Source organism: Mesorhizobium zhangyense, assembly GCF_011045115.1.
GTDB classification, from domain to species: Bacteria; Pseudomonadota; Alphaproteobacteria; order Rhizobiales; family Rhizobiaceae; genus Mesorhizobium_M; species Mesorhizobium_M zhangyense.
The window spans coordinates 57,672-109,435 of record NZ_JAAKZG010000017.1 but is presented as its reverse complement, the minus strand read 5'-3'; the positions used below and the strand labels follow the sequence as shown (position 1 = coordinate 109,435).

Annotated in this window: 51 protein-coding genes and 1 pseudogene (1 of these 52 only partly in view); 35 read left to right on the top strand and 17 right to left on the bottom strand. The window is 59.7% G+C overall.

What is annotated here, in order from left to right:
* Positions 1 to 179 precede the first annotated feature (179 nt).
* Complete coding sequence (locus G6N74_RS26675) at positions 180 to 878, bottom strand: IS6 family transposase (protein WP_165121024.1); 699 nt, start codon at positions 876 to 878, stop codon at positions 180 to 182.
* Between G6N74_RS26675 and G6N74_RS26670 the strand changes: the two genes are divergently transcribed.
* The 8 genes from G6N74_RS26670 (at position 871) to G6N74_RS26635 (ending at position 8,084) form a co-directional block, all read left to right on the top strand.
* Positions 871 to 1,263, top strand: coding sequence for a helix-turn-helix domain-containing protein (locus G6N74_RS26670; RefSeq protein ID WP_281354038.1), 393 nt, complete (start codon positions 871 to 873; stop codon positions 1,261 to 1,263). The genes G6N74_RS26675 and G6N74_RS26670 overlap by 8 nt on opposite strands.
* A 380-nt stretch (positions 1,264 to 1,643) precedes the next feature.
* Positions 1,644 to 2,234: a helix-turn-helix domain-containing protein gene (locus tag G6N74_RS26665; protein WP_165121023.1), complete on the top strand. Its 591-nt coding sequence runs from the start codon at positions 1,644 to 1,646 to the stop codon at positions 2,232 to 2,234.
* Positions 2,227 to 3,456 carry a type II toxin-antitoxin system HipA family toxin gene (locus G6N74_RS26660; RefSeq protein ID WP_165121022.1) on the top strand — a complete coding sequence of 410 codons (1,230 nt, stop codon included), beginning with the start codon at positions 2,227 to 2,229 and terminating at the stop codon, positions 3,454 to 3,456. The genes G6N74_RS26665 and G6N74_RS26660 overlap by 8 nt, the downstream gene beginning before the upstream one ends.
* A gap of 78 nt (positions 3,457 to 3,534) precedes the next feature.
* The gene (locus G6N74_RS26655; protein WP_165121021.1) at positions 3,535 to 5,412 is read left to right on the top strand and encodes a competence protein CoiA family protein; all 1,878 of its coding nucleotides are present in this window, start codon (positions 3,535 to 3,537) and stop codon (positions 5,410 to 5,412) included.
* Positions 5,413 to 5,505: 93 nt separating this feature from the next.
* On the top strand, positions 5,506 to 5,817 hold the full coding sequence (locus G6N74_RS26650) for a hypothetical protein (protein ID WP_165121020.1): 312 nt from the start codon (positions 5,506 to 5,508) through the stop codon (positions 5,815 to 5,817).
* Positions 5,818 to 5,948: 131 nt separating this feature from the next.
* The gene (locus tag G6N74_RS26645) at positions 5,949 to 6,398 is read left to right on the top strand and encodes a hypothetical protein (protein WP_165121019.1); all 450 of its coding nucleotides are present in this window, start codon (positions 5,949 to 5,951) and stop codon (positions 6,396 to 6,398) included.
* Between the two features lie 60 nt (positions 6,399 to 6,458).
* The gene (gene greA, locus G6N74_RS26640) at positions 6,459 to 6,941 is read left to right on the top strand and encodes a transcription elongation factor GreA (protein ID WP_165121018.1); all 483 of its coding nucleotides are present in this window, start codon (positions 6,459 to 6,461) and stop codon (positions 6,939 to 6,941) included.
* Positions 6,942 to 7,142: 201 nt separating this feature from the next.
* A complete protein-coding gene (locus tag G6N74_RS26635; RefSeq protein ID WP_165121017.1) occupies positions 7,143 to 8,084 on the top strand; it encodes an MYG1 family protein in 942 nt (313 codons plus the stop codon).
* A 61-nt stretch (positions 8,085 to 8,145) separates the two neighbouring features.
* On the opposite strand, the pseudogene G6N74_RS30950 reads toward G6N74_RS26635, so the two are convergent.
* Together G6N74_RS30950 and G6N74_RS26625 are read right to left on the bottom strand one after the other, a co-directional pair.
* A pseudogene (locus G6N74_RS30950) lies at positions 8,146 to 8,253 on the bottom strand (glutathione S-transferase N-terminal domain-containing protein); the annotation flags it as partial.
* 45 nt (positions 8,254 to 8,298) lie between these two features.
* Positions 8,299 to 9,057: an SDR family NAD(P)-dependent oxidoreductase gene (locus G6N74_RS26625; protein ID WP_165121016.1), complete on the bottom strand. Its 759-nt coding sequence runs from the start codon at positions 9,055 to 9,057 to the stop codon at positions 8,299 to 8,301.
* Positions 9,058 to 9,226: 169 nt separating this feature from the next.
* Here G6N74_RS26625 and G6N74_RS26620 point away from each other — a divergent pair, with 169 nt between their 5' ends.
* Complete coding sequence (locus tag G6N74_RS26620; RefSeq protein ID WP_165121033.1) at positions 9,227 to 10,126, top strand: AraC family transcriptional regulator; 900 nt, start codon at positions 9,227 to 9,229, stop codon at positions 10,124 to 10,126.
* A gap of 205 nt (positions 10,127 to 10,331) precedes the next feature.
* Here the strand turns inward: G6N74_RS26620 and G6N74_RS26615 are convergent, their stop codons facing one another.
* Together G6N74_RS26615 and G6N74_RS26610 are read right to left on the bottom strand one after the other, a co-directional pair.
* The gene (locus G6N74_RS26615; RefSeq protein ID WP_165121015.1) at positions 10,332 to 11,147 is read right to left on the bottom strand and encodes an oxidoreductase; all 816 of its coding nucleotides are present in this window, start codon (positions 11,145 to 11,147) and stop codon (positions 10,332 to 10,334) included.
* An 87-nt stretch (positions 11,148 to 11,234) separates the two neighbouring features.
* Positions 11,235 to 11,591: a hypothetical protein gene (locus tag G6N74_RS26610; RefSeq protein WP_165121014.1), complete on the bottom strand. Its 357-nt coding sequence runs from the start codon at positions 11,589 to 11,591 to the stop codon at positions 11,235 to 11,237.
* A 221-nt stretch (positions 11,592 to 11,812) separates the two neighbouring features.
* Here G6N74_RS26610 and G6N74_RS26605 point away from each other — a divergent pair, with 221 nt between their 5' ends.
* Positions 11,813 to 12,415 (top strand): TetR/AcrR family transcriptional regulator, encoded by a 603-nt coding sequence (locus G6N74_RS26605; protein ID WP_165121013.1) that lies wholly within the window; start codon positions 11,813 to 11,815, stop codon positions 12,413 to 12,415.
* A 151-nt stretch (positions 12,416 to 12,566) separates the two neighbouring features.
* On the opposite strand, the gene fabF is transcribed toward G6N74_RS26605, so the two are convergent.
* The 3 genes from fabF to G6N74_RS26590 form a co-directional block, all read right to left on the bottom strand.
* Positions 12,567 to 13,847 (bottom strand): beta-ketoacyl-ACP synthase II, encoded by a 1,281-nt coding sequence (gene fabF, locus G6N74_RS26600; RefSeq protein WP_165121032.1) that lies wholly within the window; start codon positions 13,845 to 13,847, stop codon positions 12,567 to 12,569.
* A gap of 126 nt (positions 13,848 to 13,973) precedes the next feature.
* Entirely contained in the window at positions 13,974 to 15,203 is a 1,230-nt protein-coding gene (locus G6N74_RS26595; protein ID WP_165121012.1) for a multidrug effflux MFS transporter, read from the bottom strand.
* Positions 15,203 to 15,811: a TetR/AcrR family transcriptional regulator gene (locus G6N74_RS26590; RefSeq protein ID WP_165121031.1), complete on the bottom strand. Its 609-nt coding sequence runs from the start codon at positions 15,809 to 15,811 to the stop codon at positions 15,203 to 15,205. Before G6N74_RS26590 ends, G6N74_RS26595 begins: the two co-directional genes overlap by 1 nt.
* A 314-nt stretch (positions 15,812 to 16,125) precedes the next feature.
* Here G6N74_RS26590 and G6N74_RS26585 point away from each other — a divergent pair, with 314 nt between their 5' ends.
* The 6 genes from G6N74_RS26585 to G6N74_RS26560 all read left to right on the top strand — a co-directional run bounded on the left by G6N74_RS26585 (position 16,126) and on the right by G6N74_RS26560 (position 23,791).
* Positions 16,126 to 16,581 carry a nuclear transport factor 2 family protein gene (locus G6N74_RS26585; protein ID WP_165121011.1) on the top strand — a complete coding sequence of 152 codons (456 nt, stop codon included), beginning with the start codon at positions 16,126 to 16,128 and terminating at the stop codon, positions 16,579 to 16,581.
* A gap of 244 nt (positions 16,582 to 16,825) precedes the next feature.
* Entirely contained in the window at positions 16,826 to 17,179 is a 354-nt protein-coding gene (locus G6N74_RS26580) for a hypothetical protein (protein WP_165121010.1), read from the top strand.
* A 97-nt stretch (positions 17,180 to 17,276) separates the two neighbouring features.
* Complete coding sequence (locus G6N74_RS26575) at positions 17,277 to 18,386, top strand: efflux RND transporter periplasmic adaptor subunit (protein WP_165121009.1); 1,110 nt, start codon at positions 17,277 to 17,279, stop codon at positions 18,384 to 18,386.
* Positions 18,386 to 21,496 carry an efflux RND transporter permease subunit gene (locus G6N74_RS26570; protein ID WP_165121008.1) on the top strand — a complete coding sequence of 1,037 codons (3,111 nt, stop codon included), beginning with the start codon at positions 18,386 to 18,388 and terminating at the stop codon, positions 21,494 to 21,496. Before G6N74_RS26575 ends, G6N74_RS26570 begins: the two co-directional genes overlap by 1 nt.
* Positions 21,444 to 22,202, top strand: a complete 759-nt coding sequence (locus tag G6N74_RS26565; RefSeq protein WP_376767761.1) for a TetR/AcrR family transcriptional regulator — start codon at positions 21,444 to 21,446, stop codon at positions 22,200 to 22,202. Before G6N74_RS26570 ends, G6N74_RS26565 begins: the two co-directional genes overlap by 53 nt.
* Positions 22,203 to 22,780: 578 nt before the next feature.
* Positions 22,781 to 23,791 (top strand): IS30 family transposase, encoded by a 1,011-nt coding sequence (locus G6N74_RS26560; RefSeq protein WP_165121007.1) that lies wholly within the window; start codon positions 22,781 to 22,783, stop codon positions 23,789 to 23,791.
* A 105-nt stretch (positions 23,792 to 23,896) separates the two neighbouring features.
* Here the strand turns inward: G6N74_RS26560 and G6N74_RS26555 are convergent, their stop codons facing one another.
* On the bottom strand, positions 23,897 to 25,108 hold the full coding sequence (locus G6N74_RS26555; protein ID WP_312857922.1) for an MFS transporter: 1,212 nt from the start codon (positions 25,106 to 25,108) through the stop codon (positions 23,897 to 23,899).
* A gap of 304 nt (positions 25,109 to 25,412) precedes the next feature.
* Between G6N74_RS26555 and G6N74_RS26550 the strand changes: the two genes are divergently transcribed.
* Positions 25,413 to 26,162, top strand: a complete 750-nt coding sequence (locus tag G6N74_RS26550; RefSeq protein ID WP_165121005.1) for an NIPSNAP family protein — start codon at positions 25,413 to 25,415, stop codon at positions 26,160 to 26,162.
* Between the two features lie 26 nt (positions 26,163 to 26,188).
* Entirely contained in the window at positions 26,189 to 26,902 is a 714-nt protein-coding gene (locus G6N74_RS26545) for a glutathione S-transferase family protein (RefSeq protein ID WP_165121004.1), read from the top strand.
* A gap of 48 nt (positions 26,903 to 26,950) precedes the next feature.
* On the opposite strand, the gene G6N74_RS26540 is transcribed toward G6N74_RS26545, so the two are convergent.
* The 4 genes from G6N74_RS26540 to G6N74_RS26525 all read right to left on the bottom strand — a co-directional run bounded on the left by G6N74_RS26540 (position 26,951) and on the right by G6N74_RS26525 (position 29,947).
* A complete protein-coding gene (locus G6N74_RS26540) occupies positions 26,951 to 27,460 on the bottom strand; it encodes a nuclear transport factor 2 family protein (RefSeq protein WP_165121003.1) in 510 nt (169 codons plus the stop codon).
* A 36-nt stretch (positions 27,461 to 27,496) separates the two neighbouring features.
* On the bottom strand, positions 27,497 to 28,309 hold the full coding sequence (locus G6N74_RS26535) for an SDR family NAD(P)-dependent oxidoreductase (protein ID WP_165121002.1): 813 nt from the start codon (positions 28,307 to 28,309) through the stop codon (positions 27,497 to 27,499).
* Positions 28,310 to 28,514: 205 nt separating this feature from the next.
* Positions 28,515 to 29,138 carry a VOC family protein gene (locus G6N74_RS26530; protein WP_205826878.1) on the bottom strand — a complete coding sequence of 208 codons (624 nt, stop codon included), beginning with the start codon at positions 29,136 to 29,138 and terminating at the stop codon, positions 28,515 to 28,517.
* A gap of 200 nt (positions 29,139 to 29,338) precedes the next feature.
* The gene (locus tag G6N74_RS26525) at positions 29,339 to 29,947 is read right to left on the bottom strand and encodes a MarR family winged helix-turn-helix transcriptional regulator (protein WP_165121001.1); all 609 of its coding nucleotides are present in this window, start codon (positions 29,945 to 29,947) and stop codon (positions 29,339 to 29,341) included.
* Positions 29,948 to 30,244: 297 nt separating this feature from the next.
* Here G6N74_RS26525 and G6N74_RS26520 point away from each other — a divergent pair, with 297 nt between their 5' ends.
* From G6N74_RS26520 to G6N74_RS26475, 10 genes are all read left to right on the top strand, one after another.
* Positions 30,245 to 31,435: an alpha/beta hydrolase gene (locus G6N74_RS26520; protein ID WP_165121000.1), complete on the top strand. Its 1,191-nt coding sequence runs from the start codon at positions 30,245 to 30,247 to the stop codon at positions 31,433 to 31,435.
* Positions 31,436 to 31,470: 35 nt separating this feature from the next.
* Positions 31,471 to 33,279 carry an FAD-dependent monooxygenase gene (locus G6N74_RS26515; RefSeq protein WP_165120999.1) on the top strand — a complete coding sequence of 603 codons (1,809 nt, stop codon included), beginning with the start codon at positions 31,471 to 31,473 and terminating at the stop codon, positions 33,277 to 33,279.
* A gap of 28 nt (positions 33,280 to 33,307) precedes the next feature.
* Positions 33,308 to 34,828, top strand: coding sequence for an AMP-binding protein (locus tag G6N74_RS26510; RefSeq protein WP_165120998.1), 1,521 nt, complete (start codon positions 33,308 to 33,310; stop codon positions 34,826 to 34,828).
* Positions 34,829 to 34,870: 42 nt separating this feature from the next.
* Positions 34,871 to 36,040, top strand: a complete 1,170-nt coding sequence (locus G6N74_RS26505; protein ID WP_165120997.1) for an acetyl-CoA acetyltransferase — start codon at positions 34,871 to 34,873, stop codon at positions 36,038 to 36,040.
* A gap of 36 nt (positions 36,041 to 36,076) precedes the next feature.
* Positions 36,077 to 36,823, top strand: coding sequence for an SDR family NAD(P)-dependent oxidoreductase (locus G6N74_RS26500; RefSeq protein ID WP_165120996.1), 747 nt, complete (start codon positions 36,077 to 36,079; stop codon positions 36,821 to 36,823).
* 148 nt (positions 36,824 to 36,971) lie between these two features.
* The gene (locus G6N74_RS26495) at positions 36,972 to 37,364 is read left to right on the top strand and encodes an EthD domain-containing protein (protein WP_165120995.1); all 393 of its coding nucleotides are present in this window, start codon (positions 36,972 to 36,974) and stop codon (positions 37,362 to 37,364) included.
* On the top strand, positions 37,351 to 38,139 hold the full coding sequence (locus tag G6N74_RS26490; RefSeq protein WP_165120994.1) for an SDR family NAD(P)-dependent oxidoreductase: 789 nt from the start codon (positions 37,351 to 37,353) through the stop codon (positions 38,137 to 38,139). Before G6N74_RS26495 ends, G6N74_RS26490 begins: the two co-directional genes overlap by 14 nt.
* 1 nt (position 38,140) lies before the next feature.
* On the top strand, positions 38,141 to 38,905 hold the full coding sequence (locus tag G6N74_RS26485) for an SDR family NAD(P)-dependent oxidoreductase (RefSeq protein WP_165120993.1): 765 nt from the start codon (positions 38,141 to 38,143) through the stop codon (positions 38,903 to 38,905).
* Between the two features lie 55 nt (positions 38,906 to 38,960).
* The gene (locus G6N74_RS26480; RefSeq protein WP_165121028.1) at positions 38,961 to 39,929 is read left to right on the top strand and encodes a zinc-binding dehydrogenase; all 969 of its coding nucleotides are present in this window, start codon (positions 38,961 to 38,963) and stop codon (positions 39,927 to 39,929) included.
* 28 nt (positions 39,930 to 39,957) lie between these two features.
* Positions 39,958 to 40,962, top strand: coding sequence for a zinc-dependent alcohol dehydrogenase family protein (locus G6N74_RS26475; RefSeq protein ID WP_165120992.1), 1,005 nt, complete (start codon positions 39,958 to 39,960; stop codon positions 40,960 to 40,962).
* A 7-nt stretch (positions 40,963 to 40,969) separates the two neighbouring features.
* Here the strand turns inward: G6N74_RS26475 and G6N74_RS26470 are convergent, their stop codons facing one another.
* The 4 genes from G6N74_RS26470 to wrbA form a co-directional block, all read right to left on the bottom strand.
* A complete protein-coding gene (locus tag G6N74_RS26470; RefSeq protein WP_165120991.1) occupies positions 40,970 to 41,896 on the bottom strand; it encodes a hydroxymethylglutaryl-CoA lyase in 927 nt (308 codons plus the stop codon).
* Positions 41,893 to 43,116 carry a CaiB/BaiF CoA transferase family protein gene (locus G6N74_RS26465; protein ID WP_165120990.1) on the bottom strand — a complete coding sequence of 408 codons (1,224 nt, stop codon included), beginning with the start codon at positions 43,114 to 43,116 and terminating at the stop codon, positions 41,893 to 41,895. The genes G6N74_RS26470 and G6N74_RS26465 overlap by 4 nt, the downstream gene beginning before the upstream one ends.
* A 144-nt stretch (positions 43,117 to 43,260) precedes the next feature.
* Positions 43,261 to 44,481 carry an MFS transporter gene (locus tag G6N74_RS26460; RefSeq protein ID WP_165120989.1) on the bottom strand — a complete coding sequence of 407 codons (1,221 nt, stop codon included), beginning with the start codon at positions 44,479 to 44,481 and terminating at the stop codon, positions 43,261 to 43,263.
* Between the two features lie 37 nt (positions 44,482 to 44,518).
* Complete coding sequence (wrbA, locus tag G6N74_RS26455) at positions 44,519 to 45,145, bottom strand: NAD(P)H:quinone oxidoreductase (RefSeq protein ID WP_165120988.1); 627 nt, start codon at positions 45,143 to 45,145, stop codon at positions 44,519 to 44,521.
* A 210-nt stretch (positions 45,146 to 45,355) separates the two neighbouring features.
* Between wrbA and G6N74_RS26450 the strand changes: the two genes are divergently transcribed.
* From G6N74_RS26450 to G6N74_RS26420, 7 genes are all read left to right on the top strand, one after another.
* Positions 45,356 to 45,898 carry a nuclear transport factor 2 family protein gene (locus G6N74_RS26450; protein ID WP_165120987.1) on the top strand — a complete coding sequence of 181 codons (543 nt, stop codon included), beginning with the start codon at positions 45,356 to 45,358 and terminating at the stop codon, positions 45,896 to 45,898.
* A 94-nt stretch (positions 45,899 to 45,992) separates the two neighbouring features.
* The gene (locus tag G6N74_RS26445) at positions 45,993 to 47,027 is read left to right on the top strand and encodes a TRAP transporter substrate-binding protein (protein ID WP_165120986.1); all 1,035 of its coding nucleotides are present in this window, start codon (positions 45,993 to 45,995) and stop codon (positions 47,025 to 47,027) included.
* A gap of 84 nt (positions 47,028 to 47,111) precedes the next feature.
* Positions 47,112 to 48,335 (top strand): cytochrome P450, encoded by a 1,224-nt coding sequence (locus G6N74_RS26440; RefSeq protein WP_165120985.1) that lies wholly within the window; start codon positions 47,112 to 47,114, stop codon positions 48,333 to 48,335.
* Entirely contained in the window at positions 48,332 to 49,423 is a 1,092-nt protein-coding gene (locus G6N74_RS26435; RefSeq protein WP_165120984.1) for a TRAP transporter substrate-binding protein, read from the top strand. The genes G6N74_RS26440 and G6N74_RS26435 overlap by 4 nt, the downstream gene beginning before the upstream one ends.
* Before the next feature lie 214 nt (positions 49,424 to 49,637).
* Positions 49,638 to 50,669, top strand: coding sequence for a TRAP transporter substrate-binding protein (locus tag G6N74_RS26430; protein WP_165120983.1), 1,032 nt, complete (start codon positions 49,638 to 49,640; stop codon positions 50,667 to 50,669).
* A gap of 27 nt (positions 50,670 to 50,696) precedes the next feature.
* Positions 50,697 to 51,197: a TRAP transporter small permease gene (locus G6N74_RS26425; RefSeq protein ID WP_165120982.1), complete on the top strand. Its 501-nt coding sequence runs from the start codon at positions 50,697 to 50,699 to the stop codon at positions 51,195 to 51,197.
* Between the two features lie 43 nt (positions 51,198 to 51,240).
* On the top strand, positions 51,241 to 51,764 hold the 5' portion of the coding sequence (locus tag G6N74_RS26420) for a TRAP transporter large permease (RefSeq protein ID WP_165120981.1). 772 nt of this gene lie beyond the right edge of the window; the window shows 524 of its 1,296 coding nt (coding positions 1-524); it begins with the start codon at positions 51,241 to 51,243; its stop codon lies off the right edge, out of view.

The following is a 51,764-nucleotide window of genomic DNA, read 5'->3' as shown; positions in this document are numbered from 1 at the left end:
CGCATGCTGCCGACCAAGAATCTCAATCCTGACATCAATCGAAAGCCGGCCGAACAGCCGCCGCCTACATTTTGCCGTGACCACCATCGCCGGTGCCCCGATATCAGGAAAAGCGCCAGCCTTCGACGGTTCTGTCGCAAATCCTGCTGGTGGTCACGAGAGGAGCTATGTCCTCAGGGTCAGGCGGTGAGGATGTCGAATTGCTCGGCGATTGACGGACGTGGATTGCGGGCAAACCTCGCCTGTCGTTTGCGCATCATGTGCACCATCTCGATGCCCGAGAGAATGATCTCGGCGCTTGCCATCGACTTGAAGCCGAGCATCGATCGGATTCGGCGCTTGATGCGCCTGTGATCCTGTTCGATCCGATTGTTGAGATACCTGCTCCGTCGAATGCGGATCGGCTTTAGTGAACGTCGCGATCGATCCCGCAGACGGTTTTCGGCATCGCAAGAAATGATCGCCTCATGATTGGTCTGGCTGCCGTCGATGACGATGCGCTCCGGTCGGCCGTGGCGCGCGAATGCCTTCCGGAAAAAGCGTTTGGCTGCCAGCAGGTCACGATTTTCGCTGAACAAGAACTCGACCGTGTCGCCGACACCGTCGATGGCACGGTAAAGATACGTCCACTGACCGCGTACCTCGATGTAGGTTTCGTCCATATGCCACTTGCTACCGACGCTCCGCTTGTGCCGGTTGAAGCGCTCCAGAAGCTGAGGCGAGAAGTGAACGACCCAGCGGTGCACGGTCGAATGATCGACGTTCAGGCCGCGTTCGGCCATCATCTCCTCCAGATCGCGTAGGCTCAGATTGTAAGTCAGGTACCAGCGTACGCACAGCAGGATCACTGATCGATCGAAATGACGCCCCTTGAACATCGAGAACTCCCGGATAATCGACGAGCTCTCATGCTGGAAACAAGTTGCGATTCAGTTTGCGACAGAACCGCGGCGTTCGCCTGTGCACACCACCAGACTCATCGCGTTTCTTGACGCACTGTCGAGCGCCGCCGACGCCGGGATGAAAGAGCTCGATCGGCTCGGCCAAGCGAAGGATCAGATGGAGCGTCGCCTGAGGTATCGTCGGTCATCGAGTAGCCTTCCTGATATTCTTGAGCTTGTCCTGTCTCGTCCAGTCGTTTCCGCGGCAATGATCGCGAAGGCAGCAAAGGTAACTCCGCGCGGGGCGCTCAATCTTGTGGTTGACCTTGGAGTGCGGGAGATGACGGGGAGGGGACGTTATCGAGGTTGGGGCGTCCTATGACTACGGGGAGGCGCTCGGTGGAGATCCAAGTCGAAGCCCAATTCCGGTCGCGTATCGAGATGTGGCAGGAGGCCTTCCTGGATGACACGACCGGCAGCCACAAAAAACCATAAACGATTTGCTCTGGAACTATGCCGCGTTTCAAACGGTAGCGGCGCTCTATCGAGGATCGCAACTGACTTGTCGGCTTGGCGGCGATGCGTCCACCCGTCCGAAGAGTGTCACTCATTGCGAACGAGGAAATGTTGAGTGATGCATGATCCTATATCGGAGGACGTTTGATGATCACTATCCTAAATCAACGTCGTTGACGGCGGTGGCATGTCAAGGTAGATACATTATCCTGATCGTTGGGACCATTTGATCTAGGACTATGTATCATGGCGTACCAGAGCGAAAGGCTGATCGCGCAAACACGCGAGGTCCGCGAGGCCTCAGGCGTTAGTCAGCGCGCCCTCAGTAAGCGAGCCGGGCTGACGCAGAGCCATATTTCCCAAATTGAGAGCGGTAAGATGGAGCCTGGGCTATCAAGTTTCATCGACATAACCCGCGCGCTCGATCTCGAGCTCATGCTCGTGCCGAAGAAACTGGTGCCCGCGGTCCTAGGCCTGGTCAAGGCGCAGGCAACGCCCAACATGCATATTCATGCGGGTCAGCCCAACGACAAACGCTTTGCCCGCGCTGAACGGCTGGTCAAGAAGATGAAGGAACTCTACGGAAGCTCGGCCGACCTCGACCGCGTCGAGGATACGCTGCGTTTCCTGCGGCGGGTGAATCTCAACGATCAGGAGATGCAGCTCGTGCGCGAACTGATCGCTCGGCTAGAGCGCTATCAGGCGAGCGACCAAGCGGCACCCATAGTCCGTGACATCGCGCAGAACCTGCAGCGTTTACGCAATTCGATCGCCCATGGCGGTTCAGCCGAACCACGGGCTGCCTACTCGCTCGACGAAGGTGACGACGATGCCTGACGTCTCGGTTCTCGATGTGCGACTCTACGGTGAGCCCATCGGCACGCTAACCCATTTGCAGGGCGACCGGACGATATTTGCCTTCAACGAAGACTATGTCGAAAACCCGGATCGGCCGACCCTCAGCCTTTCGTTCAAAGACGATCTGGGTGGCCTCATTACCAAAATTCGCCCGACACAGCGGGTTGTGCCGCCATTTTTCTCGAACCTGCTACCCGAGGGAGGGCTGCGGCGTTATCTCGCCGAGCGCGCCGGGGTCAACCAGCAACGCGAATTCTTCCTGCTATGGGTGCTTGGCCTAGATCTGCCGGGAGCGCTGTCTATTCATCCCGCGGCCGGTGACGCCCTTCCACGTCGCGCCGACGAGGATTTACCGGAGAATGCCAAACCTAATGCGCTGCGCTTTTCGCTCGCTGGTGTGCAACTCAAGTTCTCTGCGTTCCAGAACGCCGGCAAGGGCGGGGGCCTGACCATTCCCGCGGAAGGAGTTGGTGGTTCCTGGATCGTGAAGCTGCCGTCTCAGCAGTTCGCCGGCGTTCCAGAAAACGAGTTTTCAATGATGATGATCGCCGGGATGATCGGCATGGAGGTGCCGATCATCAACCTGATCGATCTGGATGCGATCACCGGCATTCCAGACGGCATCGGCGAGCTAAAGGGACAGGCGCTTGCTGTCAGCCGCTTCGACCGAACCGTCGACGGCCCTGTCCACACCGAGGACTTTGCGCAGGTTTTCGGCGTCTTTCCGGACAACAAATACAAGCGTGCGAGCTACGCAAACATCGCACGCGTCATCGGCACAGAGGCTGGAGATGCCGGCGCCGCCGAGTTTATCCGGCGCCTCGTGTTCAGTGCGCTGATCGGCAATGGCGATATGCACCTCAAGAACTGGTCGCTGATCTATCCGGACCGACAAACGGCTGCGCTCTCGCCAGCCTACGACCTAGTGTCGACCGTTCCTTATATGGAGGGCGAGGATACGGCCGCCCTCAATTTCTCGCGAACAAAGAAGATGACCGAGCTCGACGCTGATGAGCTTCGGCATATGGCGGCCAAGGCGTTGCTATCGGAAAAGCTCGTCATCGATACCGCCGCCGAAACCGTCCAACGATTTCGTCAAGCGTGGGACGCTGAGAAGAGAAATCTCCCCCTCGCCGCCACTGTCGTCAAGGTGATCGACGCACACGCCCCGACCGTGCCGCTCTATAGCGAACTTGCATAGGCCGAGGGATTGTTTTGACCCCAGCGGCGCCGCGAACAGCCAATGTACTGGATCCGGCACGGAGGGAGTTCCGGCTCAATGTCTATTCATCTCGGCCACGATGACCCAGAGGTCCGCCAAAAGTTCGGCAGCGATAGTGCGCGCCTCGTCTACGGCTTGGATCGGGAAAACGAGAGGCTGGTCCATATTTCGGTGGCTCGTCGCGGCCTTGCCTACGGGCTGATCTGTCCCCACTGCAAGGCAACTCTCATAGCAAACCTCAAAGATGATCTCAAAGCGGCGCATTTCGCTCACCAGGGCCCTGCCTGCGGCGGGGGGGCCGAGACGGCGCTTCATCTTCTCTGCAAGGAGATCATACGAAACGAATTGCGGCTAACGATTCCCCGCCAATTCGCTGCGCATGGTACATATGAACTCCTGATTGCTGAAGAACGCGCGATCGCAGTCGATCGTGCGACGCTCGAACACCGCGAGCACATCGAAGTGATACCGGATCTCCTCCTCCAGGTTGGTGCGCTGGAACTCTTCGTGGAGATCGCCGTGACCCACCCGTGTGGAGAGGAAAAGATTGCGCGCCTGCGCAGGCTGGGAACAGCGGCCGTCGAGATTGACATGTCCTCAATGCCGAGGAACGCGACACTCGACGCAGTACGCCAAGCTGTTCTGTCGGCGGCGCCGCGAAAGTGGCTGTTCAATGTCAGGATCGAACGCGCGATAGAAGACCTTCGTCTCCGTGAACAACGCGACGCAGAAGCTTGTGCCAGACGACTGGCGTCCGCCGCACGGCGCAAAATGGAAGCATATGATCGAACTCGCCGGAGCGCCGGCGAGCAGAAGCTGCGCATCAAGGATCTTCCCGCCCTACGCTACCTCGGCTTGCGCCAGCACCTTGGAGTCGAGATCGGCGGTACAGGCTGCTTCACGGTCCGCCCAGAGACTTGGCGATCAGTTGTCCTTGCCACAATTCTGCGGCCAAGGCTCCATCACCAACGCTTCCTTGCTACTGACCATATCGTCTCCCGCCTTGTTGAAGAGGGATATATCCAAAGCGACTTTGTTAAGCTCACCAAAGTGCTTGCTGATGCAGCGCGCAATCTCGACCCGGAGTTCCTCACGCCCTGGGAAGCAGTGCACCGGTTCCTCCAAGCTTTGACCAAGGCGGGCCTCACAGAACAGCAACATCTCTCCTTTGCGTTGACGTCCAGCCTGGCAGATCGATGGCGCGGCTGGGAAGCTGCCGAGCGGAGCAAACGCGAGAGGGCGGACAAGATTTCAAGCCTTGTCTCGCGAATACTGGATAACATTCCAGAAAAAGCTCGCGGGTCCATGACGGTCGAATCCTGGTGGCAGGTGATCGACACAAAGAGCGGAATGGCACGAAAAGAAACCTTCGTAGCCGATAATGCGATCGACAACGACCTCGAGAAACTCCTCGACGTCTTGCTCCTGCGAACCAGCGCATCACCCCGCGGCTTATACGGCCTCCCTGCAGAAGGCGCGATCGAGGAGGCATTGTCTCGGAGAGCTGAGAACGAGGCGAAGGCCAAAGAGAAACGGGAAGCGGATGAAGCAGACGATCGTCGGCAATCGATGATCAGGCTTTCGGAACAGACTTTGAATGAGCAGGATCTACCCGACTTCCTGCGAACTCCGGTTGCCGAACAGGGCGGCATTCTCCCGCTCGATCTTGCCGAGGCAAACATCACAGGTTACGGGTTGGCAGAAGAGGCCCTGAGAAACTTCGCACAGGCGCGCCGAACGGACCGCGTGGCCACCGAGTGGCGATCAAAGCTCGACGGGGAGGCCAGGAAGCTCTTCGGAGACAGCGCAGCGCGGGTGGTCAGACAACCGGTCGATGGCAAGCTCGACGGGCGTCCGCCACTGATTTATTGCCGCGACGAACGCACCTATCAAGCCGCGCTCGGTATATTGCGATGGATCGCACAAATGCGCTAGGGCCGGCGCGAACAGCTCGAAGTCATTCCTCCTGAGTATCCCAACCGCAAAGAGCTCAAACTATTGTCGCGTTCCGGAGCCGTCTGAATTCTCATGACCATTATCATTGCGCAGCGCCGCGACTCTGAAATCCTTCTGCTAAGCGACACAAAAATAGACAATCCAGGGGAACTAGGCCCTGATAACATGCCAGGGCAACTGAAGCTGGCAGCTCTAGGAAACCGTATTTCGGTTGCGTTTGCTGGTCTTGCCGGTCCTGCCGGGGTGAAAATTCGGAAAGCTCGGCGATTGGCAGCCGATAGCGATCTGGCCGGAATCGTCGAACTTTTGAAGCAATCCTCGGCCGGTGGGGGACCGACTATCTTGTGGCAAGCCATGCCTCAGAGGCCAGCCTCTTGCGTATAAGAAATGGCGTGGCCTTGGATGTGCCTGACATTTGCGCGATTGGGGATGACGAGCCATTTCGGGACTTGATCGATAAGGCTAGGACAGTTGCCGACGGACCTCTCTTCGCAAGCGATCTACGATCTTGCTTTATGGACCGGATGCTGACCAACAAGGATCTCGGGCCGCATATTGGTGGGTTCCCGATCGTCCTCGGAGCCACTGCCCAAAAACATCGCTATCTCGGTAGTACCGGTGTGTACACCTACAAATTCCCGAATTTGAAATGGGGTGAGGAAACTCATCAGTCGATCGAAGAGGTCTATAGCGGGGAAGGCCATTTCCAGATGAGCGTCCTGCCGCCTGACGTATCGGACATCCCTGTCGTAGGCATATGCCTGCTTCAGGCGCGTATGGGTTATGTGTATTCGCCTATCAAGAATGAGCGCGCTTTCCGCGTTCCTTTGGCCGATGCCGCAGAGCCTTGGGAAGGCAACGAGCAGGACATGTACGCCGTGTTACGGCGTACGGTTGCGGACCATGTCGCCAGCGTCAATGGGCGCTCCGTTGACGTGGATGCTAGTCGCCTGCCGGGGGGCTAAACTGCTGTATTGGCCCCATCCATGCGGGACAATTCTGACTGCGTCCAAGGGATTTTGAAATTGAGCGTCGCTTTCATCAAAGAAGACAGTGCCGAAACCGCTTCGGAAACCATGCTGCCGGCTCGTGCGATTTCCGCAGAACTAAACCTTGTCACGGAGGCGGGGCTGCAGGCTCTGGATTTGCAGCTCAACCAAGCCCGGCAGGCCTACGAGGCTGCCAGTAAAATCGAAGATGTCAATGAACGGCGCCGGCAAGCGGCGATCCCGTTGCGCGATCTGCGCTACTTCGCCGAGCGCGTTCGCACAGCCCAACTAGTACCTGCCCCGACCTCGACGGAGAAGGTTGCCTTCGGCAGCACTGTGAGCTTCCGTCGAGAGGACGGGCGGCTGCAGAAATATCGCATCGTGGGGGAGGACGAAGCAGATCCAAAGGCCGGATCAATCTCCTACGTGTCTCCCCTAGCGAGGCTTCTCATAGGCAAGGCTATTGGAGATGTCGTGAGCGTGGGCGACCGAGAGGTTGAGATCCTGGCCATCTCCTGAGGCGTGGTCTCGCCGCGATACGAACCGCTAGCTTCGCGGATAATTCGCCGGAAGTGAAGTTACCGACAACCTCCGTAGCCGTGCTGCCCGTGGATCCCGACGCACCCGATGTGCGGATGCGGGTTGAACTGATATCTGGCAATAGCTATCAGGGGGCCAACCGCAAGTGGATTTTTCCGCGAACATAAGGCACATCCCGGCATGATCCCAGATTTCCTCGTCACCCATTCCGGTGGCTTCCATGCTGATGAGCTCCTGTCCAGCGTCATCCTGACACGGCTTTTTCCGCAGGCGCGTCTGATCCGCAGCAGAGCGCCGGAATGGATCACGGCTGGCGCGGACCGCATCATCTACGATGTGGGTGGCCTTTATGACGCGGCAGCACAGATCTACGATCACCATCAGCGCGGCGCACCGTTGCGCGAGGATGGCCAACCCTACAGCTCGTTCGGATTGATCTGGAAGCATTACGGCCGTGATTATCTTGCCTCCTCGAAACTTCCCGAAGCCGATATTGAAGCGGTCCACGCCTCGTTCGATGCGAGTTTTGTGCTCCCAATCGATCTGGTGGACAATGGTGCGCTCAGCCCCTCGGGGCCGCTGGCGGGGCTCACGCTGCCAACTCTGCTGGAAACCTTGAAGCCGGATTTCGACGAGACTGATCCTGCGGCCGAAGACCGCGCGTTCCATGCTTCCCTGTCGATCGCCCGCAGTTTCGTCGAGGCCAGCATCGCCCGCAGTGCCGCAAAATTGCGGGCCGAAGCTGTTGTGTCTCGAGCCATTGCCGCTGCGGGGCAGGGGCGTGTTCTCGAGCTTCCCATGGGCATGCCGTTTCGGCCTGCCATCACGAAAGCAGGCGCCGATCATCTGCTGTTCGTGGTCCACCCGCGCGACAAGGATTGGTGCCTGACCACGATCCGCCGGGGGGACGACGGGTTTGAGGCGAGGGCCGATCTTCCTGCGGCCTGGGCTGGGCTGAGCAATAGCGATCTGGAGGCGGCATGTGGTGTGGAGGGCGCGAGCTTCTGCCACAATGGCCGTTTCGTCGCCGCCGCCAGGACCCGCGATGCGGCACTTGCTATGGCTGAATTGGCGGTAAAGGAGGCTGCCGACGTCGTGGTCGTGCCGGGTGGCAGGTCGTAGCAGGGCACCTACAGAGGGATTGCGTGTGTATCGGAGCAGATCCCCGAGTCGCGCGTTGCCGTACGTCGACCCTGTCGAACGGCACGCCCTTTTCCAGAAGGATGATCGCTGCCCGTTGAACGAACGGGCAAAGTGGATGGCTGATGAGCGTGAGGCTGGTTTCGGGCATGATGATCTCTTGAGGTGGGCAAGGAACAGGGATGTCGGGGCGGTGCTACAGCAGTTGCCCGCCCGATATGTCGAAGGTCGTGCCGTTCGCCCAACCCATGTCATCGGACAAGATGGCGGCCACAGCGCCGCCGACATCGTCCGGCAGCCCGACACGACCGAGGGCAATGCCCTGCGCCACATAGGCGTTAACACCATCATTGTCGCGCACAGCGCCGCCGCCGAAGTCGGTGGCGATGGCGCCGGGCGCGATTGCGTTCACCCGGATACGGCGCGCACCAAGCTCGACTGCCATGTACCGGGTCAGTACCTCGACTGCAGCCTTCATCGCCGCATAGAGGCTGTAGCCGGGCAGCGTGAAGCGCACGAAGCCGGACGACACGTTCAGAATACGCCCGCCGTCCGTGATGAGGGGCAACAGCTTTTGGGTTAGGAAGACCGGTCCGCGCAGGTGCGTGGTGACCAACGATTCGAATTGCTCTTCGGTCGCCTCAGCGAAGTTGGCAAAAAGTCCGTTGCCGGCATTATTGACGAGAAAATCGAACCGCTCGCGGTCGAAAGTGTTCTTCAGTGTTTCGGCGACCTTCGCGGCAAATGTCGGGAAGCTCGCCGTATCGGTAACGTCGAGCGCCAGCATGGCGGCCTTGCCGCCCAGCGCCTCGATCTCTTGGCGCAGGGCCTCGGCTTCCGTCGCGCCGCTGCGGTAGGTGCCGATGATGTGGACTCCGCGTTTAGCAAGATGCAGCGCCATGTTACGGCCGAGGCCGCGGCTGGCGCCGGTGATGAGTACGATTTGATTGGTCATGGTCTGCTCCGGTAAGGTGGTCGCGATGTGAAGCGGCGCCGTGAAGGCAACCTCTTGTTGTCCCCAATATAGGCGACGCGGTCTCGACTAACCCGCCCGATACGCTCACCTTCTTGCCCGATTGTCTCAATGACTTTACGTGGCGGACCGAAGGTGAGATACTCCCATGATGACCCAGCACCTCATTCCGCATCTCGATATTGCACTGCGCCACGCGCCATCACGGTTGATTACCACGCCGATTCCGCGGCTGGAGATCAGCGTAGGGCAGGCCAGCACAGACAAGGCACCATGCCTCTACCGCTCGATGATCTGCTTCATCCTGCAGGGGTCCAAGCACGTGGCGATCAACGACGATCTTTTAAGCTATGATCCTGCGCATTACCTCATCAGCGCCCTCGATCTGCCGCTGATCGGCCAGATCCTGGATGCAGAGGACGGCCTGCCCTATGTCGCGGTGTCGTTGGTCCTGGACCCTGCCATTCTGGCCGATGTTGCCTCGACCATGCCGCAGGTGCGCGACACTGATCCCCAGGGTATCGGCATAGCGATCAATCCGATGACGGCGCAGTTGCGCGACACCTTGCTGCGCCTGCTGTCGCTCCTCGACACCCCCGGCGACATTCCAACGCTTGCCCCGCTGGTGGAGCGTGAATTGCTTTATCGTCTCCTGCAGGGTCCGCAGGGCCGCCTATTGCGCCAGATCGCCCAACCCGAGGGTGCGCTGAGCCGTATCCGGCGCGCGGTGACGTGGATCAGAGACAATCACAACACGCACTTACGCATCGAGGCGCTCTGCGATGTGAGCGGCATGAGCCGAGCCAGCCTGCATCGCCATTTTCTGGCGATAACCGGTCTCAGCCCGATGCAGTATCACAAACAGCTCCGCCTCCAGGAAGCGCGTCAATTGCTGCTCGCTGGGGACCATCGGGCATCCGAAGTGGCCTTTGCGGTCGGCTATGAGAGCGCCTCCCAATTTAGCCGCGAATATCTCAGGCAGTTTGGCGCCCCACCAGCGCGCGACGTTCGCCAGATCAGGCAGGCGATCGGCAGTCCGGTAATGGGCTGAACGGGCCCGGCGTACACGTATCTGCTCACAAGGCGCAGAAACAACCAACTGGCTTTAATCCCGGACCATGAGCCGCGTGTCTTCCAGACACGGCCAAGCGGGCCGACATGATCGCGACCGCGATTACCGAGTTTCGCATGGGTGGGCATCAGCGTTGTAAGAGATCGCTACGGTCCTCTGCGTCCGTCGAACGGAACCGTGTTGGTCACACCGGCAGCCCGTTCTGCTTTCGCAGGCTTTTGTCGAATGCGGACTCGGGCACGAAACGGCGCAGGAAACTGACCTGGCGCGCCATTTTGCCCGCCGCATACCGCCTCTTCGGCGCAGGATCGGTTGCTGCTTTCAAAACCGTCTCGGCTACCACTTCGGGCGCATCGCCTTTTTCCATCGCTTTCCGCACGGTTACGGTCATGCCAGCGCGTGCAGCGTCATAGATACCAAGCAACTGATCCGGCCTGGCAAGATTATCTTCGAATGACGTGCGGGTGTAGGCGGGCTCGACCAAGACAACGCGAATTCCGAAGGGGCGCAGCTCGTGATCGAGCGATTCAGAATAGCCTTCAACGGCATGTTTGGTCGACGCATAGAGCGCGAAATAGGGAGCCGGGATGAACCCCTGCACCGAGCTCAAATTGACGATTCGGCCCGTTCCCTGTCGGCGCATCGTCGGGAGGACCGCGTTGGTCATTCGGAAAACGCCGAAGACGTTCACGTCGAACAACGACTTGGCCTGGGCCGTCGAGGACTCCTCTGCGCCGCCGAACAGGCCGATGCCGGCATTGTTGACAAGCAGGTCAATGCGCCCGGCCTCGGCCAGCACGTCATCGACGATTTTCGCCACCGACGCATCATCGGTGACGTCGCAGGCCAGCATGGTAATGCCGTCAGAGCTTTCTGCGGCTGCACGACGGCTGGTTCCGAACACGCGAAAGCCAGCCTTCTGTAGGGCCTTGGCCGTTGCGCGCCCTATGCCGGAGGATGCTCCCGTCACCAGAGCGACACCTGAATTGGTCTTGTTCATGGAAATCACTTCTTTCTTTATGTTGGATTGCCGCCTTCGGGCGCGCAAAGGGAGATGTAGCGCACGCCCTGCGACCCGATGAGGCCATTACTCGCCAATGGCCCCACTTGACTGGTTGGACACCGATCCCGCCCTGGTGACGACAAGCTTGTCGCCCGAGCGCGACATCTCAAAGCTCTGGCCAGGCCCACCGAATTTTCCCGGCACGGATATCGTAGCCGACTGCCCTTCGGCGAGAGTGGCCGCGAAGCGTACCGGCACCCCGGCCTCTCCTTCCGCAATCGTTGCGATCACACGATAGCCGTCATTTTCGTCGGTGTAGTAGAAGACGCCATGCAAACCGCCGATGTGAATACTCTCCCCTGCCATGGCTGACAGTTCGCCTGCATGCGCCGAAGACGCGGCCAGGCCGAATGTGACCACTCCACCGATGAGGTGGATCATCGCCAGGCTCCGTTTGGACGCTGTCGATCTCGGCTGGTCCGCGATGGCATGATGCGCCGATTGCACGCGCTGATGGTTAAGGACTGGATGGGCTCCGACTTCATTTGCAACGGTGTTCATAACAGGCTCCAATGTTGACAGTGATAACTTATGGGCATTGACATAAGTCCAGAAGTAGGCAATGTCAACATATGTTTTCAATGACAACTTCGTGAGGAAAGATGCCGAACCCGACCAGCCGCCCCTATCACCATGGCGACCTGAGGCGCACGATCATCGAAACCGCCATGGCAATGCTGCACGAGGATAAGGGCTGGCAGTTCACCTTAAGGGAGGTTGCCCGCCGCGCCGGCGTCAGCCATGCCGCTCCCTACAAGCACTTTCCTGATAAGGCCGCCTTGCTTGCCGAAATGGCGCTGCTGGGATTTGACAGCCTGCATAAGGCGCTGACGACGGTGAAGCCAAAAAAGTCGAATTCCTTGCGGGACGAATTTTTCGCCGTCGGGCGGGCCTATGTCCGATTTGGAACGGCAAATCCGGGCCTCTACCGGCTCATGTTCAGCGCGGAGGCCGGTAAGGCAGTGGACGTGCATTTGAGCGAAAGAGCGCTCGCTGTGTTTGGCGTAATAACCGAATTACTGGTGCGGGGCCAGACTGCGGGAGTGCTGCGCAAGCGTGACGTGCGGGGCCAGGCGGCAACCTGTTGGGCACAAATGCATGGCGCCACCATGCTGACCATCGAGAGCTTGCTCCTGATTGAAAAGGTGGGGCCCGATCCGCTGGACGCCGCCCTCCTCACGCTTCTCGAAGGCCTGGAGAACTGACTATTTCTGGTTGGGAACTACTGGAAAAGCACGGCCTGCGGCTACACTGACATCGCGTCACGGCAGCACGAACGCGCAGACCGTAGGGCCGGTGGATTTGGAAAACAGGAGATATCAGAGGCAAGGCTTCGGCCGCCGGGCTCCCCAATGATCACGCCGCCAACTTGTCCGTCCAGCGTCTGAACAGCACGCTGGCGTTGACTCCTCCGAAGCCGAAGCCATTAGAGATCGCGTAGTCCATCGCCATCGGCCGGGCTTCTTTTGCGATGAAGTCGATCCCGTCGCCGGCCGGATCGGGGGCGTTCAGATTGAGCGTAGGCGGCGCCACCTGGTCCCGGAGCGCGAGGATCGCGAAGATGGCGCCAAGCCCGCCGGCAGCGCCGAGCAGGTGGCCGGTGGCCGATTTCGTTGCGCTGACAGCTATTGCAAAATCGCGCCCGAATACGCTCTTGATCGCTTCGATCTCCCCCAGGTCGCCGACCGGCGTGGAGGTCGCGTGCGCATTGAGGTGGCGAACCTCGCGCGGCGAAATTCCTGCCTGGGCAATCGCGATCTCCATGGCTCGCCGCGCGCCGTTGCCGTCCTCGGGACCGGCGGTGACGTGATAAGCATCCGCGGTCGTCCCGTAGCCGACGAGCTCGGCTAGCGGCGTTGCGCCGCGCGCCAGCGCATGGCTCAATTCCTCGATGATCAGCATGCCGGCTCCTTCGCCCATGACGAAACCGTCTCGCGCCGCATCGAAGGGACGCGAAGCTTGAGCCGGCGCCCAGTTGAAGCCGGTGGAAAGGGACCGGGCAGCGGCAAAGCCACCGAGACTGACGATATTCATGCATGCTTCGGTGCCGCCGCACACAGCGATATCGGCTTCATTGGCACGGATGAGACGAGCCGCATCGCCGATCGCCTGGATGCCAGCCGCGCACGCAGTCACCGGCGCGCCTAGCGGCCCCTTGAAGCCATGGCGGATCGAGATGTGGCCGGCCGCGAGATTCACCAGGAAGGATGGCACCGTGAACGGCGAAAGACGCCTGGCTCCGCGCTGATCGACCGTGCGCACCGCCTCGGTGATGGCGGGGAAGCCTCCGATGCCCGAGGCTATGATCGTGGCCGTCCGCAAACGATCCGCTTCCGAGGCCGGCTTCCAGTTCGCCTGCGTGAGCGCCTCTTCTGCCGCCGCCAGCGCAAAGAGAATGAACCGGTCCACCTTACGCTGGTCCTTCCGCGGCAGAACGGCATCCGGATCGAAGCCGGCTTCCGAGTCTTGCTCCAGCGAGGGAACTATGCCGCCGATCTTCGCCGGCAGATCTCCCACGACGTCGTCCGGAAGCCTGCGGATACCCGAACGGCCGGCCAGGAGACGCGTCCAGGACGCTTCAACATCAGCGGCGAGGGGCGTCACCGCTCCCATGCCCGTAACAACAATCCGTCGCATCATTATCCTATCAATTTGAGTACGTAACCAGCCCCGCCCGCAAGCGGCTTGATTCTGTGGACACTCGGTTGCGATCGCCGCCGCTTGCTCCACTTCTGCCGATACGGCGCGCCGCGCTGATATCTTTCACACTACTGCCTCCGCTTTGGGGTGGCGCATTGCGACAGGGAGAAAGACAAGAAGGGCAAGTGCCGAAGCCGTAGTCAGGACGACCGCAAGGGAAGCAGACGGCTGAAGAGGCAGAACGCTTGCTAACGACGCGCCGATGGCCGCACAGCCCATCTGAAGAAAACCGAGCAACGCGGATGCCAGCCCGGCTTGCTGTCCAAAAGGATGGAGCGCGATCGCAGTGCCGAGCGGATTGATCAATCCCATGCCGAGCAAATACAGCGCGATGGCAATGGTGAAGGTCACGAAGGTAGGTTCTGCGGCGAACGCGAACATGAAGAGGCTGCCAGCGAGAGCGATGAAGATGCCGGCCATGCCGATAATGCGCTGACCCCAGCGATGAGCCAGCCGCGGCGCGAGAAATCCCGCCGCGACGACGATCAGAACCGTCGTTGCGAAGGATAGTCCAAGTTCGAAGGCGGTAAGGCCCAGTTCGCTCATCAGCACGCCGGGGGCAGCCGCAAAGAAACTGTAAAGCCCGCCGATGACGAGGCTCACCGCAAGCGCGGGCAGCAAAAAGCGAGGATCGGCGGCCAAGCGGCCATAGGTGGATGCCACCGATGAAAGCGCCAGGGGGGTTCTGCGGTCCGCCGGATGCGTTTCGCCGACGCGCCTGGAATAATGCAGCGCGATTACAGCGCCAAATACCGCAACGATAAGGAAGGTGATCCGCCAGCCGAACAGGCCGTCAAGCGCACTTCCGAGCAGAGGCGAAAACCCCGGCGCAGCCGCCCCGGCAATCATTGTCAGCGCCAGAGCCCGTGCGAGCGCCTCGCCATCGAACAGGTCACGTGCGATGGCGCGCGACAGGACAGAGGCGGCGCAAGCCCCGAGCGCCTGGATGACACGGCCGAGGACCAGGAAGGACAAGCTGTCGGCGAAGGCACAAAGGACGCTGCCTGCGGCAAAGACTGCAAGGCCGCCCAGTACCAGCCATTTGCGGCCGAAGCGGTCGGAAAGTGGGCCGACGAGAAGCTGCCCGAACGCAAACGCTACGAAGAAGCTACTCAATGTCAGGCCAAGTTCCTGCGAAGAAACGCCGAGGTCGGTGCCAATCCGCGGAAAGGCAGGGAGGATGATGTTGGTGGCGAGCGCGCCGAGCGCTGCCAGACCCGCGAGCAGGAATAAGGTTTCGCCGGTCAGGCGGCGCTCGGGCGGCGCGGGGCTTGCAATTGAAAGCTCGGACATCAGGGTTGGCGTGGAGCTAGCGTTGCATCGCCAGCAGGAGCCCCCGTCAGCACGCTCTCGGCGGCCGCTTGCAGGAACCGCTTCGACAGCCGATCGTCTTTGACGACGCGCGAAAGAAGCACCGCACCGACCATCGTCGAGAGAATGGCCATGGCCTTGCCACCGGGTTCCTCGCCGTCGGCCTCGCCAATCCAGCTCCCGAGCAGCTCGAGGTATTCCCGGATCCCGGCTTCGAATGAAGCCTTCACGTCGGCGCCCTGTCTGGCAGCATCCGAGCCGAGCGCAACAACCGGGCAGCCGTCCATCCTTTCCCCACGATGGTCCATACTGAGGTAGAACGCGACCACTGCGCCAAGCGGGTCCTGCGGATTGGCTTCGGCAGTGGCGGACCATCGCAGGATGGCGCTCTCCAACGCCCGCCGGGAGGCCTGCACCGTCAAATCGTCCTTGGATGCGAACTGCTTGTAAAATGCGCCTTGGGTTAGCCCGGCACCCTCCATCAGGTCCTTCACGCCGATGCCGTCAAATCCATGCTCCCGAAAAAGGCGGCTTGCCACGTTGATAACGGTTTCGCGGTTTTCCGCTGCCTGGCTGCGACTTACGCGCATCATCAATCTCCTTAATTAGCTTGCGCTCGACATCTATCAGATATAGAGTTCGAACGCAATCTATCAAGAAGAGATACGAGATGATCCGCAGAACCCTCGCGCATCGCTTTCAGCAACGGTGCTTGTTGCCACCCAGCGTTCTGATCCGACGTGGTGAACTGGGCTCCGACTGCCAGACAGAAACCACGGGTTTCACCGGGTGAGGCATACGCCAGGGTTTCCCAACGGCGGCGAGCAACGCCAAAAAAACACTCGAACGGAGCGCCACACGGTGCTCTCGATCACGCCATCGAACAAGTTTGGAGGAGAGAGAAATGATATATAGCTATTTTGTCGAGAAATCGATCCGCCAGAGCTTCGACGACATCAACAATCATCGCGTGGATGCGGCGGTGAAAGCACTCGTTCCGCATGTCCGTCACCGCGTTTCCGGCGTCCACGCGCTTGGTGGTGAGCGCCACGACAAAGAAGCCGCGCGGCGCTGGTTTGAGCGCCTCGGCCGCGTGCTGCCCAATCTCCAGATCACGGTCAAACACATCTGGGTGAAGGGCTGGCCGTGGCATACCACCGTGTTTGCCGAGTGGGACGGCGCCGGAACGCTGCTGAACGGCACTTCGTACGTCAATCGTGGTCTCCACGTTTTCACCTTGCGGTGGGGCAGGGTCCATGCGCTCGAGGAATTTCAAGATTCTCAAGCAGCAGCCCGCGGTCTTGCCGCCCAAGCGGCAGCAGGCCTCGAAGAAGCCGTCGCCGAACAAATTGTCAGCTAGCAGAAACGCCGTCCGACCACCACGTTGACCGCGGGTGCGCTATCCGTAGCCATCGCTGGCTGGCGGGTCGCCCGTGCCTCGGCTCGGCAAATTCGTATTTCGGCACCAGCGATTCACGGTTTTGCGGTTTCAGCGGCCTGAACGCGAGTCACGCACGCATCGTCATATTTCAAAATTTTAGATTGCATTCGTAATCTATGTCCTATATAGAGTTCGAACATAATCTAAAAAAAGGAGATACGAGATGACCCGCAGAACCCTGAGCGCAACGCTCCTGACCACACTGTTTCTTGCGACCCCGGCGTTTGCCGAGGAAGCGACCATCGACCGCCCGATCGAGGCCGGCAGCTTGCATGAAGGAAACCTCGACATGGTCGTCTACTACGTCCCGGTAAACGGCGACCTGCTGGAGGTTACCGCCACCGCCGCACCGAAGAACGGGGGCTATCCGCAGCGCGTCGTCATGGGTCTCGCCGACGGCGACTCCGTGGCCTTTTCCATGCCGGGCTATCAGGACTCGCTATACGCGTTCTCAAGGTCCGGCGAGAAGGTGACGGTCTCGACCGAGCATCTGCGAGCCGACGCGCCAACGAACTGACCCGACGTGCAGACCGCACTTGGCCGCGACGCTCGTGTTCCGGGCTCAGGACTGTGCCGCGGCGGAACGAAATCTATTTTGAGATGAGGCGACGAGCGTGAAAAAGAGACCCGCTATTGTGCTGGGGAGTGTCCTGATCCTGGGATTGGGGGTGGCGGCATTCGCCATACTTGCCATTCCCACGCGGAAAGCGGCGGCCGTGAGTGACCCGAGACAGGAACCGCCGATCGTAAGATTGGCGACAGCCGCGCGGGTGACCGGATCCGACCGCGCATTCACCGGTATCATTGGCGCGAGGGTGCAGAGCAATCTCGGCTTTCGCGTACCGGGAAAGATCGTGGAACGGCTTGTAAATGTCGGTCAGCAGGTCAAAGCCGGTCAGCCGTTGATGCGGATCGACGATACCGACCTTCGCCTCTCGCTTACGGCGAAGCGCAACGCCGTTGCCGTAGCACGTGCAATGGTCGTTCAGACGGAACCGGATGAACGGCGGTACGCCAGTTTGCTCAAAGATGGATGGGTCCCCCGACAGCGTTACGAGCAGGCGAAGGCCGCGGTCGATACGGCCCAGGCGCAACTCGCCGCCGCCGAGGCCGAGGCACGGGTCGCCGAGAACGAGGCAGCCTACGCAGTCCTGTTGGCAGACGCGGATGGAACAGTGGTCGAAACGCTCGGTGAGCCGGGGCAGGTCGTCTCCGCAGGCCAGCCAGTGGTCCGGATCGCCAAGGCCGGGCCCCGCGAAGCGGTGGTCGCGCTCCCCGAAACGATCAGGCCGTCAATTGGCTCGGTGGCCGAGGCCAGTGTGTATGGTGGCGATGAGCATCGTTATACGGCACATCTGCGGCAGTTGTCGGACTCTGCCGATGCCCAGACCCGTACGTATGAGGCACGTTATGTTCTCGAGGGTGAGGCCGCGGGCGCACCCCTTGGCGCGACGGTCACCATTCGATTGGTCAATCAGGCGAGCCAGCCTGAGGTGGAAGTCCCCCTCGCAGCCGTGCTGGACGACGGCCAGAAGACTGGCGTCTGGATCTTGGATAGCGCCACTTCGACGGTGAAATTTAAGCCGATAAAGCTTGTGCGTGTAACCAGCGAAACCGCTGTTGTCTCCGGACTGAACTCCGGGGATCCCATTGTTTCGCTCGGCGCTCATCTCCTGCAGGAGGGCGCTAGAGTCAGGACTGCTTCTGAAAGCAGGAGCAACTGATGAGCTTCAATCTTTCCGCGATTGCCGTTCGTGAACGCGCCGTCACCTTGTTCTTCATCCTCCTGCTGGTGGCAGCCGGGGCCTACGCATTCGTCATGCTCGGGCGGGCGGAGGATCCCAACTTCACCATCAAGACCCTGACGGTCACGACGGCTTGGCCGGGTGCGACGGCACGCGAGATGCAGGACCTTGTCGCCGAACCGCTGGAAAAGCGCCTTCAGGAACTGACCTGGTACGATCGGGTCGAGACGACCACGCGGCCGGGTTATGCGTTTATGACGGTCACGCTGAAGGACAGCACGCCGCCAGGCCTCGTGCAGGAGGAATTCTATCAGGCCCGCAAGAAGCTCGGGGATGAAGCCCGCAACCTGCCGTCCGGCGTCTACGGCCCCTTCGTCAACGACGAATATTCGGATGTGAGCTTCGCCCTCTATGCACTCAAGGCCGGGGGCATGCCGATGCGTGAACTGGCGAGGCAGGCCGAGGTGATCCGTCAAGACCTCCTGCATGTGCCCGGCGTCAAGAAGATCAATATCCTCGGTGAGCGTCCCGAACAGATTTTCGTCGAGTTCTCTTATGCCAAACTGGCAACTCTCGGCGTGTCGGCACAAGACATCGTCGCCGCCTTGCAGCGGCAGAACACCGTCACGCCGGCGGGTTCGATCGACACCCAGGGCCCGCGGGTCTTCATTAGGGTCGATGGCGCTTATGACAGCGTTCAGGCGATCGCCGACACGCCGATTGTCGCTGCTGGGCGCACGCTGAAGCTCTCCGATATCGCCGAAGTCCGCCGCGGCTACGAAGACCCTCCGACATACCTCATCCGGCGTCAGGGCGAGCCGACCATCATGCTCGCGGCTGTTATGCAGGCGGGCTGGGATGGTCGCGCACTCGGCAAGGCACTGGAGGACAAGACTGCCGCGATCGCACAAACACTGCCGCTCGGCATGACGCTCGACAAGGTGTCTGATCAGGCTGTCAACATCACCTCGGCGGTTGACGAGTTCATGTTGAAGTTTGCGATGGCGCTCGGCGTCGTGCTGCTGATCAGCCTGATCAGCATGGGCTGGCGCGTCGGCATCGTCGTGGCGGCTGCCGTCCCCCTGACGCTTGCCGTCGTGTTCCTCATCATGCTGGAGACCGGCCGGTTCTTCGACCGGATCACGCTGGGCGCCCTCATCCTGGCGCTCGGTCTTCTGGTGGACGACGCCATCATTGCCATAGAGGTGATGGTGGTGAAGATGGAAGAGGGCATGGACCGCATCAAGGCAGCGGCCTATGCGTGGAGCCACACCGCAGCACCCATGCTGTCGGGCACGCTCATAACGATCGCCGGCTTCCTGCCGGTGGGTTTTGCGCGCTCGACGGCCGGTGAATACGCCGGCAACATCTTCTGGGTCGTGGGGTTCGCCCTGATCGTCTCCTGGATCGTCGCGGTGGTTTTCACACCCTATCTCGGTGTCAAGATGCTACCCGCGATCAAACCGATACCGGGTGGTCATCACGCGATCTACGGCACGCCGAACTATCAGCGTCTGCGGCGACTCATCGCCTTTGCTGTGCGTCACAAGTTCGTCACTTGTGCTGTCGTGGGCATCGCTTTCGTACTCTCAGGCGTCGGCATGGGCGCCGTGAAACAGCAGTTCTTCCCAACATCAGACCGGCCAGAAGTGCTGGTGGAAATTCGCCTGCCGGAAGGCACCAGCATTGAGACTACGACCGCTGCCGTTGAGAAGCTCGAACATTGGCTGGACAGCCAGCCCGAGGCCAAGCTTGTCACGAGCTATGTCGGTCAGGGAGCTCCGCGCTTCTTCTTCGCGATGGCGCCGGAGCTGCCCGACCCGGCCTTCGCCAAGATCGTCGTGCTGACCCCTGACGCCGAGGCGCGCGAGGTGCTGAAGCACCGGCTCCGGGAGGCGATCGCACAGGGGCTTGCACCCGAGGCCTATGTCCGCGTCACCCAGCTCGTATTCGGCCCTTACACGCCGTTCCCGGTTGAATTCCGGATCTTGGGACCTGATCCCGCGCAACTCTACAACATTTCTGAAAAAGCCCTCGAAATCATGCGGGGCGTCCCGGACGTGCGGCAGGCCAATCGCGATTGGGGTAGTCGCACCCCCGTGCTTCGTTTCGTCCCGGATCAGGATCGGCTGAGTCTCCTCGGACTGTCTTCGGCGGAGGTAGGCCAGCAACTCCAATTCCTCCTCACCGGCGTCCCCGTCACACAGGTTCGCGAGGACATCCGCAATGTTCCCATCGTGGCGCGCAGCGCCGGAGCTGAGCGGCTGGATCCGACGCGCCTGGCGGATTTCTCGCTGATGAGCCGTGACGGCCGCCAAATCCCGCTCGATCAGATCGGTCATTCCGAAATCCGTCTGGAGGAGCCGATCCTGAAGCGCCGCGACCGTACACCCGTCGTCACGATCCGCTCGGACATCAATGAGGCGACCCAACCTCCGGAGGTCTCCAAGCAGGTCATGACGGCCCTCCAGCCTCTGATCGCCTCGCTTCCGGCCGGCTATCGCATTGAGCTGGGTGGATCGATCGAGGAGGCCGGCAAGGCTAACGCGGCCTTGGGAAAGGTCTTCCCGCTCATGATCGCCATCACGCTGATCGTCGTCATGCTCCAGGTGCGATCATTCTCAATGATGGCCATGGTTCTGTTGACGGCGCCGCTTGGGCTTGTCGGCGCCGTGCCGACATTGCTCGCCTTCAACCAACCCTTCGGATTCAACGCTATCCTGGGCCTGATAGGACTGGCCGGCATCCTGATGCGCAACACGCTGATCCTGACCGAACAGATCAAGGAGAACCGTGCCGGCGGTCTCGACCCCTACCACGCCGTCATCGAGGCCACGGTGCAACGCACGCGACCAGTGATCCTGACCGCACTTGCCGCAGTGCTCGCCTTCATCCCCCTCACGCACTCCGTCTTCTGGGGATCGATGGCCTACACGCTGATCGGCGGCACGGCGGTCGGCACGGTGCTGATCCTGCTCTTCCTTCCCGCGCTCTATGCCGCGTGGTTCCGGATCAAGCCGACTGCGGATCAGACCCATGAAGTTTCGACCGAGGAGCCGGAACCGCGAGCAGCAATGGCAGCCGAATAAGGGGCTTTTTGTCGGAGAAGACGGTTCACCGCTTGCAGATGATCGTTCAAGGCAAGCCCGGCAGATCCAAATCATCAGTTCTGGAGACATCATGAATCGTCCGGTCCGAACGCCGACTGATCCCGACGAGACACGCGCACGCATCCTGGAGGTGGCGGAGGAGCACTTTCGCCGCATCGGCTATCATAAGACGTCGGTGGCCGACATAGCCTCCGAGCTCGGCATGAGCCCGGCGAACGTCTACCGCTTCTTCCCTTCCAGGGAGGCTATCAACGAGTCCATCTGCGAGCGGATCGTGAATGAGGTCGCTGACATTGCCTCTGCGATCGCTCGCACGAATGCATCGGCTTCGGCGAAGCTCGAATTGCTCCTCATCGCTATTCACCGGCACAACAAGACGAAACTGCTCAAGGAAAGGCACATGCACGACATGATCGCCGCCGCCTTGCAGAAGAACCGGACGATCATCAAGACGCATATCGAGTGGATGGTGACGATGTTCGAGGCGATCGTCAGCGAAGGCATCGAAGCGGGTGAATTCAGGGCGGAGGATCCGGCAGAAGCGGCACGTGCGGTCAAGACCGCGTTCATGCCGTTCTTCCATCCGATTCTGATCGAACACTGCGTGCAGCACGGAGAAGACAGCGAAGCGGGCCTGCGCGAACAAATCCGTTTTATCCTGAAAGCTCTCGGCAAATCGGACTAAGGCGTGCCGTATGAAGGCACCGTGGCTCCGGAAAAGGGCGCGCAAACAAGGTTTGCGTCGAAGGTCAACTCATCGTCAACATCATGGCGCAACGTTGCATGCGGCGCGGGCCGAACAGAGATAACCTATGTGCTGGGAAGAGCTGGCAAATCCTACCTCGCCCAAGGTCGAGCCCCAAAGGCTTGCTGCCCACGCCTGCCTCGTTCATATCTGAGACTAAGCGAATCCGGGCGGCCGACAGTCGGCTCAAGGTCGCCAGTATCCGTAGCGAACGTCAGGTTTGAAGGTGTGCTACGAATGACTGGAATTGTTTAGCGTATTTTCAACGCGCTGCCCTCCAGTGGAGCAAGCGACAGGTACGAAGCGATTGATCACACCACGCGGCCCGTGGGTTCTGTTCTCATAACTGACCTATCTCAGCAGAGTTCCGCCCTTAAGTCTGGCGCGTACCCGCTGCACCACTCATACTTAGTTCCATAATGTTTATTATCTGACTTCTGCGGGGTGGGTGGTGGGTTCAAGGATGAAGTGCGACTTGCGAATGATACCAATGAGTTATCATACGCAAGGAAGATGCAATGAGACGCACCTACTCCCATATCGGCCTGGATGAACGTCGCAAGATTGCTCGCTGGCGGATGGCCGGCCTGAGCATCGAGATCATCGCCGAAAAGCTTGGACGGCATCGCTCGACGATCTTTCGCGAGATCAAGCGCAACACGTTCGTTGACAGGCAAATGCCGGATCTCAGTGGCTACTATTGTGTAACAGCGAACGGCCTGGCCTGTGAGCGGCGTGCCAAGCTGCGGAAGCTGGCGCGTTTCTCACACGTCCGGCAGTCCGTTATCGACCGGATCTTACATGGCTGGTCGCCACAGCAGATCGCCGGTCGCATGCGCCTGGAGTGTCACCCGATTTCGGTCAGCCACGAGACGATCTACAAGTTTGCATATTCGGCCGATGGCCAGGCCATCAAGCTGTGGCGGCATCTGCCGGAGCATCGAGCCAGGCGCCGCCCCAGGCATGCAAGGCGCAGACATGGCCGGCGCTTCAGCCCGGAATTGAACATCCTGCGCCGTCCGGACGTCGTTGCCGACCGCAAGCAGTTCGGACACTGGGAATGCGACCTGATCCAGTTCCGCAAGAAGTTCGGCAAGGCCAACGTCACATCGCTGGTCGAACGGGTCAGTCGCTTTGCCATCTTCCTGCGCAACAACGATCGACAGTCCCGGCCCGTGATGGATGGCGTCATTCAGGCGCTGCAGGCCCTACCCCACCTCGCCCGCCGTTCGATCACATTCGACCGTGGCACGGAGTTCACCGACTGGCCCTACCTTCAGGCAAGCATCGGCACCCAAACGTGGTTCTGCGACCCGCAGTCTCCCTGGCAGAAAGGCACCGTCGAAAACACCAACGGCCGGGTGCGGAAATGGCTTTCGAGAGAGGTCGATCCATTATCTGTGACCGATGCCGACCTGATCGAGATCTGTAATCGGCTGAATGCGACGCCGCGCAAATGCCTCGGCTACCGAACGCCAGCGGAGGTCTTTCGAAAGAAACTGCTCGCCCAGATGAGGCATGCCGGCTAGCTTGAACCGACCCGCAAGTCGCATCTCAGCATGACTCCACACCGGTTGAGGTCGTTGGTCTGCACTATCAGATCGAGCCAAGAATGTGAGTCAGTATCGTCACAGTCAGCGCGGCTTACACCGATTATCCGTTTTCAATTCCGCAGGCATGAACCACAGGAGGATAAAGCCTAGGGCCATTAATATGACTGCGGCCAACAGGAATACCGGAGTGGTTCCGTAGAGATCAATGACCATACCGGCCAAATAGACGCCGACGGCTTGCGCCAGAAAATAGCACGTGGCGAAGAGTGCAACCGCCGAGCCTCGCGCATCCGGGGCCATCTGGGTAGCGAAGGTCTGGAGTGTGTTGTGCAGCATGTAGAAGCCCAGGCCCATAACCGATATGGCCGGTAAATAGACCCACGAAACCGGGGTCAAGGCAATCGTGACATAAGTCACGGCAACGAGCACCGTGCCCCAGAAGGCCAGTCGAGCTGGACCGAGAAATCCAATCAACCGGCGCGATTGCGAGACGTAGAATAGTCCACCGAGGCAATAGGTGGCTAGAAAGAGACCGATTGTCGCGAAGTCGAAACCGAACCGATAATGCAAACTTGCCCCGACGTAGGTGAACGCGCCGAACATCGCGAACGCATCGATAGCCACAGTGATGAGCACGAAACGGACCACTGGCCGCGACGTCAGCCGCAGGAACGTATCCCACGTCCGCCAGAAACTCGCATTCCGGTCGTCTCTCGGAGCTCTCGTTGCAGAGTTGCTGATCATTTCGAAAATCAGCCCGGCCACAGCGAAAAGATACACGGTGCCGATGAACAGGAAAGCCGAGCGCCAGCCGAAATATTCGCCGAGGACGCCGCCTCCGATCTGGCCGGCCAGCAGTCCGAGTATCTGGCCCGACAGGAACCGCGCGAGGACATGCTGCCGTTCGCCGGCCGCGACCACATCGCCGACCCAGGCGATGGCAAGCGGGACGATTGCGGCGGCCATCATGCCGGACGCGAGCCGCGCGCCCGCTATTCCCATGACGGAACCAGCAAAGGCACAGATATAGGTCGTGACGGCCGAACCGATGCAGGCAAGTAGGATAACGCGGTATTTGCCATAACGATCACCAAGTGGGCCGAAAACGAGTTGAAAGGCGCCATACGTGAAGGCATAGGCTGTCGCAACGAAGGCGACAGCTCCGATCGTGACGTCGAATTCCTGTGCGATCTGCGGAAGAATCGCGTCCATCACACGGGTCGTTCCGGCAGCTGCGAAGGCTGCGACGGAAAGGAAGAAAATAGCTCGTGCCTGGCTGGGCGTAGCGACCACAGCCGAATTTTCAGCCTCGGCCAGATGCAGTTTTTCAGAATCGGCACTCAAAAGGCTTCACCACATACTGGCGCGTTGATCATCCCGGGACACGAGCACATGACCGATTGGGAGGAGTTTGAGCGTTTTCCCATAGATGATCTGTCCCTCATCCGGTGACGAGCAATCCAACACGAGTCACGTCCGGGTAACAGGCGTACCAAAGCTAGGGGACAGACGTCCGGAGCGCGCGCATGTTTCCTCGGCTCCTATTTTTCGGATTGCGTTTTGATCGCATTCCACGATGTCATGTTTTGATACCGGCATGCCAACGACCGGTAACGTGAACCATTCACAAGGACGCGCCATGATTTTCGAGATGCGGCAATATCTGATCGAACGCGGTCGGATGAACGACAATCACGACCGCATGGAAAATCACACTCCGGCTTTGCTCTCCAAGCATGGAATTCGCGTAATCGGCCGCTGGTCAGCACTTGCCGGCCCCCGTATGCCGCTCTTTTGCTACATCATGGAATGGAAGGATTTTGCCGAGCGCGAAGCCAGTTGGGCTTCCTTCTATGCAGACCCCGAATGGGCGCGTATCCGCGCCCAGACGAATGCCGGCAGCGAACTCGTCGAGGGGCAGGAACTTGTGTTTCTGCGCCCCAGCCCCGCGTTCGAGCAGGTCGAAGCCGATCTCGACAGGCGTATCGGCGGCGTTCATCAGATTATTACGCAAAAAATCCTGGTCGGGCAGAACAATGCCGTGACGGATTTCCTGTCCACGACCTATCTGCCGCGTCTGCGTGCGGCGGGCGCGCACGTCATCGGCGTCTGCGACATGATCAGCGGCCCCACTATGCCCAACATCGTCATGCTCGTCGCATGGCCTGATGAGCAAGCGTGGTGGAAAGGCTGGAGAGGTTTCCAGAACGACGCCGAACTGCTGGAAGGTTTTCGCAAACAGCGCGCCGAACTCGGCACAACGCTTTTCGGGACAAGCGACACTTTCGTGCTTGAGCCGGCATCATACGCCCTGCCCTTCGCATCGCTGAGGACCCGCCCGAACTGACTTTCCCTTGAAGGATAGAGAGGCCAATGATCGAGCTCTTCTACTCACCCAGCCCGAATGTCTACAAGGTGATGATCGCGCTGGAGGAGATGGCCATCCCCTACGACATTGTCTTCGTCGACCTCAGCAAGGGCGAACAATTCGACTCGACTAAACTTGGCGGCTCGATCGCAGGCAAGGTGCCGGTCATTCGCGATCATCATCCCGGTTGGGGTGATGATCCGGTGACGGTGATGGAGTCGGGTGCCATCCTGCAGTATCTGGCGGAAAAGACCGGCATGCTCATGTCGAACGATCCGCGCACTCGCAATGCAACGATGCAATGGTTGTTCTGGCAGATGGGTCATCTGGGACCGATCGGCGGCCAATTCTGGCACTTCAAGGCTTTTGCGGAGCGCATCGAGCCGGATACGGATTTCACGTATCCCAGGCGTCGCTATAGACGAATGCTTGCAGCGCTATGGGATGTGATGGAGCGGCGGCTGGCCGCATCGCCCTTTCTGGCCGGCGATTATTCCATCGCCGACGTAGCCTGCTATCCGTGGATCAAATATCTCGGACCGGAGACTGGAGACCCTTATCCGCATCTTCTGCAGTGGCGCGATGTGATTGCAGCACGCTCCGCTGTTGAAAGCGCCTACGCCCGCAATGCCGGCGTCAAGACCGAATATGGCCGGACCGAGCGCCAGACCATCGCCTATCCTTGGCAGGGGCTCTCGCAGCACACCATCGTGTCATGAAAAACCGGGGGAACCTGACAAGGTTCACCCCGGCTTATCGCTTGGTTTCTATTCTGCAGCCTGCGCCAACGGCGATGGACCTTCCTTGACGCGCGCGAGCAATTCGCGAGCGCGGGTGTTCTCCTGAAGCACTTCGTTGGTGCGTTTGGTGACGATCCATCCCTTTTCGCGGCGTGTCAGCTCCCAACGCGAAGCGACGAGGCGGATGACCGGGAAATTGCCATCGATCTGCTTGTAGAGCGTCCCGTGATGTGTAGCGACGGCACGGTCGCCTTCAATAACCAGATGCGGCATCGATGATACATGACCCGAACCGGACTCCATCAGCCCCTGATGGAACTCGCCATAAAATGCCTGTTTCAAGCCCTCGTGGCCTTCGTAGACACCCAGGCCGCCGATCTCGTAGAGGCTGTCTTCGGCCCATATTTCCTTGATCAGCTCCCAGTGGGTCGCATCGGCGGCCGGCCCGTAAGCGCAGATCAACTGCATGATTTCGATGTAGTCCTCGATATGATCGAGGCGTTCTTCAATTGATTTTGTCGATCTGGGGCGCGGCATGTATCTCCTCCTCCGGCATGCTGAAAATTGACGAGATCAATCCTTCTTTGGCTGATCGAAGCCAGGGCGCGGCACCATGGCGAGGATCGCAGTGCTCCATCCGCCATCGACCAGAATCTCCTGTCCGCTCACATAGCTGGCACGGTCGCTCGCCAGGAAGCAGATCGCGTCGGCGATATCCTGCGGCTTGCCGATGCGGCGAACCGGCACGACGCCTTCGCGCTTCGCCTTCACGACCGGATCCTTGTAGATGACCTCCGACATCGGAGTCAGAACCATTGCGGGGCTCACCACATTGCTGCGCACGCCCTTCTCGCCCCACTCGAGCGCCAGGTTCTTCGAGAGCATGAGCACACCGGCCTTGCTAACGCTGTAGGCGCCGCTTGTCGGTTGCGGATAAGAACCCGACAGCGAAGCGACATGGATGATGCTGCCGCCGCCATTTTCCAGCATGGAGCGACCGAAAATCTGCGAGCAGACGAAAAAACCCGTCAGATTGACGTTGATCACAGCGTTCCAGTCGGCAAGCGACAGCTCTGAAAGCGGCCCATTGCGGATAAGCGCGGCATTGTTGACCAGGACGGTGCAGCGCCCGAAAGCTTCTTCTGTCGCCTTGCGCGCGCGGCCCACGCTCTCGCCATCGGTGATGTCGCACTCCAGCGCAACAGCCTCGCCGCCCTTGCTTCTGATCTGAGCGGCTGTCTCTTCGCCGGTGCGTAAATCCCTATCCAGAACGACGACCCTGCCGCCGGCCTCCGCCAGGCTTTCGGCGATCGAACGCCCGATCCCGCCTCCCGCGCCCGTAACGACGCAGACGCGTCCGCCGATATCAAGCCAATCTCCGCTCATTTTCAATCCTTATGACCTTGGTGCGCCGACGGTTGCGGTGCGCCTGAAAACCAGACATCTGATTCAAAGCGTCGCGCCATTCATAGCAATAGCAAAAGAAAGGGCGCCTCCCGCCATCAACTCAGGAAGCGCCTCAATCGCCGGTGTTTATCGCCACTGGAAGGACTCGGAGCCCCATTTCCGATTCACGCGAACCGGATATGTCCTAATGTGCGGAATTACGGGCTTCGCGCCGTTCCTTGGCCAGCTTGAAGAGCGCTGCGGTCACATCTTTGCCTTCAGCCTTGGCTTTTTCCTTCGCGCCGACCCACAGGTCGAAATCCTTCTGCGCGTCCTGGGTATGGTTGTTCCAGTCCTTGTCGAGCGGCGTGGTGATCTCGAGACGAACACCGTTCGGATCATGGAAATAGATACTGTAGATCAGACCATGATCGGTCGGGCCAACGATGTCGATGTCGTTTTCCTTGAGCCAATTGTACCACTTCATCACGTCGTCGCGGGACGACACCTCGAGCGCTATGTGATTGAAGATGTCATAGGCCGGATGTGTCGACTTCGCGGGCGCCGGCAGTCCGGGAGCCTCGAAGAATGCAAAGGTCGAGCCATCCTTCATCTTGAAGAAGATATGAAAATACGGAAACGCATCACCGGTCGACGGAACACTGTCATCGATGACAGTGCTGGCAATTTCCATGCCCATGACGCGCGTATAGAAATCATACGTCGCCGCAACATCATGCGTAACCCAGGCCGCGTGATTGAGCATCGTCGGCGTAAGACCGGGATTGCGGGGCTTCGCAATTCTTGGTGCTTCCAGCGTGGCGGACATCTAAGCTTCTCCTCGCAATTCCAGAATATCGTCAGATCACTCTGGGCCAAGCGGCTGTCCCGATATAATCGCCGAGGACAGGCCGCTCTAAGATGCCCCAGTCCTAAGCAGTCGAGCCGGACCGGTATGTCCCCCCTTGTTGGGACCATTGCTTCAGAGATGAACATGCGTGCCGCCGAAAGAGCGGACCGCAGGCCCGATCAGGTCGGATGGGAGATCGGAGAATCGCCGTCGGCATGCTGGGAATTCGTGCCGTATCCGTAGGCCTCAAGCAGGGATTGCCAATCGCGCTCATCCCCCAGCACCTTTGCCGAGCGTTCGACGAGTATCTTCATGATACGGCGCAGCGACACCACATCTTCGCTGCAAAGCCCCGACACGAGGGCATTTTCGCTCGCATACATGACCGGAACGATCTGGTTGTAGACCTCCTCGCCCTTCTTGCTGAGACGCAGTACCACGCGGCGCCGGTCGGCCATGTCGACACGGCGGGAAACAAGCTTCTTGTTCGCCAATTGCTCGACAGCACGGCTGATACTGACCTGATCCATTGCGGTGAGTTCGGCAAGCGCCTTGGCCGACAGGGGAGAGTGAGTGCCAAGAATGGCCAGCACACGCCAGCCAACTACGGACAGGCCGAACATCTCGCTGTACATCTTCTCAAGCGTGAGGCTGACGCGGTTAGCAACAACGTTGAATGCGTGTGGAAGAGAATGCTCAGGCAAGTAGAATCCGGGCGGCAAGGCGCGAGCCTGAAGCTCATCCGTCTTGCCGACCTCCGTCGCCGCGGATTTTCTTGTCGATCCCATAAATGCCTCCGGTATCGGAAATCATACCGCAAATCCAGTGTCGATGTCACAAGGACGAACTTACAGCCGCTTCTATGCTGTTGAAATCCCGCCATTAAACGCATTGCCCGATAACAGCGAACCAGCAGGTATCATGATGCCCTCCCGAGCCCAGCGCCGGATGTAACAACCAGAGGGGACATTGGCTGTTGCCAAAACGGCGTAGCGACGACGCATGGAAACTAGAGGTGCTGTGCCTTCTGTCCAGTAGCAAGGCATTCCGCATACGCGCGCGGCACGCAAGTGCAAGGAAATAGAATGACGAACGGCAAAGCACCGGACCCGGAAATCGAATTCACATGGCTGCATATTCAATACGAGGAAAAATCGGCCTTTGTTGAAACCTACGGCTTCGCCGGCAATCAAGGCGCAGTAAACCTGGAAGGGATTCTGATGCGGCCGAAGGGGCGTCCTTCATCCACGCTGATGATCTTCATGCACCCGACCTCAACGCTCCAGCTTCTGCCGGTGCCACGTGCTGCAGCGCTTCACGGAGCGCATGTTCTGTGCGCGGCGAGCCGCTACGCGAAGAACGATGCAGCGCTGATCATGGAGAAGGTCCTTCTCGATCTCGGCGCCTATGTGCGCCATGCCAAGGAGGCGCTCGGCTATGAGAAGGTCGTGATCGTCGGCTGGAGCGGTGGCGGTTCGCTGGCACTTTTCTACCAGTCGCAGGCCGAAAACCCCACGATCACCCAAACGCCGGCCGGCGATCCCGTGAACGTCAAGGGCGCGGGGCTGATCCCTGCCGACGCGTTGATCTTCCAGGCGGCGCACATTTCGCGGGCACAGCTTCTCGTCGACAGCATAGATCCCTCTGTACGCAATGAAGACGACCCGGACGATCGCATACGAGAACTTGACATCTATGACGCCGCCAACCCGAACCAGCCGCCCTATTCGGCCGACTTCGTCGCTCATTACCGCAAGGCGCAGCGCGAGCGCATCGACCGGATTCGAAACCGGGTGGTGGAAACGCTGGACGATCTCAAGAAACGCAATACGGACGAGTTGGAGCGCGGCTTCGTTACCCATCGCACCTTTGCCGATCCGCGCTTCATCGACCCGACAATAGATCCGAACGATCGCAAACCGCGCTGGTCCTATCTTGGCAATCCGGCAACGGTGAACACCGGGCCGGTTGCGCTCGGGCGCTTTTCGACGCTGCGTTCGTGGCTGTCACAGTGGTCGATCCAGGATTCACGTGCCGACGGCGTGGCTTGTGCAACACATATACGAGTGCCCTTCCTCGCCATAGAAAACAGCGCCGACGACGCCGCACCCCAGCCCCACACGGGAATGATCTACAGTGCCGCTGCAAGCACGGACAAGACCTTCCGTGTCATCAAAGGCGCGACGCATTATTATGCGGGCCAGCCCGAACAGCTCGCAGAAGCAGTCGAGTTGCAGCGCGGATGGCTCGCGGAACGCGACCTGTTGGGTGGTTGAGGATAACAGCATCCCGATAGAACCGGAGGACGACGATGCGTGAACTTCGCATACCCGTGTTGATTGTCGGAGCCGGCGGCTGCGGTCTGTCTTCCTCGATCTATCTGTCCGAGCTTGGAACGCGGTCGCTGCTGATTGAACGGCACGCCTCGCCCGGACAACTTCCCAAGGCGCGCTATCTCAATCAGCGCACCATGGAGGTGTTCCGGCAGATTGGCGTGGCCGACGCCGTCTACGCCAGATCAATGCCGCTTAAATACATTTCCCGCATTCGCTGGTGCACAAGCCTTGCAGGGGACGGCCCGCTCGACCGCAAGACGTTCTATGCGATCGATTCCTTCGGCGGCGGCTCCCTGACTCATTATCGCGCAGACAGTCCGTGCGAGAGCACGCTTTATCCACAGGTGCGCCTTGAACCTTTGCTGCGCGAGGAAGCCGAAAGGCGCAATCCCGGCGGCTTGCTCTACTATCACGAACTTACAACGATCGAGCAGGACCGAGAGAGCGTGACGGCACTGATCCGCGACCGCGAGAGCGGCGAAGAATTCAAGGTCATCGCAGACTATGTCATCGCCGCCGACGGAGGGCGCACGATCGGACCGATTGTTGGAAGCAAGCTGACCGGTGCCACCAACATGGTCGACATGGTGACCGTCTACTTCCGTGCCGATCTTTCCCAATGGTGGGACGACGATCACGCGATGACGACATGGTTCGTCAATCCGGACGGCGGCTCATGGAGCAGCGGTGTTCTGGGCAAGCTCGGGCCGACGAAATTCGACCGTCACTCGGAAGAGTGGATGTTCCATTTCAGCTTCCGACCGGACGACCCCGCTCGCTTCGACCAGTCGTCATTGCTGCCGCGAATGCGCGAACTTCTAAAGCTGCCGGAGTTCGAACCCGATATCATCGGCATCGGCCATTGGGTCGTCGAAGGCGTGCTCGCAGACCGGTATCGCTTCGACCGCATCTTCCTGGCAGGCGACGCAGCGCACAGGCACCCGCCGACGACCGGGCTCGGCCTCAACTCCGCCATTCAGGATGCGCACAACCTCGCCTGGAAACTGGATTGCGTACTGCGCGGTCAAGCCTCGGACGGACTCTTGCATAGCTACGAGACAGAACGTCGCCCGGTTGCGGAACGCAATGTCAAATGGGCGCTGATGACCTTTCAGAACCACCCCCTCACCGATGTCGGCATCGGTCTGGTGCGTGGCAATGCGGAAGTCAGTCAGAGCAATTTTTCTGCTTTCTTCGCGGAAGATGACGAGGGCCGGACACGGCGTGCGCGGTTGAACGATGTCATCAGCGTGCAGCGCATGGAGTGGCAGGCCCATGACCTGGAACTCGGCTTTTACTATGATCGCGGCGCAATCGTTCCAGACGGAACTTTTCCACCCGAGCGTGACCCGATGGGTGGCAAATACACGCCAACCACGCGGCCCGGCCATCGGCTTCCACATGCCTGGGTCGAGCACAAGGGCGAGCGAAAATCGACGCTTGATCTGGTCGGCAAGGGGGCATTCTTGCTTATCGCCGGTTCGGATGATGCGGTGTGGGCCGCTGCCGCGCGTCAACTGGCCTCCGAACAGGGTCTGCGTCTTGAAGTCGTTTCGATCGGCGACACGGGCGATTGCATCGACATTGATCGACGCTGGACGATGTTGCGCGAGGTTTCTTCGAAAGGTGCGGTGCTGGTACGACCCGACAATCATGTCGCCTGGCGATCGCTCGGCCAGAAGGCGAACGCGGTCGAGGTGCTACGCGATGCTTTCGGCAAAATCCTGATGCAGGATCATAGTGCCAGGCAGCCGCAAGCTGACACGCCGCGCCTTGCTTCCTGACACCGGCTTCTCCTGAGGACTTGATTTCGTGAATCTCTTTTCCCTTCTCGACCAGGCAGCGACACGATATCCGCAAAATGGCGCGGTCTTTCTCGGCGAGCAGCAAGTGTCCAGCTTCGCCGAACTGCGCACGCGCTCGCTTCAGATTGCGGCAGCCCTGCGCAGGGAGTTCGCTGCCGGCGACTGCATCGCGATCATGAGCGAAAATCGCCCTGAATATGTCGAACTCTTCTTCGGCATCTGGGCGGCGGGAATGGTCGTTGCTCCGGTCAATGCCAAGCTTCACGCACGAGAGGCCGTCCAGATCCTGGAGGATTCCGAAGCCGTCGCGGCGTTCGTTTCGCCGAAGCTCGTGGGTGCGCTGGAGCAGGCACTAGAGGGTTCTTCTGCCTCTAAGTGCCATCAGTTCGTTATCGGCGGCGAAGACTATGTGAGCCTCTTTCAGGACAAATGGGACGGTCCGATCAGCGCATCGCCGGAAGCTCTGGCCTGGCTTTTCTACACCAGCGGCACGACCGGCCGTTCCAAGGGCGCAATGCTGTCGCATCGCAACCTGATGGCAATGACCATCTCCCATCTGGCCGACATGGAGACGGTCGACGAGAATTCGAGCCTGCTTCACCCCGCACCGATGTCCCATGGCTCGGGGCTCTACATTCCGGCCTATATTGCCCGAGGTGCCCGCCAGGTCGTGCCGCGCTCGGCGGGCTTCGATCCAGCCGAATTCATGGACCTTTGCGACGTCCATCCTTCATGCGGCGTGTTCTTTGCGCCAACCATGGTGCAGCGCCTTCGACTTGAGGTGGAACAATCGGGGCGCCGTCCAGCCAATTTGCGCAGCATCGTCTATGGCGGCGGACCAATGTATGTCGAGGAGATCAGGAAATCGCTCGCCATTTTCGGCCAGGTCTTCTCGCAGATATATGGACAGGGTGAATCGCCCATGACGATTACCGGCCTGAGGAGGGCCGATCATGCGACGGACGACGACGAAATCCTCGGTTCGGTCGGCTTTGCCCGCTCCGGTGTAGAGGTGGCAGTGGTCACGGCGGAGGGCACACCGGTCGCGTCTGGCGAAGTTGGCGAAATCATCTGCCGTGGCGACGTTGTCATGTCCGGTTACTGGAACAATCCGAAGGCGACATCAGAAGCCCTGAAGGATGGCTGGCTCTATACCGGCGACATGGGCTCCTTTGACGACCATGGCTATCTTACGCTGCGAGACCGCTCCAAGGACGTCGTCATCAGCGGCGGCACCAACATCTATCCGCGCGAGGTCGAGGAGGTGCTGCTGAAGCATCCCGATGTCGGCGAAGTCTGCGTGGTTGGCCAGCCGCACCCCGAATGGGGTGAGATCGTCGTCGCCTTCATCGTTGCGGACAATGGAGCAGCGATCGCGGAAAAATCGCTCGACGCCCACTGCACGGACCACATAGCGCGTTTCAAGCGGCCAAAACGCTACATATTCGTCAAGGAACTGCCCAAGAGCAATTACGGCAAGGTCCTCAAACGAGAGTTGCGCGAGAAACTTCTGGCGCTTGACGCATGAAAACGTCGGCGTGCCGCATTCAATGAACCCGGAGAGATCGTCATGAGCACTGCAATTGTCGGATGGTCCCACTTGCCGTTCGGAAAGCATGAGAACGAAACGGTCGAGAGCCTGATCGTGAAAGCGACGAACGCCGCGCTCGAACACGCCGGCATCGAAGCCGCTGACGTTGACGAGATCGTGCTTGGTCATTTCAACGCCGGTTTTTCGCCGCAGGATTTTACTGCAGCTCTTGTGCTCCAGGCCAATCCCGACCTCCGCTTCAAGCCGGCAACGCGCATTGAAAATGCCTGTGCCACCGGCTCCGCCGCCATCCACCAGGCCATCAAGTCGATCGATGCGCGCAAGGCGCGCATCGTGCTGGTTGTCGGCGTCGAGAAAATGACCAGCACACCGGGACTGGAGATTGGCCGCAATCTGCTTCGAGCGTCTTATCTTCAGGAAGAAGGCGATGTCGAAGGCGGCTTCGCCGGCCTCTTCGGCAAGATCGCCGGTGCCTATTTCCAGAAACATGGCGACCAGTCGGATGCGCTGGCTCGCATCGCCTCCAAGAACCACAAGAACGGCGCGAGCAATCCGCTCGCGCAGATGCAGAAGGACCTCGGCTACGATTTCTGCAGGCAGGAAAGCGAGAAGAACCCCTTTGTGGCAGGCCCGCTCAAGCGGACAGACTGCTCGCTCGTTTCCGACGGCGCAGCCGCCCTCGTGATTGCCGATGTCGAGACTGCCCTTGCCATGCGCCGCGCCATCGCCTTCCGTAGCGTCGCCCATGTGCAGGATTTCCTGCCCATGTCGAGGCGCGACATCCTGAAATTCGATGGCTGTGCGCTGGCATGGCAGAAGGTGCTATCGGAGGCAGGCATCTCGCTCGATGATCTCTCCTTCGTCGAAACGCATGACTGCTTCACCATTGCCGAACTGATCGAATATGAAGCGATGGGCCTGGTGCCGGAAGGCCAAGGCGCCCGCGCGATCAACGAAGGCTGGACGGAGATCGGCGGCCGCCTGCCGGTCAATGCGTCCGGCGGTCTCAAGGCAAAAGGGCATCCGATAGGCGCTACCGGTGTCTCCATGCATGCGGTTTCCGCCATGCAGCTCTGCGGAGAAATGCCCGCCCCGATTCAGATCAAGGATGCGCGCCTCGCAGGCATTTTCAATATGGGCGGTGCGGCCGTTGCCAATTACGCCAGCATTCTCGAACGCATCAAATAGCACCGATCGCCGAAGCGACAATCTGGAGGAAATTTCTTGAACAACGCATTTGATCTATCGGGCCAGCGGGTTTTTGTGACGGGCGCCGGCGGCGCGATCGGGGGTGCGGCAGCTCGGGCCTGTGCCGCGCTTGGCGCGGACCTTGCGATCGTCGACCTGAAGGCGCCCGATGAACTCGCTCGTGAATTGCACGACGCCGGCACCAAGGTGAAGGCCTATGCGCTGGACAATTCCATCCGTGCCGATGTCGAAAAGGTCATCACTGAGGCCGGTCCGCTCGATGCGCTTTGCGATTGCAGTGGATACTATGTCAAAGGCGATTGGATGGATGGCGGCGACGACTGGGAGACGCTCTATCGCAAGACGATGGATGTCAACGTGCTCGGGCCGGTCAATCTGGTGAGGGCCGTTCTTCCGGGCATGGCGGAACGCGGCACCGGCCGTATCGCGCTGACAACCTCCATGGCCGCACGCACCGCCGGCTCTACGCTTGCAGTGGAGCCCGCCTATGTCGCCTCGAAGGGTGGGCTTCAGGCCATCGTGCGTTATTTTGCACGTCAGGTGGCCGACAAGGGCATCGTCGTCAATGCGATCTCGCCGGGGCCGATCCTCACTCCGCTGCTGATTTCGGCCAATCAGCCCTTTGCTGTCGATCACTATCCCATGAAGCGACTGGGCAAGCCGGAAGAGATCGGCTGGCCGCTTGCCTTTCTATGCTCCCGCGCCACCGGCTTCATGACCGGAGCAGTCATCGATGTGAATGGCGGCATGGCTTTTTCCTGACGTCATCTCTTTGCCCTGGCACCCGTGTCCCTGACAGCAGGGATACGCGGCCTCGGTTCCATCGGTCATAGCATCGGTGCCACGAAGGCAGTTGCAGCAGCTTTGCTACGACGAAGCGACAACCTCCCTCGCCTCTATGGAGCTCGACATGCTGATCACCCTGGGATTCTACAAGCGCAAGCCCGGCCTCACCCGTGAGGAATTTTCGCGACACTGGCGCGAAGTTCATGGCCCGCTGATCGCAAATGATCCAATCCTGTCGAAATACATCAAGCGTTATGTCCAGCACCATTGCGTACCCAGCAGCGGCTGGGCGAACGTTGGCGATCTCGATTATGACGGCTTTTCCGAATCCTGGTTCGAGAGCCTCGAAGCGCGCAAGGAAATGCATGCCCTGCCCTATTTTCAGAAAGAGATGATCGAGGACGAGCACAAATTCCTCGACATGGATGCCACGCGCATCCTGATGTTCGATCATCAGGTGGTGCAGATCGGCAAGGACTATTCGGCAGAATGGGCGGCTGGTCATGAAGGGGCTTGAAGGGCGCGCCGCAATCGTTACCGGCGCCGGACAGGGTATCGGGCGGGCAATAGCCGAAAGGCTTCTGGATGAAGGCGCCCGCGTGCTGGCCGTCGACATCAAGGATGACGGCCTTTCATCTTTCGCAGCCAGTGCTCAGTTGGTGACGATGGTTTCCGATGTCACCACATCAGATGCACCGGCTATGATAATCCAGCGATGCGTCACTGAATTCGGTTCGGTCTCGATCCTCGTCAACAATGTCGGCGTCGGCAACGCCCCGCCCCTGCACGAGACGACGGACGAGATTTTCGATCGTTACATGGACATCAATCTGCGCGCCACATTCAGGCTCTCGCGCGACATTCTGCCGGAGCTGCGCAAAAGCCGGGGCACGGTCGTCAACATCGCCTCAAGCATTGCACTTTCCGGCTATCGCCGCTGGGCAGCCTACGCGACCGCGAAGGCCGGCGTCGTCGCGCTGACAAGAAACATGGCCGCCGAATACGGACCGGAAGGCATAAGGGTCAATGCGGTAGCGCCAGGAATAGTCGCTACGCCACTGACCGCCGGACGGCTCGAAACCGCACGGTTCCAGGCAACCATCATCGGCACCATGCCGCTCGGCCAGGTCGGCAGGCCAGACGACATAGCCTCCGCAGTCGCGTTTCTCGCCAGCGACGAGGCGCGCATGATCACCGGTCAGGTTCTTGCCGTCGATGGCGGCCAGACATCATCGGTCTTCATCAGCGATGACATTGTTTTGAATTGGGAAGCCACGAGAGGAGCGAACTGACATGCGGATTGCATTGGTGACCGGAGGTACCGGCGGGCTGGGTCTTGCAACTGCCAGGCAGTTTGCCAAGGACGGGATGACCGTAGTCATAGCCGACCTCGACCAGGCAGCATCGGCAAAGGCTGCGGGCGAACTCGAGGGCAAGGGTCATCGTGGCATCGCTCTCGACGTGTCCAGCGAAGAAAAGGTGGCGGCAACGTTCAAGACGATCGAGAGCGAGGTCGGACCGATCTCCGTATTGGCTCATTTCGCGGGCATGCTCGGCGCAGGTGGAACGGCAACCGGTATTTCGCTGATCGATTCCACCGTCGAGGACTGGGACAAGGTTCAGTCGGTCAATGCGCGCGGCACTTTCCTGTGCGTGCGCGAGATGGCGCGCGCGCGCCGCGCAAAGCCGGTGGAACATGGCCGCATCATCACCGTTTCGTCTCTCGCAGGCCAGACCGGCGGTCTGCAGTCCGGCGCGGCTTATTCGGCCTCAAAGGCAGCGGTTCTCGGTCTTACCCGCACGGCAGCCCGCGATCTGGGCTCGATGGGCATCACCGTGAACGCCATCGCTCCGGGACCGATCGACACGCCGATGCTGGCGCAGGCCACAGGCACGACGAACACCGGTACGAAGTACACCAAACTGGATTCCGTGCCGCTTGGCCGGGTCGGTGCGCCTGAGGAAATCGCAGGCGCCGCTTCCTTCCTTGCCTCGGTCAATGGAGGCTTCGTTACCGGAGCCACGATCGATGTGAATGGCGGCCTCTACATGCATTGATGTCGCGCTCGGTCGAAACAGCTCGGAAACCAAGGATATATCGATGACGGAAAAGATGCGTGCCGGCGTTGCCGGCGAAAACGGGCTGGAGTTGCGCGAGATTGCGCGCCCCGTTCCCACCTCTGAACAGGTACTCGTTCGCGTAGCAGCGGCCGGCATGAACCGGATCGATCTGAATATGGCGAAGGGCGCTGGTGCTGCAACTAAGGATTCTCTCGGCCAGCCGATCGGTAGGGAGTGGGCTGGTGAGGTCGTGGAGATCGGGCGCGACGTCCAAGGTTTCAAGGTTGGGGATCTGGTCATGTGTTCAGGCATGGGAGGCTACGCAGAATATGCTGTCACCGATGCCGGACTGGCGCTGAAATTCGACGGCACTTTCGATATGAAACAGGCCGCAACTCTGCCGCTGGTGCTTATGACCGCGCACGACGCAGTGATTACCAATGGCCGCCTGCAAAACGGCGATGCCGTCCTCGTGCAGGGAGCGAGTTCTGCCGTCGGGCTTATGGCGCTTCAGATCGCGAGGCTCAAGGGCGCCGGTATCGTCGCTGGCACGTCGACCAATGCCGAGCGGCGTAACAGACTGAGCGAATTCGGCGCCACGCATGCTCTCGACCCCAAGGATGCCTCCTGGGCCGACGCGCTGATGAGCGCGACCGAAGGCAAAGGCGTCAACCTCGTTGTCGACATGGTTTCGGGTTCGTCGGTCAATCTTTCCATGAAGGTCGCTGCCGTACGCGGGCGCGTGGTCAATGTAGGGCGCCTCGGCGGCACTAAAGCCGAGTTCGACTTCGACCTCCACGCCGCAAAACGCCTCGACTATATCGGTGTGACATTCCGCACGCGCACGGTCGCCGAGGTTCGCGAGATCGTCTCGCGTATGCGTGAGGATCTATGGAAGGATGTGCAGGCGGGCCGGCTGTCGCTGCCGATCGACAGCAGCTTTTCCCTTGCCGATGCACCGGCGGCGCACAAGCATATGGCCGCCAATGCCCATTTCGGCAAGATTGTGCTGATCCCCTGATGCACCTCAGGGCGGCTAGGAGTGTTCCGTGAAAGCCTATGAAATCAACCCGTCTGCGGCCGATGGCATGCTCAGGCTGGTCAATCGGGCCGATCCTGAACCGAGGCCGGGAGAGGTTCTGGTGCGCATTCGCGCGGCCTCGCTGAACTACCGCGATCTCCTCGTCGCGGACAATGCCTATGGCGTCTCAACCAACAATTTGATTCCGCTATCGGATGGGGCTGGCGAGGTTGTGGCGCTTGGAGCCGGCGTAACGAAGCATCGGATCGGCGACCGGGTGGCGGGCGCATTCTATCCTGACTGGATCTCCGGGCCGATAACGGCCGGCAACAAGAAACGCGGCCTGGGCGGCACCATTGACGGCGTTCTGGCCGAATATCTGGTGCTTGGGGAAGATGCTCTGATCCCGTTTCCCGAGCATCTCTCATTCGAGGAAGCCGCGACCCTTCCCTGTGCCGCGCTTACTGCCTGGAACGCACTGACCGAGATCTCACGTCTGCGACCCGGCCAGACCGTTCTGCTGCAAGGCACAGGTGGCGTTTCGATCTTTGCGCTTCAGTTCGCCAAAGCAATGGGCGCGCAGGTCTTCCACATATCGAGCAGCGCCGAAAAGCTTGCGCTTCTCCATGAGATGGGCGCCGACCACGTCCTGAACTACCGGGAGAACCCCGACTGGGACAGCCAGGTGCTTTCGCTTACCAATGGACGCGGCGTGGATGTTGTGGTCGAAGTCGGTGGTCCGGGCACACTGGAGCGTTCGTTCCGTGCCGTGCGCGTCGATGGATCGATCGTCACGATCGGCTTTGTCGGCGGTGGTGCAGAAATCAATCCGAGAGCGATCATAGGACGCGCCATACGCCTGACCGGCATCAGTGTCGGCAGCGCTGACATGTTCAAAGATATGAACCGTGCGATTGGCCTGCATGGGCTGAGACCCGTGATCGACGAAGTGTTTCCATTCGAACGGGCAGCCGACGCATACGCCAAGCTGCGCGCTGGCCGTCACTTCGGCAAGCTGGTCGTCGCTATCTGAGACGGCCTTATAGGCATGGAGCATTGGCGGCAGCTGCCGCGAGCGCCTGTCGAACCCTACCGCCAGGCAAACCACCCGGGATAGCGGCGCCGTCGCAGGCGACGGGGATGAGGGTTTCCAGATCGATCCCGGTATCGATGCCCATGCGCCGAAACATCCACGCTACATCCTCGGTGGCGACATTGCCCGTGGCTCCCGGCGCAAACGGGCATCCACCCAGGCCGGCATAGGAAGCATCGAAAGCACGCACGCCCTGACGCCAGGCCGAATGCACGTTGGCCAGCCCCAAACCGTAGGTGTCATGCGCGTGCAGCGCCCAACGTTTTACCTGGGGAAAGCGCTGCATGCAGGCAGCGAACAAGTGTTCGACGTGATCGGGCGACGCCCTTCCTGTCGTATCGCAGAGGCAAAGCTCGATATTCGCACGTAGCGGCACGAGACAATCCAGCAACGCGATCGTCTCTGCCTCGGCCACTCGTCCCTCAAACGGACAGTCGAAGGCGGTAGCGATGTTGAGACGCATATCTACATCGTCCGGCATGGCAGCAAGCAGGCGACCGTACTCCTCCGCCGATTCCCTAGGAGAGCGGCGCACATTGTTGCGATTGTGCGCTTCTGAAACAGACAGCACGAAAGCAAGGAACCGGGAGCCTGCATTCAGCGCCAACCGACCATACTTCTCATTCGGAACCAGAACCTGCGGAATGATGCCGGGAATATCGTCGCAGGCCGCGAGAATTTCGGTGGTATCGGCAAGCTGAGGCAAGGCCGCTGCGCTGACAAAGGAGCCGATCTCCACGCGTTTCAATCCGGATGAGACCAGACGCCTCAGAAGATCAATCTTCATCTCCGTTGGAATGAACGGCTTGATGCCCTGATAGCCGTCGCGCGGGCCGACTTCGACGACCTCCGCAGCAGCGTCAGTGGTCGTCATATCGTTCCCTCCGCACGAAGGCTTGCCAGATCGTCAGGCTTCAGCGACAGGAACTCGCCAAGGATTTCGTTGGTGTGCTGGCCGACCGAAGGACCCGCCCAGCGGATCGTGCCCGGATTGTCGGAAATATGCGGCACGATGCCGGTATGAAGGACGCGGCCTAGTAATTCGTCATCCACCTCGCGCACCATGCCGCGATGAATGAACTGCGGATCGGTGGCACATTCGGCTGCCGAATAAACCTGTGTCGACGGGATATCCGCCGTCGTCAAACGGTTCTCCAGCTCGACTATCGTAAGCTGACTCGTCCAGGTCGTAATGATCGCATCCAGTTCCACGACGTTCTCCACCCGCGCGCGGTTGCCCTTGAACTTGGGCTCTTCCAGCAGGTCTGGACGGCGGATCAGGCTGGCAAGCTTGGCGAAAAGCGGCTCCGAATTGGCGGCGATCAATATCCATCTGCCATCCGACGACGGATAGGCGCTCGAAGGCGCCGCTGTCGGAATGCGCGAACCGGTAGGCTGACGGACCTTACCCAGCGCGCCATATTCCGGAAGCATCCCTTCCATCATGCTCAGAACAGAATCCGTCAACGCGACGTCCATTGTGCGGCCTTTGCCGTCACCCTTCACGCGGTCTCGCTGCCATACGGCCGAAACGATGCCGAAGGCGGCGTAAAGGCCGGCAAGCGAATCGCCGATGCTAACCCCTACTCGCACCGGCGGCAGATCGGATGTGCCGGGCGCATGGTCTGTGAGGTAGCGCAGGCCGCCGATCGCCTCGCCGATGACGCCGAACGCGGCTCGGTCGCGATAGGGACCGTCCTGTCCGAAACCCGAAATGTGGGCTATCACCAGATCCGGCTTCACCGCACGAAGCGCGTCGTCACCCAGCCCCATTCTGGCAAGTTGGCCGGGCCTGAAGTTCTCCACCAGAACGTCGCATTTTTCGACCAATCCAAGAACGATCTCGACAGCCTTGGCGGACTTCAGATTGAGCGTCACCGAGCGCTTGTTGCGGCCGTGCACCGACCACCAAAGCGAGTTGCCGTCGATCTGCTCCCCCCATTGCCGGACAGGGTCGCCCTGTGGCGGTTCGATCTTGATGATCTCCGCGCCGAGGTCTCCGAGTATCCGGGTGCAAAATGGGGCGGCAACGAAATGGCCAATCTCCAGAACGCGCAATCCTGTCAAAGGTCCGTGCTGGGCCGTCTCCGTCATGAAATCCTCGTCAATGGCATTGCTGGGTGCCGTGGCATGGCGCGGGGCCGGATGCCGGACGTCGTGACGCAAACTAACCGTGTCAGCAGCGCGGTATGTCCCGACAGCCGGGGACATGATGCACCGCACAATGCGACAAAAGCCTCACAAGATAACGGTTGAAGGTTCTGCCTGCACGAAGGGGCGATTTCGCATTGCCAGGTAGAATGCCAGCAGACTGAAGCCGACCGACAGGATGATCAGTGCCCGGAAGAGACCGAGATAGTCCGTGGCAATGCCGGTGAATACGATGGGAATGGCAGCGCCCATATAGCCGGAGATGTAGAGCCCCGACAGCACGGAGGCGCGGATTTCAGCCGGGGTGATCCGGTTGACCAACTCGGAACAACCCATCCAGCAGAGCCCCTGCCCGGCGCCTGCCATGATGGCGCCGACGATCAGTCCGAGCGTCGATTTCCAAACCATCGTGGCACAGATCAGCATCAGGCTGGGTGGGATAAGCAGAAGCCCGATCATGATTGCACGGCGATAGCCCAGGCCCTTCGTGAAGAGTTGCACCACGCCTGCAGTGGTGAGGAAAGCAACCACTGTGAGGCCGCCAAGCAGCTTGTTGGCGGTCCCCATCACGTCGAATGCGAGGGCTGGTCCAAGGGCCAGCCACAAGCCCGTATTGGCCCAGCTCAGCGCGCCGGTGACACTTGCGAAGATGAAGGCCGAGCGAATTTCCGGCGGCACCCAGACGCCCTGTGGCGCAAAGGACGTCGTGCGCAAAGACCGGCGGCTATGCGGCAGGATGGTTTCGCGAAATGAAAATGCGAGCACCAGCGCGACCGCAAGGCCGCAAAGCTGAAACAGGAACGGCAGCGTGACGACCAGTTCGGGAACCGTCGTGAAATGCACGATCAGTGTCACCGCAAGCAGGCCCACCGCGGGCGACGCCAGCGTCGCCGTTGCACCGATCCTCGATGCCTCGGCACGATTTCCAGAGGGCTGCAACTCGACGATTGCCGCGACGGCCGGGCCGCTCATCAGGCCGATCGCCACGCCGTTGATCAACCGCGCGGCGACCAGATATTCCATGCCTACCGCCAGCAGGTAGACGACGCTGGAAACCATCGTCAGCAGGACGCCGACGAAGACTAGCGGCTTGCGCCCAAGTTGATCGCCTAGCCGGCCGCCGAACAGCAATCCGATTGTGACCCCGATCGGATAGCAGGCAAATATCAAGGTGACGGCGGTCGTGGACAGGCCAAACTCGGCCTGCCAGATCGAATAAAGCGGCGTCGCCAGATGGCTCCCGAGCAGTGTGAGGAACAGAACGAGCGCAGCCGCTGCATACTGGAATCGGGGCAGCACATCCATCATTGCGCTGAATTCCCGGTGCGCTTCGGCATCGCCATGCTCAGGCCGATTTGCCGCTGAGCGCATTGCGCCCCTGGGAGAGCACTTCGGCGAAGCGGGCTATTCGCTTGCCCAGATACCGCGCAGCCTCGATCGTCTCCACAGGCAGCGGCTCGCTTTTCGGATCGGTGAAGCTCACGCCATATGGGTTTCCGCCAGCGACTCGCAAAGTGGGATCGGTATAGCCCGTCGGGACGATGATTGCGCCCCAGTGGTAGAACACATTGTTGAGCACCAGCAGCGTGGACTCCTGGCCGCCATGCTGATTGCTGGCACCGCCGAATACACTGACCGGCTTGTCCTGGAGCTTTCCTTGAGCCCATAGCCCACCAGTCTGGTCCAGAAACTGCTTCAACTGTGCTGCGGGAAGGCCGAAACGGGTCGGGGTGCCGAAGACGAAACCGTCTGCCCATTCGAGATCGGCAAGTTCAGCCTCGGGAAGGTGTTTTGTCGCTTCCACATGTGCGCGCCAGTCGGGGCGCGTGTCGATGGCGCTGTCGGGCGCCAGTTCGCGCACCTTGCGGACACGCGTCTCGGCCCCGACCGAACGGGCTCCCTCCTCCACGGCCAGCGCCAATTGATGGTTCTTGCCGGTGCTGCTGTAATAGATGATCGCAATCTTGGCCAAATACCTGCTCCATGAAGTCTGCCGTTCCGCGCGCCTGCGTCGAAGCTCGCAACGTCCAATAGATCGACCGTAGGCGTCGGTTTTCCATCACAATGCACCTATGAGCGGGGACAGACGCTTTTCTGTTCGCAATGTGTGCTGCCATCGAATTGGATCACGTGCTGTTAGCGCGACCGACTTTGCAACAGTCCCGTACCTCAGGAGCAATGCATGGACGCATCCAGACAGGAAGGTCTCGAAAAGCTTCTGGTCAAGGAGCGGCTGCATGAGTTGGAAATGGCCTATTGCCGGGGCATCGACCGGCGCGACCCTGATCTTATCCGATCGATCTTCTTCGAGGACGCGATCGAGGACCACGGCGAGGCCTGGTATGGCACAGGCTATCAATGGGTCGACTATATCTTTGCTGACTATCTGCACCAGTTCGAAGTCACCGCTCATTACGTTCTCAACGAGTGGTACAAGGTCGAAGGCGACGAAGCACAGAGCGAGGTGCACCGCATCTCCTACCACCGCCGTCCGAACGGGGAAGAAATAACGGCCGCCTCGCGAACCTTCAATCGCTACGAACGACGTGAGGGCGTCTGGCGCATCTCATATCGAGGTGTCACGCGCGACTGGATGAAGGAGACGCAGGCCACTCCTGTCGACCCGACCCAGCCCCGGCACATGATCCTGCGGCCAAGCCTGCCGGGATCTGATGATGTTTCTTACCGCGAACTGCCCTTGTTCAAACGCGGTCCGATCGACTGATCCAACACCGAATGTCACTCCCGGAGGGACAGACGACCGCGGCTTGTCAGCTGCATCCTTCACCGCGGACGTGCGACAGGGGAGGAAAAGAAAAATGTTCATGAAGAGACTCGCCGGCCTGGCCGGCGCGCTTGCGTTGGCACTGGCAACGACTGCAGCGTTTGCAGATACCGTGACAATCCGATACTCGTCCTGGCTCCCAACGACGCATTGGCTGGTAGGCGGCTCGCTCGTTCCATACCTGGAAGAGATCGAGAAAGTCACCGAAGGGCGGGTCAAAGTCGAAATACTGCCGAAGGTCGTGGGTACAGCCGCAAGCCAGTTCGACGTGGTGCGCGACGGGCTGGCCGACATGAGCTGGATCGTCGCCGGCTACACACCTGGACGTTTCAAGCTTGCCGAGATGGGTGAACTGCCGTTCAACGGCGATACTGCCGAAATCAGTCCGGCATTCCACCGTGCCTACACGAAGAACCTTGCCCAATACGACGAATTCAAAGGCGTCGAGGTTCTGGCTATCTACGCTGCGAGCCCCGGGCACGTAGCGACCAGGACGCGTCAGGTGAGCGTGCTCGAAGATTTCAAAGGTCTCAAACTGCGCAGCGCCTCCGAAGTCGCCACAAAGTCCCTGACGCTTTTAGGCGCCGTACCGATCCTGAAATCATCGACAGAAGCCTTCGAGATGCTCTCGACAGGCGCGATAGACGGGAGCCTGATGATTCCCGAGACGGTTATCGGAACCAATGCGCTCGACCTGCTGAAGTATTTCACGGTGATCCCCGGTGGTTTCTTCAACACCGTGCATCTGATGATCATCAATCCAGACAAATGGGCTGAAATCTCTCCGGAAGACCAGAAAGCTATTCTGGCTATCTCCGGCGAGAAGCTCGCTCGCACCGTTGGCGACGCTTACGTGACGCAAAATCAGCTCGCCTTCGATGCCATGAAGAAGGCCGGTTACACGATAGACGAGGTCAGCCCCGACGTACTTGCCCGGATCAAGGGTTCACTCAAGCCGGTCGAGACCGAATGGGTCGAGGCTGCCAAGGCGAAGGGTGTTGCAGATCCCGCTTCGGCTTTGGCCGAGTTCCGCGCCGATTTCGCCAGTGCAACTAAATCAGGAAACTGAGGCCCGGAAGGCGGTTAGTCCACCGGTCGCGTTCGCTCGACGCTCGGAACTTTCGCGCCGCAAAATGATCAAGGAGGAAATTTGATGTCAGTTGCCACGGAACCGGTTGCGACGCTCGATCCTCCGGTCTTTGACTGGGACCCGTGGTCGATCGAGAACCTCATTGATCCGTACCCGATGCACCATGCACTTCGGGAAGCCGGGCCGATCGTTTGGTTGAAGAAGTACGACATGTACGCGGTCGGCCGTCATGAGGAATGCAAGACCGTCCTGTCCGACTATTCGCGCTTCATGACAGGCGCCGGCACCAGCATGCAGGATATCCGCAAGCCGGGAAAATTCCGCATCCCGAGCCGCCTTCAGGAAGTCGACCCGCCACTGCATACGCATATCAGGTCTGTTGTGACGCGCGCGATGTCGCCACTCGTCATTCGCAAGATGCGCGAATTCTTCGAGACGCAAGCGCAGGTTGTGGCAGATGAAATGCTGGCCAAGGGTGATTTCGAGGCAGTGAACGAGGTGACCGAGCCATATGTCATCTCAGCTTTTCCGGCTGCCGTCGGCGTCAAGCTAAAGCGCAAGGAAGCGCTGGCGATCGCCGAGATGCGTTTCAATCAAAGCGGTCCACATAACGAGCTTTACGACAAGGCAATGAAGGAGGCCGAGCCGTTCCTCGAATGGTACGAGGAAGCCTGCCAGCGTCGCAGCGTCGTTCCCGGATCGATCGCGGACCTTCTGTTCGAGGCTGAAGAGGCAGGACAGCTCGACGAAGGGGTAGCATCCAATATCGTTCGATCCTTTGTTGGGGGTGGTGTCGATTCCACGATCAGCGCGATCGGCCATGCGCTCCATCATCTGGCGCGCAATCCGGATCAGTTTGCGCTTGTCAAAGCCGATCTGAAGAAGGTTCGCCCAGCATTCGAGGAAGCGATACGCATGGATATGCCGTTCCAGTTCACCTGGCGCACGACGATCCGCGATACGCATCTCGGCGACTATCGTCTCGCTGGAGATACGAAGGTAACGGTGTTGATCGGCTCGGCCAATCGCGACCCGCGCCGGTGGGAAAGCCCGGACCGCTACGACATCTCACGAGAAACTGTGGGCAACTATCTGGGCTTCGGCGTCGCTGACCACAATTGCGTCGGCCAGATGATTGCGCGCCTGGAAGCCGACGCAATTCTGACCGCGCTCATCCGGGGCGCGAAGTCGCTGAAGCTCACGGGAGAGCCCACATATCGGCCCATCAACCAGATGCGAATGCTGGGCCGGCTGCCCCTGCGTATAACGAGAGACCTGGCTGCGTGATCGATAGCAGCGCCCAATTTCAAGAGAAAAAACGCAGACGCTGTAGGGAGAAAGAGATGAAGAGCATTCTTAAGCTGACCATAGCGTTTTGCCTTTCGATGAGCGCGACTTGCGCATTTTCGCAGGACGTGACGATCCGCTATTCGTCCTGGTTGCCGGTCAATCACTGGCTAAACCAGAAGCAGTTCCTCCCGTGGTTTGCCGAAATCGAGAAGGCGACCGAAGGGCGCGTCAAGGTGGAAATGCTACCGAAGACAGTCGGAACCGCGCTCAGCCAGTTCGACGTCGTGAGGGACGGATTGGCCGACATGTCGTTCATTATTCCAGCCTACACGCCAGGCAGATTCCCGTTGATAGAGATGGGGGAACTGCCCCTTCTGGGAGATGACGCATCGACCATGGCGCGGGTGTTTGAACAGAGCTACCGCAAGCATTTTCTGCCTTTGGACGAGTTTGCAGGCGTAAAGATGCTCGCCGTCTACAACATCACTCCGGTGCAACCTTTCAACGCGAAACATCCGATCAGGACAGTCGCTGATTTCAAGGGGCTGAAGCTGCGCAGCCCCAACACTTTCATCACCGCAACGATGAATCGTGTCGGCGCCGTGCCCATCCTGAAATCTTCGATGGAAGCTTACGAATTGCTGTCGACCGGGGCAATCGATGGGCAAATTACGCAGGCTGATACAGTCGTCGTCAACAATATGGCACCACTGATGAAATATGGCACCATCATTCCCGGCGGCATGTCGAATTCCGCACACATCGTCGCCATCAACCCAGACAAATGGGCCGAGATTTCGGAGGTCGACCAGAAGGCGATCGAAGCTGTCACCACCGAGAAGCTCGGGCCATCCATCGGCAAGGGCTTTCAGGACAACGAAATGGTCGCGATGAAGGCTATGGAAGATGCTGGCTACAAGATCGACCACGTGGACGCGAACTTCGTGAAAGAGTTCCAGGCGGTTGTCAAACCGATCGAGGATGATTGGATCGAGCGGGCAAAAGCCAAGGGCGTTGCTGATCCCGCCGCCATTCTGGCGGATTTTCGCTCCGGAATTGCTGCTGCCCACAATTCGGCTCAATAGAAGCCGGGAGATAGGCCCGGTATTTCTGCAAGCATCAGAGACCTTTTCTATTTCCACCGCGCAAATGGACCGGCCGTTGGCCTGTCCCCGGCGCGAGTGACACAGCTTCGCCACCGAAGCTGGTAATCAAACTCCAACAAAAAGACTTGCCGGGAGCCGTATGCCGCCGGGAACGGCTCACTCTCGGAATAACCGGAGGAGAACAAACATGCATATGAGCAGGATTATCGGGCTCGGCTTGGTGGCCAGCATATCGCTCGTCACCACAGCCCTCGCTGAAAATGTGACGCTGCGCTATTCGTCGTGGCTGCCTGCCGCACACCATGTGAACCAAAATGCGATGTATCCCTGGTTCCAGGAGATCGAGAAGATCACGGAGGGTCGCGTCAAGGTCGAGATTTTGCCAAAGGTCGTAGGCACTGCGCAAAGTCAGTTCGACGTCATCCGCGACGGTCTTGCCGACGTCTCTTTTATCGTTCCCGGATATACGCCGGGCAGGTTCCCGGTTGCCGAAATCGGTGAGCTTCCGTTTCTCGGCGACGATACACGTATACTCGCACCTGCCTTCAACCGCATGTACCGCAAGCACATGGCCGGGCTCGACGAATTTGCCGGCGTCGAAGTGATGAGCATCTATTCAAACGGGCCCGGTCACGTTTTCACGCGCAGCCGGCCGGTAAAATCCGTCGATGATTTCAAGGGTTTGAAGCTTCGCGCAACCGGACCAGTCACAACCGAATTGCTTAACATGGTCGGTGCGGTGCCTATCCTCAAAGCATCGAACGAAGCGTTCGAAATGCTTTCGACCGGCGTGATCGATGGCAGTCTCAGCCAGTCCGAAACACTGAAGAATATGAAAATGATCGACCTGATGAAATTCGGAACGCTCATCCCGGGCGGCATCTACCACGCTACGCTGGCTGTCATCGTCAACTCCGACACTTGGGGCAGGATTTCGCCACAGGATCAACAGGCGATCAACGCGGTCTCTCATGAAAAGCTTGCCGAGGCCATGGGGCTCACCTTCTACAACGCCGATGCCGACGGCCTGGAAACGATGAAGGCTACGCCAACGCTTGCCCTCGAAACCGCCAGCCCGGATTTCATCGAGGATTTGAAGAAGGCACTGTCGCCCCTGGACGAACGCTGGATCCAGATCGCCAAGGAAAAGGGTCTTGCCGATCCCGCCGCAGTGCTCGCTGAACTGCGAGCCGAAGTTGCGGCTGCCGAGCAGAAGACCGAATAGACCTCGGTACGAAAGGGAAAATCCGCCATGTTCGCCCGCCTCGAAAAGATAACAGGCATCGCTACGTCGTGCCTGCTCTTCCTCCTCATGCTTCTCACTTTCGTCGATGTCTTTGGCAGGAACGTCCTGAACCATCCGCTCACCGGCGCGTCGGAAGTGACCGAGCTGATGCTGGCCGGCATCATCTTCCTGATGTTGCCGCAGGTCGCCTTCCGGCAGAAGCATATTGTGATTGATCTGATCGACGCGATCACTTCGCCTGTCTTGCGGGGTATCATGAACGTCGCGGCGGCCCTTCTTAGCGCAGCGATGTTCTTTCTCATCGGCTGGCAAATCTACATTCTGGGGCAAAAGGCTATCGGCTATGCCGACGCAACGCCGTCGCTGCATATTCCCGTCGGCCCTATTCTTTATCTCCTGGCATTGCTGGCGATCGTCAATGGCATCGCCTTTCTGCTCACGATTCCAAAGGCTTTCGAAATACCTGAACCCAAGTCGGAAACCGAGGAACTGTCCTTCACCGTGTGACACGGGAAAGGTGCGTTCTCACTAGACAGGTAAGGATACCTCCATGGTTGCTGCAGGCGCAGGGTTTCTGCTGTCGTTCATCATGATTTTTTTCCGCGTTCCCATTGCCGTCGCATTGGGGCTTACCGGCTTCATTGGCTTCGGCCTTCTCATCGGGTGGAAGCAGTCCTCCGTCATGATGGCGTTGACCACACGCGACGCCGCCATGTCCTATTCCATGGTGGTGATTCCGCTCTTCATCCTGATGGGCAATTTCATCGCAGGCACAGGCGTTTCGAAAGAGCTCTACCGGGCAGCCCAGGCGTTTCTCGGTGCCCGCCGGGCTGGTCTTGCCAGCGCAACGGTGCTGTCCTGTGGCGGCTTCGCCATGGTCTGCGGATCAAGCGTCGCAACAGTCGTTACCATGGGCAAGGTGGCACTGCCTTCGATGCGCGCCTTCGGTTATAAGGACAGCCTCAGCGCGGCGACGATCGCATCCGGCGCAACGCTCGGCATCATCATTCCGCCGAGCGTGTTGCTGGTTATCTACGGCATCATGACCGAGACCCATATCGGCAAACTCTATGC

Coding starts and splice junctions, on each gene's coding strand:
- G6N74_RS26675 (WP_165121024.1), bottom strand. CDS start 878: ATGTTCAAGGGGCGTCATTTCGATCGATCAGTGATCCTGCTGTGCGTA.
- G6N74_RS26665 (WP_165121023.1), top strand. CDS start 1,644: ATGGCGTACCAGAGCGAAAGGCTGATCGCGCAAACACGCGAGGTCCGC.
- G6N74_RS26660 (WP_165121022.1), top strand. CDS start 2,227: ATGCCTGACGTCTCGGTTCTCGATGTGCGACTCTACGGTGAGCCCATC.
- G6N74_RS26655 (WP_165121021.1), top strand. CDS start 3,535: ATGTCTATTCATCTCGGCCACGATGACCCAGAGGTCCGCCAAAAGTTC.
- G6N74_RS26650 (WP_165121020.1), top strand. CDS start 5,506: ATGACCATTATCATTGCGCAGCGCCGCGACTCTGAAATCCTTCTGCTA.
- G6N74_RS26645 (WP_165121019.1), top strand. CDS start 5,949: ATGGACCGGATGCTGACCAACAAGGATCTCGGGCCGCATATTGGTGGG.
- G6N74_RS26635 (WP_165121017.1), top strand. CDS start 7,143: ATGATCCCAGATTTCCTCGTCACCCATTCCGGTGGCTTCCATGCTGAT.
- G6N74_RS26625 (WP_165121016.1), bottom strand. CDS start 9,057: ATGACCAATCAAATCGTACTCATCACCGGCGCCAGCCGCGGCCTCGGC.
- G6N74_RS26620 (WP_165121033.1), top strand. CDS start 9,227: ATGACCCAGCACCTCATTCCGCATCTCGATATTGCACTGCGCCACGCG.
- G6N74_RS26615 (WP_165121015.1), bottom strand. CDS start 11,147: ATGAACAAGACCAATTCAGGTGTCGCTCTGGTGACGGGAGCATCCTCC.
- G6N74_RS26610 (WP_165121014.1), bottom strand. CDS start 11,591: ATGATCCACCTCATCGGTGGAGTGGTCACATTCGGCCTGGCCGCGTCT.
- G6N74_RS26605 (WP_165121013.1), top strand. CDS start 11,813: ATGCCGAACCCGACCAGCCGCCCCTATCACCATGGCGACCTGAGGCGC.
- fabF (WP_165121032.1), bottom strand. CDS start 13,847: ATGCGACGGATTGTTGTTACGGGCATGGGAGCGGTGACGCCCCTCGCC.
- G6N74_RS26595 (WP_165121012.1), bottom strand. CDS start 15,203: ATGTCCGAGCTTTCAATTGCAAGCCCCGCGCCGCCCGAGCGCCGCCTG.
- G6N74_RS26590 (WP_165121031.1), bottom strand. CDS start 15,811: ATGCGCGTAAGTCGCAGCCAGGCAGCGGAAAACCGCGAAACCGTTATC.
- G6N74_RS26585 (WP_165121011.1), top strand. CDS start 16,126: ATGATATATAGCTATTTTGTCGAGAAATCGATCCGCCAGAGCTTCGAC.
- G6N74_RS26580 (WP_165121010.1), top strand. CDS start 16,826: ATGACCCGCAGAACCCTGAGCGCAACGCTCCTGACCACACTGTTTCTT.
- G6N74_RS26570 (WP_165121008.1), top strand. CDS start 18,386: ATGAGCTTCAATCTTTCCGCGATTGCCGTTCGTGAACGCGCCGTCACC.
- G6N74_RS26565 (WP_376767761.1), top strand. CDS start 21,444: ATGAAGTTTCGACCGAGGAGCCGGAACCGCGAGCAGCAATGGCAGCCG.
- G6N74_RS26560 (WP_165121007.1), top strand. CDS start 22,781: ATGAGACGCACCTACTCCCATATCGGCCTGGATGAACGTCGCAAGATT.
- G6N74_RS26550 (WP_165121005.1), top strand. CDS start 25,413: ATGCCAACGACCGGTAACGTGAACCATTCACAAGGACGCGCCATGATT.
- G6N74_RS26545 (WP_165121004.1), top strand. CDS start 26,189: ATGATCGAGCTCTTCTACTCACCCAGCCCGAATGTCTACAAGGTGATG.
- G6N74_RS26540 (WP_165121003.1), bottom strand. CDS start 27,460: ATGCCGCGCCCCAGATCGACAAAATCAATTGAAGAACGCCTCGATCAT.
- G6N74_RS26535 (WP_165121002.1), bottom strand. CDS start 28,309: ATGAGCGGAGATTGGCTTGATATCGGCGGACGCGTCTGCGTCGTTACG.
- G6N74_RS26530 (WP_205826878.1), bottom strand. CDS start 29,138: ATGTCCGCCACGCTGGAAGCACCAAGAATTGCGAAGCCCCGCAATCCC.
- G6N74_RS26525 (WP_165121001.1), bottom strand. CDS start 29,947: ATGGGATCGACAAGAAAATCCGCGGCGACGGAGGTCGGCAAGACGGAT.
- G6N74_RS26520 (WP_165121000.1), top strand. CDS start 30,245: ATGACGAACGGCAAAGCACCGGACCCGGAAATCGAATTCACATGGCTG.
- G6N74_RS26515 (WP_165120999.1), top strand. CDS start 31,471: ATGCGTGAACTTCGCATACCCGTGTTGATTGTCGGAGCCGGCGGCTGC.
- G6N74_RS26505 (WP_165120997.1), top strand. CDS start 34,871: ATGAGCACTGCAATTGTCGGATGGTCCCACTTGCCGTTCGGAAAGCAT.
- G6N74_RS26495 (WP_165120995.1), top strand. CDS start 36,972: ATGCTGATCACCCTGGGATTCTACAAGCGCAAGCCCGGCCTCACCCGT.
- G6N74_RS26490 (WP_165120994.1), top strand. CDS start 37,351: ATGAAGGGGCTTGAAGGGCGCGCCGCAATCGTTACCGGCGCCGGACAG.
- G6N74_RS26485 (WP_165120993.1), top strand. CDS start 38,141: ATGCGGATTGCATTGGTGACCGGAGGTACCGGCGGGCTGGGTCTTGCA.
- G6N74_RS26480 (WP_165121028.1), top strand. CDS start 38,961: ATGCGTGCCGGCGTTGCCGGCGAAAACGGGCTGGAGTTGCGCGAGATT.
- G6N74_RS26470 (WP_165120991.1), bottom strand. CDS start 41,896: ATGACGACCACTGACGCTGCTGCGGAGGTCGTCGAAGTCGGCCCGCGC.
- G6N74_RS26465 (WP_165120990.1), bottom strand. CDS start 43,116: ATGACGGAGACGGCCCAGCACGGACCTTTGACAGGATTGCGCGTTCTG.
- G6N74_RS26460 (WP_165120989.1), bottom strand. CDS start 44,481: ATGATGGATGTGCTGCCCCGATTCCAGTATGCAGCGGCTGCGCTCGTT.
- G6N74_RS26450 (WP_165120987.1), top strand. CDS start 45,356: ATGGACGCATCCAGACAGGAAGGTCTCGAAAAGCTTCTGGTCAAGGAG.
- G6N74_RS26445 (WP_165120986.1), top strand. CDS start 45,993: ATGTTCATGAAGAGACTCGCCGGCCTGGCCGGCGCGCTTGCGTTGGCA.
- G6N74_RS26440 (WP_165120985.1), top strand. CDS start 47,112: ATGTCAGTTGCCACGGAACCGGTTGCGACGCTCGATCCTCCGGTCTTT.
- G6N74_RS26430 (WP_165120983.1), top strand. CDS start 49,638: ATGAGCAGGATTATCGGGCTCGGCTTGGTGGCCAGCATATCGCTCGTC.
- G6N74_RS26425 (WP_165120982.1), top strand. CDS start 50,697: ATGTTCGCCCGCCTCGAAAAGATAACAGGCATCGCTACGTCGTGCCTG.